Raw genomic sequence first — 57,671 nt, forward strand, 5'->3', positions numbered from 1 at the left:
GCATCAATTTTATCCATTTCCTGTGATAAAATTTTATGTGCATTTTCACGGGATAAAACGGCTAACGCCAAATAGTGGGATTGTTTGATTGATTTATCTTTCCATACTTTTTCCACTTTAGCGTTGGCTACCAAATCAGTTAAAATTTTATCTTGTGCTAAATCAGGCGCATTTTGAACAAGTGCCGCGCGCATATTTTCCAGCGCATCTTTTGAAGCGGCGTCTTTGGTTTTTCCGTCACCAGACACTACATAATACTTGGCCGAATCGTATTTAGAAGCCTGATACGATACGGTGTTTTTATTGAGCGTCGTACAAGCACTTAACGCGAGTACGGCGCAAAGACATCCGATAAGTTTCTTCATAATTTCCTCCTTATTTTGCAGTGCGGTAATGCAAGTAAACACGTCCACCCGGCGTTACACGCACATTTTCAAAAGTATGTTCTCCTATTATATTACCAAATCGGTCGCGAAAGCGCAGTTTGATATCTTGCGTTCCGGGTGCTACAAACATCCGGGCCATCAGAATTTGGGCCGGCAATGTAAACCATTGGCGGGTATCTGCTTTTTCCACAGCACTACCTAAAATGTTAACAAATAGTTCCGCTACATCCCCCCAATTATCATCCTTAGAGGCCGAGCGCGCCGCTTGCCGGGCTGCTTGAGCGGTCACTTGTTTAGCCACCGCCCGCGAAATGGCCCGAAACCAAATACCGGGCTTACGTTCTTCCAAATCGGCTTGCGCGGCAGCGGATAAATCGGCTACTTTTTGCAAGGTATAGCGCTGGCCGTCCGGCGATTCGGCAAAAGACGATACAATGCTATACGGTTGCGGGGTTAACTCTGGGAATGCCACCGTGACGGCATGCCCCATAAAACCGGCCTGAAGCGCATTAACTACTTGCGGACTTAAATCGCTTCGGTTCGTTTCTTGCGCGGTAGAGAGTACCGAGTACATTCTATCCCACGCTACTTGTATGGTTGCATTACGTTTCAGCGGAAGCAACCCATTGTAATGTAAAATAATTACTTCGCCTAAGTTGGCATAATTAGACGGAACGGAAAACTCCGGCGCACTTACCTTTAACAAACCGCCTAATTTTTGGTACCCGTTTAGCGCATTACTGCGGCTAAGGCGCGCATCGGAAAGTTGCCCGACCGATTCAAACACCAAACTCGTAAAATATTGCACGAAAGGGTCATCGTTATAGCCGCTACGTTTACTGCCGCGTAAATTATCTAAAAATTGTACGGCTCTACGCGCTTCAACCGCGGCATTTTGCAAATCGTTTTGCTCAATAAAATTCATAGCGCGGTAAAAATAAGTCATCGCGCGTTCGTATGGGGCCACGCTATAAGGCAATGTTAAATCGTTGACGAGTAACCGCCCGGCAGATTTGGAGGCGCTAACCGTATATAATTCATCAATCCGCTCTTGCGCTTGGGCAAACAATTCATCGCTTTTAGCGTTTTCGCTGGCGTCGTGGCGCAAAACGGCTTCGTCTAAATAGGCCAAGGCGCGGTCTTGACGGGCATAATGTTTGGTACGTTTAGCCGCCACCATATCGGCCGCCACCTTAAAATCACCCTGAGCCATTTGGTGGCTGACATCGGATTTATAACGCAACGAAGGCGCCGTACACGCGGTGCAAAATACAAGCAGCCCCAGCAAATATACGCGCGCCTTCATAGTGCGAAATCTCCTTACCAAGAAACTTTACTGCGTTTAACGTATTTCTTGATTTGTTTTTGTCCGTTCCAAACGATTTGGTTCGTTTCCAAGTTAATGAGTTTCAAGTTCGTTTGGTAGAACACGAGTGCTTTGGAGCCGGATTTATCCACTACGGAACTGAGCACGCCCGAAAGCATAAAATCAGCGCCGATTTCTTGTCCAAAGGCTTTGCGGGTGGCTTCGGACGCAAATTCGTCTTGTTCCAAGCGTTCTTGGCGTACTTCGCCGCGTTCGCCGGCAGAGGCTACGAATTCCACTTTGCCCGAGTTAATGAGCGCACGTTGCATTTCCTCCACAAATACGCGCGTATTGATATGTTCGGACGATTCATTGGTTACCGTACCGACAATCACCACCGGTTCTTTACCGTTTTTAGTCAAGAATTTGGGATACCAACCGCCTTGTAAGCAGTCCGTAATCATTTCTTGAGCCACCATTTGCGCGTCGGTATCGTTCCAACCGCCGGAAACGTCTTTTACTAAATTAGTTTCCACGCGTTTGACGCTAGGCGAACACGCAAACACAAACGGCATAAGCAGTAAAGCAAGTCCTAGTTTTTTCATGACTGATTCTCCTTATTAGTTAGCGTTATTGTTATCCTATCAAATTTAACACTTCTGCGGAAAGTTTTATTGCACGAAAAAACCCCGCCGTTTCGGGCGGGGTGGGAAATATAGAAAAAAACTAACGGAAAAAATAGGTGCTGGCAAAAGCCGTCGGTACCGGTGTAAAAAGCAATTCTTCGTTTTTTTGCAATGTAACCCGATACCAACCCGGTTTTCCATTAAATTCCCAAAACACCATGACATCTGCTATGGATGCCGGAGAAATATGCGTATTGTCAATAGTGGCCTGTGTAGAGAAGAGTGTACGCACCACAACCGGTATGCGCAATTTCGTCGGCTCATCTTCTATCATTTTGACATCTTCTCTAGCCGGCAAGGCCCGGTTTAAGGCTTGCGGGAAGGTATCCCCGGTTACCACCAACCCATCCTTAACTATGGTTTTCAAATCGGATACATATTCCACTTGCAAACCTTGATAGAAATAATCATCGGTAATACTAAAATCTTTAGGCATAAGCACCCGTCCGTCCGCTTTCACATAAGAAAGCACTTCGCTGGGGGATAGCACGCGGGCATGTTGGACAACGGCCGATGAACCGGCAAGGGGCTCAAACGAGTACAACGCATGATAATAATAATTCTCTACTTTTTTCAATTCCGCCTGCGTTTGCGCATCGGCGTGTTCCGCTTCCCTATGTGCCTGTTGAGCCGGAGTACGCCCTTGCGCATTGGGGATAGTCGGGTCAGCCCCTAATTTGATTAATTCTTTGGTAGTGGCGTAATTATAAATAGCCCAATGCAACGGGGTGGCTTTTGAAATGCCGGATTGAATATTCAAATCGGCTCCGTATTTTTTCAAAATCGGCAAATAGGTCTGCCCTTCATACAAAACCGCATGATGTATTAACGGAATATTCAACAAAATTTTATTGGGATCAAGACCGTTTTCTAATAAAAAAGTAATTTGTTTCTCATGCCCGGCCCGGTGGAGTAAATTTGCACACAAGAAATAAACATCCTTGGAAAGCAACACTTCTTTACCGGTTTGATCCAATAAATTTTGGGCCACATCAAATTCTCCGGCCGTCAAGGCATTATAAAAGGCTTGCTTGGCTATTATTTGTGAAACAGAAAAATCTGAAGATATTATTTCGGCAGATACTGCCGGGGTTTGGAATGCTTGTAGTTCATGCATTTCCCCCGCTTGTATAGTTGTTGCTTGCATGGCACGCGCGGCGGACATAAGGGCGGTGCGAACTGCTTCTTCCCCTGCTTGGACGGTTTGAGCAGTCCGTTCCCCGGCTAGTGTAACTTGCTCGGTCATTTTGCTTCCGACTTGGGGAAGCGTTTCCAAAACTTTCACTTTATTTTGTGCAAACGCAGGACAGACTGCAAAAATGAACGGAATTACCGCCAAAGATGCTTTTTTCATATCTTCTCCTTACTAAACAATAAAACTAACGATATTATATTTTCGGTTTTTTATAGGCAAGCCCGCAAGGGTATTTTGGCCCAGAAAGCACCTAGGTCTTTTGGGTAAAAAACAGAACTCCCCGGGGGGTAGTCCGGGGAGTTTCTTACACACAGGAACAAACTTTATTTGAAGTTTGCCGTACCGAGTTTTTGTTGCAAATACGTCTTTAAACCGGACGTATCACTCGAGTGCGACAAGGCTTCTTGATAACTGATTTTCTTTTGGATATATAAGTCACCCAACGCTTGGTTCATGGTGATCATACCCATACCTACGTTAGTTTGCATGGTAGAGATAATCTGCTCGGCTTTTCCGTCGCGGATTAAACTGCGCACGGCAGAGTTAGCCAGCAAGACTTCGGCGGCCATAGCGCGCCCGCCGGTAAGGGTAGGAATTAACTGTTGGGAAATAATCGCCTCTAACACGAAGGACAACTGCGTGCGGATTTGCGGTTGTTGGTTGGGCGGGAACACGTCAATAATACGGTTGATGGACTGCACAGCGTCGTTGGTGTGCAAGGTAGCAAACACCAAGTGACCGGTTTCGGCCAACGTCAAGCAGGCTTCCATGGTTTCAATATCGCGCAACTCGCCGACCAGAATAATATCCGGGTCTTCGCGCAGGAAGTGTTTTAACGCGGCAGCGAATGTTTTGGTATCGGCACCCACTTCACGCTGATTGACAATACTGCGTTTATGTTGGTGGACGAATTCGATAGGATCTTCTACCGTCATAATATGGTTACTTTCGTTCATATTGAGGTAGTTAATCATACTGGCCAGAGAGGTAGATTTACCGGATCCGGTTGCCCCGGTTACCAAAACGAGCCCCTTGTTGAGTTTCATAATGTTATAAACTACCGGGGGCAAGTTAAGTTCTTCAAAGGACTTAAATTCATTAGGAATGGAACGCAAGGCAGCAGCAACACATCCTCTTTGTTTATATACGTTTACACGCAGACGCCCTAACGATTTCAAACCGATAGAGCAGTCCAATTCCAAGGTATCTTCAAAAGTTTGGCGTTGGTCGTCGTTCAAAATAGAATAAATTAACGTTTGGGCACTTTCTTTCGTCAACGATTCAAACGGCGTTTGATAGAGCCGCCCTTGAATACGAAGCACCGGGGGAACCCCTACGGTTAAATGGATATCGGACGCGTTTTTGGCTTTCATCAACTTAAACAAATCGTCCATGGTTGCTTGCGGCAAATTTTGCGTTGTTTGTTCTGCCATACAATTCCTCTCTTTTTAATTTTGGTTAATCCGTCCTACTAAATCGAGCGCGATATTATTAAGCGCGCCGGTTAATTTTCCGCGTACGCCGTCTGCTTGAAAGACATACACAATTGGCTCGGTACGCGTTTTGGTCAGTCTATATTTTACAATATAAATACTTTTATGCAAGGGCTCTACGGACCAACTGGCTATATATCCTTGCGATAAATGGTCTTGATACACCCGGTCAAAATAAGCGGCAATCGTACCTTTATTATCGGGCAATTGATAATTTTGGACTGCGGCTAATGCTTTCTCTTGTGCGGTAACAGGTTTAGGGGGCGTAATGGGTTTTTCCGGCGCCGACGTTTCTGCCAAAGCCGCCGTTTGCACCGGGGTAGCAACAGGTGTAGGAGTTGGGGTTGTCTGTGTCGGCACTTGTTGCACGACCGATGTCGGTGTATTTGCCGCTTTAGACGGGGTATCCGTTGTTTGCGTTTTCATACGTGATAATCCCCAAATAGCCAAAGCAAGCACGATGATTATCCCTAATAAAATCCATAAAATCATATAGGCTTTTTTATGTGTGGGCGATTGTCTTTCCGATATGTCCGGCACGGCTTGACGGTTGGCTAAGGCTTGTTCCAACCGGTGCAATGTCTGTTCACGCGGCGGACGCGGGGCGGGGATGGCCGTTTGCGAAATAGGTTCTTCTTGTAAAATTTTTTCTTGTGCGGGAGTCTCTTGCGGAGTTTCCGTTGGCTCGGTCGCAGAAGAAACCAATTCTTGCGGTTCTTGCGGCTTTAATTGCTCTTGGGATACCGGCTTTGCAACCGGTTGTGCCGGCGCGGCGGCGGTTTGTGTCGGCCCGGGAGTCTCTGCTTGTTCCGCAGTTATTTCGGTTGGTTCGGCAGCAATTTCCTTTAATGCAAATTCCGGCATATCCGGTAACGGTACCGGTTCAAAATCGCCTTGCGGAAGTTGCGGTAAATCGCTCCGTTCTAAAATCTCATTAACAAGCGGCAAGGTGCAAGTAGAAATAATTTCTTCTTCCGGGGCAACCGTCAACGATTCTTGCAATTTCTCCGGTTTAGAAGTATCTGGCTCCGCTTGTTCATTTTGAGGTTCCTGCGCGGGCACTACCTCTTGTTCTTGTGTAGGTTCTTGCGGTTGCGGAGTCGCCGCTTGTTGTTGAATTGTTTCTTGTATAGGGGCGGGCGCTTGATTTTCTTCCGGGTGTTCGGGAAGAACCAAATCCACATCTTCTCTAGCCAATATAACCGTGGCCGGTTCTTCCACCGTTTTTTCCACACGCGGTTGTGGTTGTACCAGTATGGGTTCCGGTTGAATAACCGGTTTTTCTTCCGTTTTTTTAGGTTGCGGTTCTTCGGTGGGAATTTCCGTAGCGGTAACTTCTTTACCGTCCGGCAAAAATACGCCTTCTAACTGCCCGCTAACCGGATGGAAACGGAAAATTTCAAAGGACGAAGCCAACTGCCATCCGTCCGATTCTTCCCCTGTTTCTCCGGCACAAATTAAACTGGTGGCGGAAAAGTCCGTTCGCGCGGCAAGGGTCTGCAACGTGAACGGACCTAACACATCTTTTCCGTCAAAAAGCCAGTATTTCATTTTGATTAAGCAGGCTGCTTACAAAGCGCGAGCGCATCTTGCAAACGCGCAAGCACCGTTTCTTTGCCCATACACTCTAGCATCTTAAACAACGTCGGCCCGTGGGTGCGGCCCGAAACGGCTACACGTACCGGGTGGAAAATCTGCCCTGCCTTTAGACCGTTTTCTTTAGCGGTTGTGCGGGCGGCGGTTTCCAAATTAGCTTCGGTAAAATCGGTTAGTTTGCTATAGGCCGCGATAATGAGTTCCAACGCCTGTTTGGCTTCCGGCTTACCGAAAACTTTTTCCAAAGCGTCTTGTTCAAAAACGGGTTTTTCAAAGAAGAAACGGATTAAATCCGGAATTTCCGTTAAGAGTTTATATTTTTCTTGTTCCAACGCCACAATGCTTTCCAATTGTGCGCGGCTCACACCGGATACATCAATTCCGGCTTTTTCAATAAACGGTAACGCAAGGTCGGTTAAGCGGGCAATCGGCGTAGCGCGGATATATTCGCCGTTCATCCAATTGAGTTTTTCCGGATCCATAACCGCCGGGCTGGGTTGGCAACCGGAGATGTCAAATTTTTCTTCCAATTCACCGGGAGCGAATAATTGCTGGGAATCACTGGTGGCCCAACCGAGCAAAGCCAAGTAGTTTTTCAAGGCTTCGGGCAAGTAACCCATATTGCGAAATTCCACTACGTTGGTCGCGCCGTGACGTTTGGATAATTTTTTGCCGTCCGGCCCGTGGATCATAGACAAGTGGGCAAAAACAGGCTCTTTCCAGCCGAGTGCGCGGTAAATTTGAATTTGCGCCGGCGTGTTGGAAATGTGGTCATCCCCGCGAATAACGTGCGTCATACGCATCAAGTGATCGTCCACCACTACGGCAAAGTTATAGGTAGGATATCCGCTTGTTTTTTGGATGACTAAATCATACAAGTCTTTGCTGGCAAATTTGACGTGTCCGCGGATAAGGTCATCCCATTCCACATCCCCTTCTTGCGGCATGCGGAAACGAATAACATATTTGCGGCCTTGCGCTTCCAATTCTTTTTGTTGTTCGGGCGTTAAATGGGCACATTTACCGTCGTATTTCGGCGGGCGGTGTTCGGCCAAACATTTTTGGCGGTTGGCTTCCAATTCTTCTTCCGTGCAATAGCATTTATAGGCTTTGCCTTCGGCTAATAATTGGTCAATATATTTTTTGTAGATGCCCATATCGGCGCGTTGCGCTTGGTAGTAGGGAGCATCCGGACCTTTGGAAGTACCGTCGGTCATCGGGCCTTCATCCCAATTCAAATTCATCCATTGCATGCCTTCAAAAATAGCATCCGTGGACGCTTGGGTAGAGCGTTCTTCATCGGTATCTTCAATACGAAGTAAAAACGTGCCTTTATTCTTTTTGGCAAACAGATAATTAAATAAAGCGGTGCGCACACCACCAATATGTAGAAACCCAGTCGGAGACGGGGCAAAACGAACACGAACTGTCATACTAATTTTTTCCTCTCAACTTATATGAATATACTATATTATAACTTTTTATTATGTAAAATATAAGCATTCTAGCCAAGTTGGAGTGGAAATGACCGCGTTTTTTATTATTGCTACGCTTGTGATTTGGGGGCTCTTTGCCGTAACGGGGCTATGGCTCGGTATGAATTTCCCGGCGTTAAGTAAATTCAGTATTGCCGGGTGGTTACCCATACTATGCACGGCATTTGTGCTGGCCGGGCTTACACTCACGCGCACCCATTACAACTTTTTTACCCAGGTATTATATTATGCATCCTACATTTTATTCGGGCTGGCATTTATTGCCTTTTGCGTGAGCGCGGGTTTCGCCGTTTTAGCCTTTTTACTCAAACTGCTACACCTTTCCGCCAGAACATATTTAGGAATTATCAGCGTAATTACCATGGGGATATTATTTGTATGTTCCGTATGGGGCGGTTTTTCCGCACCGAAAATCAAACGTATTTCCGTTTCCGATTCACAACTGCCCGCCTTAAAAATCGCGCTGATTTCCGATTCGCATTTGGGGATGGGCGTATCATATGCGCGGTGGGATAAAGCACTCACGCAGTTGGAAAACGAAAAACCCGATATAATTTTAGTGTTGGGTGATGTGTTTGAATATGGCCCCAATGCCGACCAATACGCCGAACGGTTAGCCACATTCAACACTCCGCTCGGAACGTATGGCGTTTTAGGCAATCACGAGTATTATAACGATTTCAAAGCCGCCGTAGATTTTTACAAAAAGGCCCATATTAAATTATTGCAAAACGAACTGATTACGCTACCCAATGGGTTGCAACTGGCCGGACTTAAAGATATCAAAACCGCCAACGTAACCGCGCAAGATATGGCTAATTTACTCGCCGCGACCGATCCGAAAAAGCCGCTTATTTTACTTTCCCACACTCCCTTATATGCGGAAATTGCCGCCGCTAACGAAGTCAATTTAATGTTTAGCGGGCATACTCATAACGGACAAATTTGGCCGTTTAATTATCTGGTCAAATTACAATTTCCGCGCGCGTATGGACTCTTTGATGTAAACGGCATGAAATTTTATATTACGTCCGGAATGTTTTATTGGGGCATGCCGTTACGGTTATTTGCACCAGCCGAACTACCTATCGTGGAGGTAAACCGATGAGAAAATGGGGCACATTCCTGTTAGCCTTGTGTTTAGCAACCGTTACCCGCGCGGCCACGACCTTTGATGAATTATCATTTGAAGAAAAACTCGGGCAAACGCTCGTTGCGTTTGTGGATGTGGACAGTGCCGAACTGGTCCGCCCGGTCATTGAAGCAGGAAAAATCGGCGGTGTACTTATTCAATGGGGAAATTATTCGTTTGCGCAAACCGAAGAACTCGTCAAAAAATTGCAAACGTGGGCACAAAAAAGTCCGCATCAAATTCCACTCTTAATTTCTATTGATTACGAAGGCGGCACCGTGCATACGCCTATTACGTTAGGCTTTGATTATTTGCCTACCAACATGATGCTTTCCGCCGCAAACGACGAAGATGCCGCCGCGGCCGTAGCGTATTTGGCCGGGCTGGAATTAAAACGTGTGGGGGTGCATATCAATTTTTCCCCGGTACTGGACGTTAACAGCAACCCGCATAACCCCATCATCGGGGTGCGTTCGTTCGGCTCCGATCCGACGAACGTAACACGGATGGGCATGTCGCTTATTCACGGATTTCAGGCAGCCGGCATTTTAAGTGTAGTAAAACATTTCCCCGGGCACGGCGACACTGCCCTAGATTCACATTACGATGTACCGGTAGTAAAAGCATCCTACGAACAGATGAAAAAAATTCATTTGGCTCCCTTCCAAGCCGCTATCAATCAAGGGGTGGACGGTATTATGACGGGGCACATCCGCTATCCGGCATTGGACAACAAAGATATCGCCACGTTTTCCAAACCGATTTTGCACGATTTATTACGAAAAAAAATGGGCTTTAAGGGTTTACTGGTTACGGATAGTTTGGATATGAAAAGTGCCACTAATTTTTGTACGATTTCCGGCTGCGCGGTGCGTGCATTAGAAAGTGGCGAAGATATGATTTTGCTCGGCCGATACATTAAACCAAGTGCCGTCTTTGCCCAAATTTTACAAGGCGTGCAGGAAAAAAAATTGCAACCGCGTGTAGAAGAAGCCGCCCGCAAAATCTTTGACATCAAAGAACGGCTTGGCTTATTAAGTACAGACACTCCGGCTGTTATCCCCCCCACGCAAAATGCGTACCGGGTACAACTGACCAAAATCAGCGACAAAGCCGTTACACTTATCAGAGACCGCCACCATTTGTTGCCGTTTACACCAAAGGCTAACAAAAAGCCTACCGTTTGTGCCGTGTTTTTTGCTCCGTCGCGCTTTGCAGACCAACTGCCCGGTTTTGCCCAACCTTTTTTGGAAAAAGGGTGGAACGTACGCAGTTACAATGCCGCTTTAACCCCGCGCAAAAAAGACAGCGAACGGGCCGCTGCCTGCGCCAAAGGGGCCGATTTGTTAGTGTTAACAAGCCTTCAATGGGCCGATAAAACAAATATTAACCAAAAAAATGCTATTAACGGTTTAATCAAGGAAAACAAAAATGTCGTGTTTATTTCTACGATGAGCCCGTACGATATTCCCAATTATCCCGAAGCCAACGTGGTATTGGCCACCTATGGGTTAAACCGCTATGCCTTACACACGGCGGCGGATATTATTTTAGGGGATTTGAAAGCACAAGGGAAATTACCCGTCCAACTTACGGTTTCTTCTGCTGACGGCGTGCCGCAAAAAACTCATACACCGCGGGCAAAACCGAAATTAAAATAATGGCAGCCACTACGTAGTGGAAATGTTGCTGCACAACCGGCAAATCGGCAAAGAAATATCCCCCCACCGCAAATAACATGACCCACAGAAACGCCCCGATTACATTATATGAAGCGAAGTGTAAATACGTCATTTTGCCAATGCCGGCTACAAACGGCGCAAACGTGCGGATAATGGGAATAAAACGCGCTAAAATAATTGTTTTCCCGCCGTATTTTTCATAAAAAGCATGTGCTTTTAATAAATGATTTTTATTTAAGAAAATACTGTCTTCGCGTGTAAAAACTTTAGGCCCCAGCCACTTGCCGATTTCATAATTGCAAAAATCGCCCAATACCGCTGCACAAAACACAACGGGTATTAACACAAAAAGAGAGATGGAACTTCCTTTACTGGCGGCTAACGCTCCGCACGCAAACAGGAGCGAATCACCGGGCAAAAACGGCGTCACCACGAGTCCCGTTTCACAAAACACCACCGCAAAAATAATCACGTAAAGCCAAATACCCATCCACGCGGCCCACGCGTTCAAGTGAACATCCAAATGCAAAAAGATATCTATAACTTGAGAAAGTATTTCCATATTTATATTATACCAAACCCGTTATTGTGCTTAAATTGCCCCCTTTTTAAGGCATCCAAAGAGCATTCAATACCGTCGGGCTGAAAACCACGCCTTGACAAAGCAAAAAAAAAAACAATACTATAGTAGTAGCCGTATAAACAGGAGATTTTTATGAATAACAAAGCATTTACCCTGATTGAATTATTGGTAGTGGTACTTATTATCGGCATTTTGGCGTCAGTGGCCTTGCCGCAATATCAAAAAGCCGTTTGGAAAAGCCGCACGGCCCAATTATATTCGTCTGTTCAAGCATTATCCACCGCACAAGAAACTTATTTTATGGCAAACGGGAATTATGCTACGCGTTTTGATGAGTTAGATTTAGACTTTGAGAATCTTACTCCCCAAACATCTATTGAATCTCCTGTCGTTAGTTCCGATGATGCTATCCGCGGGACGAATGATATGGAACTGATTGTAAATAACGGAGGGAGTTTCGTATGGTCGCGCGGACAATTCAGACGTGGTCCCTATTTGGCTGCCGGAATTACGTTCGTCCATAAAGGGGATGCTTCTTTGGTAGGGAACATGTATTGCACAGAAGCCGTAGCGAAAGTTTCACCCGCCGGAAAATTTTGCAAGAATGTAATGGGAATTTCAACCACGCCAACGGTATCTGTCGGAGCGCGTTTTTATAAGTTATAAGTTGTAGACTAATTTCAATTAGCACGCGGGCACACCTACTGGGTGTGCCCGCTTATATTGATAAAACTTAATAAGATTGTACTTATCTAAACAGCGTAAGTAATATCCCTTTCAAGGTCAGTTTCGGGTCACTTATTGCGCCGGACTTAAACCCGGCATCCGCGTCAATCATTTTATTCATGGCTGCTAAAAATTGTTTTTGGCCGGGGAAATTGCGCGCCGCAGTGATAAGCCGGCTTTCCCACGGGAACAGCCCCGCCGCGCGGACAATATCTCCCGCCGCCATTCCCCCTTCGCTCATACGTTTAATGCGGGCCATTTTTTCAATCGGATACGTCATTTTGGCTAAAATAGCCACCGGTTCTTCTCCGTCATCTAACAGTTTATCTACCAGTTTAATGGCTTTGTTTTTATTACAGGCCAAAATGGCATTGGAAAGTTCAAACGGGTTTTCTTCTTTACTAAATCCTATACAAGCCAAAACATCTTCTTTGGAAATCTTTTTGTTTTCCCGTTGTGCCGTATAAAGATACAATTTTTCAATCTCGTTTTCTAACGCGGCCAGTTCCGAACCCACTGTTTGGCACAGCAAATCTACCGCGTCAAAATCTCCGGTCAGCCCGCGTGCGGACAAGCGGTTTTTCACCCAAATATTAAGTTCGGCTTGTTTGAGTTCGCCGTAGTCCACCACACATCCGGCGGCCCCGCACGATTCGGCCAGCGCTTTTTCCGTTTTCATTTTTTTCGCATCGTTGTGGGTTAATATCAACGTCGTTGTAGAAAGCGGATCGGACACATATTTTAACAAAGCGGCTTTGGGATCTTTACGTAGTTTTTCAATATCGGTCAGCACTACCAAGCGTGCATTGCAAAACACCGGTGACGTGTTGGCTAGAGCAAGCACTTCACCGATATCGGCCTTGTCGGCAGAGGACGAATAAAAATTAAAATCATCCGGTTGTAAAATGTTACGGATTTGTTTGATAACTTCTTGCTTGCGGAAAAGATCTTCCCCCGTTAATAAATAAACGGGAGCCACTTTTTGTTTGGCAAGTTCTGCCTGTAATTTTTCCGCAGTCAGTTTGGGCATAGTTAATCGGTAATGGTGGTATATTCCGGGTTGTTCATCACTTTCTTTTTGTTTTCGCTCCATACCGAGCCAAACCCGTCCACCGTGCGTTTGACGATATCGCGCGAGAGTTGCCCGAACACTTCATCACGCGCTTGTTGTTCGGTCATACCGCCGGGCAAAGTAGAAGCCGCATATACTTGCGTACCCATCAGTGCCGGCTCGCGCCACACCGGTTCGTTGGTGGTTTTATCCATGAACACCACATCCAGCCATATATTCATTTGATACACGGTAGGAATTAACTGGCTGTCATACTGTACCGGCACATTTAAGTAACGCGAAATAGTGGTCACTACTACGCCTTGCGCGCCGTCGTTTTCCGGTACGATTTGATACATACCGTTCCGTAAAAACTCGTCGTAGAGTGTATTATAGAATTTATCTTCCAACGCAAATACTTCTGTTTTATTTAGAATTTGCCGCACTGCAATTTTTTTAATATGTTGCGGCATAATTTGCGCTTGCGGTTTATAGACCGCTCCTTCGCTCGCGCACGCAACTAACGCGGCCGCGGCACACATAGCAAGTACGAGTTTTTTCATAACGCTCCTTATTTCGCCGGGGCGGCCACAATGCTGACCATACGGCCCGGCACAACTATCACTTTTTTAATTTCAAGTCCTTCCAAGTTACGCTTTACTTTCGGGCTGGCAAGCGCGATTTTTTCAATTTCTTCGCGCGAGGCAGTAGCGGCAACGGAAATGCGGTCACGCACTTTGCCGTTAATTTGCACGCCGATTTCTATACTATCTTCTTGCAAGAAGTTTTTATCGGCTTTGGGCCACGCGGTTTGCAGTAAAAAGCCTTCGTACCCGTGTTGTTGCCAAATTTCATCGGTAATATGCGGTGCAAACGGGTGCAAGAGTTTCAAGAACGTCTCAAACGTATGACGGCTCACTTGCGGGAGTTTGCTAATGTCGTTAAATAACACCATGAGCGACGAAACGGCCGTATTAAAGCGGAAATTTTCAATGTCATCACCGATTTTTTCAATCGTTTTATTCTTCAAAATTTCGCTCTTTTTGGGGTCTTGTTCGCCCGTTAGTTTAACGTTTTCACTCCAACCGTACACGCGTTTTAAGAAGCGCGAAACGCCTTCTATGCCTTTCATATCCCAGGGCTTGCTGGCTTCAAACGGGCCCATAAACATTTCGTACATTCTAAACGCATCGGCGCCGTAATCACGCAAAATATCGTCCGGGTTAACAACGTTTTTCTTGGACTTAGACATCTTTTCCACCATCGGCGAGAGTTCTTCCCCGGTGGCGGCTAAAAAGGCTTTGCCGTCTTTGAAATCAATTTCGTCGTAACTGTGGTAATTTCCCATTTTATCGCGGTACGAGAATGCTAAAATCATCCCTTGGTGGCGTAATTTTTTGAACGGCTCTTTACACGACACTACGCCCAAATCATACAATACCCGGTGCCAAAAACGCGCATATAACAAATGTAGCACTGCGTGTTCGGCGCCGCCGATATAGCAATCTACCGGGCCGTAGGCTTTTTCAATAGCCGGATCTACCAGTTTCTCTGCATTGTGCGGATCCATATACCGCAGATAATACCAGCATGAACCCGCCCATTGGGGCATGGTATTGGTTTCGCGTTTGGCCGGACCGCCGCATTTGGGGCAGGTCGTTTTGACCCAATCTTCTACGGTCGCCAAAGGCGATTCGCCCGTACCGGACGGCTCAAATTTTTCCACTTCGGGTAAGCGCAAGGGCAGTTCACTTTCCGGCAACGGCACGACACCGCATTTGTCACAATGCACCACGGGAATCGGCTCGCCCCAGTAACGTTGGCGCGCAAAAACCCAATCGCGCAGTTTATATGTAGTTTTAGCGTTACCGCAGTTATGTTCGGTAAGCCATTTAATCATTGCGGCTTTACTTTCTTGCACATGAAGTCCGTTCAAAAAACCGGAATTAACGAGTTCGCCGTCCCCGGTGAACGCTTCTTTTTCAACGCCTTGTTCGCTTTTGATAACTTCAATAATATCCAAGCCGAATTTTTTGGCAAATGCATAGTCGCGCTCGTCATGGGCGGGAACCGCCATAATGGCGCCTGTACCGTATCCCATAAGCACATAATCGGAAGTCCACACCGGGATTTTTTTACCGTTAACCGGGTTTATGGCATATGCTCCGGTGAACACGCCTGTTTTTTCTTTATTCAGTTCTCCGCGTTCCAAATCGCTCTTTTTGGCGGCTTCTTTTTGATAAGCGGCTACCGCGTCTTTTTGCGCGGGCGTAACAATTTTTTCCAAAATGGGGTGTTCGGGCGAAACAACCATATACGTCGCGCCGAAAAGTGTATCGGGGCGAGTGGTATAAACGGTTAAAATTTCGTCGTGTCCGTCCACCTTAAAAAGCACATTGGCCCCGTTAGATTTGCCGATCCAATTTTTCTGCATAGTCAAGGTACTTTCGGGCCAATCAAGGTCGTTAAGTCCTTCTAATAATTGTTCGGCATACTCGGTAATTTTCAAAATCCATTGGCGCAAAGCGCGGCGTTCGATTTCGTGACCGCAGCGTTCGCACTTGCCGTTAAAGACTTCTTCGTTGGCAAGCCCCGTTTTGCACGACGGGCACCAGTTTATCGGTACCGTAGATTCGTACGCAAGGCCTTTTTTGAACAGTTGCAAGAATATCCATTGCGTCCATTTGTAATAGTTCGGATCGGTAGTATCCACTTCGCGTGACCAATCGTAGGCCAGACCGATAGATTTAATTTGACGTCTGAAATTATCAATATTTTTTTGCGTCGTTACGCGCGGGTGAACGCCGGTAGCAATAGCATAATTTTCCGCGGGCAGACCAAAAGCGTCCCACCCCATCGGGTGCAAGACGTCGTAGCCGTTCATGCGTTTGTAGCGGGTTAAAATATCGGACGCGGTATATCCTTCCGGGTGGCCAACGTGCAATCCCGCCCCCGACGGATACGGGAACATATCTAAACAATAAAATTTCTTGCCGGACGGCAGTTTTGGGCTGGCAAAAAGGTTAGCCTTTTCCCAGCGGTCTTGTTGTTTCTTGTCAATTTGCGGAAAATTATCATTACTCATATCTTATTATTTTAACATTTTGGACAATTTAAGTATAATGCTTTTATGAAACGAAAAGGATTTACGTTGCCGGAGTTAGTAATCACGGTACTGATTATAGGTATTTTAGGCATGGTGGCTTACTCGTCTTATAGAACATCTGTCTGGAAAGCCCGCACCGCTAAATTAATGCCTCTTGGGAAGGCCCTTACGGAACACGCCCAAATTTTTTACTTGGCTAACGGACGTTATCCCACTTCTTCCGAATTAGACGAAATAATTCCGAAGGTATTTCAATTTGATGAATTTGCTAATACTTGGGTAGCCAAACATACCACTGTTTATTGTGCCATGGGTAGCGGCTTGCCGGACGAACCGGCTACTTGTGCGGCCATCAATTTATCCGTTACGGATGACAGTTGGCTTGCCCCGGTAACACTTTCTTTTCTTACGCAGGAAAATAATTTTTACGAACACCCCATCCTTTGTGTGACACCGCCCAATTCTACCCCCAAAACCGCCCCTTTACAACACCAAATTTGCCGTTCTCTCGGCGGGACATCTTGGGAAGGGTCTAGCTTTATCTACTCTCTTGATTAGTATTAAATAAATCGTAACGCGCAAAATTAGGCGGAGAATATTTTACGGTTTAGCGCGTATGTAATTTCAAACGAATTTTGTGTCAGACGAGGCGCGCAAGGGCGCAGTATACTGTCGGCACGCGCGCGTTAGCGCGGAGGTATTCAAGCCATTGCGCAACGAAGTATCACACAAAATTAGGAAGAAATTAGCCGCGCGGGTGAAATTTCTTGTGTTTGTTTTTGAGATCCGTTACATCTAAATGGGTATAAATTTGCGTCGTCGTTAAATTGGCGTGACCGAGCATTTCTTGCAAACTACGCAAATCTGCCCCGCCTTGCAGCAAGTGCGAGGCAAACGTGTGTCTAAACAAATGCGGATGAAGCGGACGCGAGATATTGGCTTTGCGCCCCAAAGCCGCTAAATCTTTCCACACACTTACGCGGCTTAATTTTTTGCCGCGGTTATTTAGAAAAACTTCCGAGTCCGTTTCTTTGCCTACAAAATGTGCCGTACGCAGCGCCAAATACTCTTTGAGACGCTTACAACAAGCCGGGTGAATCGGCACGAAGCGTTGTTTTCCCCCTTTGCCGAATGCAAGCAGCCACCCTTCGTCCGTATTGATATTTTCTAGCCGCAACCCCAACAGTTCGCTAACGCGAAGTCCCGCCGCGTATAAAAGTTCCACAATAGTTACGGTACGGACTTCGTCAAATTTTTCGGCCGGGAAAGAAAGTAATTTATCCATTTCTTCGCGTGTAAGTTGCTCGGGCAATGATTGGGGAAGTTTGGGGGATTTCAAAAAACGCGTCGGATCTTCTTGGATACGTTGTTCAATCAGCAAGAATTTATAAAAACTTTTCACGGCTTCCATCTTGCGAAATACACTGGCGGGCGATAACCCTTCCACATTTTTTAACTGATAATTATATTGGTCTAAAAACGGGGGTTCTACGTCTTGCGGCAAAATTTCGTTAGCGGCGCAATACTCTAAATAGTGCGCCACGTCCGACGTGTACGACACTACCGTATTGCGCGACAACTGCCGCTCAAAACTCAAGTGATTAGCAAAATCTTCTAATAATACGCCGTCCATAAAAACATTATAACTTTTATCACGTCAGAATGGCGTGGGCCTTAACACATTCAAATTTGCTTTCATTGCGTCACACGGAGCAATTTGCCCTTGACGATTTGAAATAAAAAACCAATAATAATGATAAGTGGTAAAACGGAGCATTTTATGAATAACAAAGCATTTACACTGATTGAATTATTGGTAGTCGTTTTAATCATCGGCATTTTGGCGGCCGTGGCGCTTCCGCAATATCAAGTAGCCGTTAGAAAGGCCCGTGCCGTGCAATTGCGTGCGCGTGCAGATGCCTTATATAAGGGTGCTTCGGCTTATGAAATGGCAACCGGAGAATGGCCTACGGATGTGAGAGAATTGGATATTGATATTGGGGAAGAATCAGCAACCTATCAAAAACTGGACGATACCAGCGTGGAACATATTGGTGCTATTTATGAAAACGGTTCCCGTTGCGGCGTTTGGAAAAGCCCCGCCGGTAATAAAACGGTTCTCTGTGCCGATACGGATGTGATGATTCGTATTTATCCGGACTTGGATCCCCGATATCGTTGTGACGGTCTCACCCCTGTAGGAATAAAAGCCTGCAACTTTTCATAATATCAGACGATTATAAAAAAACCGGAGCATTTTATGAATAACAAAGGTTTTACACTCATTGAACTTTTAGTAGTTGTACTGATTATCGGTATTTTAGCAAGTGTCGCGCTGCCGCAATACAAAAAAGCCGTTATGCGTAGCCGCTATTCCAACTTAAAAGCGATGGCAAACGCCATGGCAGACGCGGAAGAAGTCTATTATTTAGCAAACGGATCTTACACCATGGATGCAGAGGCTTTGAGCATAGAACTTCCCGCCGGGCAGAGTGACGGAAGATTTTTTTATTTTAACTCAGATTATTATTGCCTATTTACAATCGGATTTGATAATGACGAACGTTTAGCCTGTGTGGATGAAAAGGTAGGTCTTTCTTATGAGATCCATTTACAAAACAACACAACGCCAGCACACGCTGGAGCGAAAACTTGTGTTGTCAACCCACCGGGCACACAACTAGCACACCAACTATGCAAACAAGAAACCGGAATGAATGCTCCGTGGTATTCCGATTCCGGTTACTCAATTTATCGGTATTAACGTTGAGTAATTTGTTTATCACTTATCCAAGTAGGGTGGCAAAAATTGCCACCCTACTTTATATTACACCGTTTAAGAAAAGTTGTTATTTTTTGGCTTTTTTCTCTGCCGGTTTTTCTTCGCCGGCCGGTTTTCCGTCATAATGATGGCCGAGATATTTTACATACAATTTATCTTCAATTTCGGCCGCCAGTTCCGGGTTATCTTTAAGATATTGGCGCGCATTGTCGGCCCCTTGGCCAAGTTTTTCTTCGCCATAGATAAACCAACTGCCGCTCTTTTCAATAATGCCGGCTTCCACGCCTTTATCAATAATACACGCTTCGCGCGAAATACCTTGGCCTAAAATCATGGTAAATTCGGCTTGGCGATACGGCGGCGCTACTTTGTTTTTGGTTACTTTGGCGCGCACACGCGTACCGATAATTTCGTCACCTTTTTTCAAGTTTTCAATGCGGCGCACATCAATACGCACGGACGCATAAAATTTAAGAGCAAGTCCGCCGGGGGTCGTTTCCGGGTTGCCGAACATCACGCCGATTTTTTGGCGCAATTGGTTAATGAAAATAATGCTCGTTTTTGTTTTATTTAAAAGGCTGGTGAGTTTGCGCAGGGCTTGGCTCATCAGGCGCGCTTGCAAACCGACGTGAGCATCGCCCATTTCCCCTTCAATTTCGGCTTGCGGAACAAGCGCGGCTACGGAGTCCACCACGATTAAATCAATCGCGCCCGAGCGCACTAACTTTTCGGCAATTTCCAAGGCTTGTTCGCCGGAATCGGGTTGCGAAACGAGCAACTCATCCACATTTACGCCCAAATTAGCGGCATACACCGGGTCCAAAGCGTGTTCGGCATCAATAAACGCCACCGTTCCGCCCATCTTTTGCGTTTGCGCGGCAACGTGCAACGAAAGCGTCGTTTTACCGCCGGCTTCCGGCCCGTAAATTTCAATAACGCGCCCGCGCGGAAGTCCGCCCACACCGAGCGCCAAATCTAACGACAACGCGCCCGTAGGGATGGCTTCTACTTTTTGTACCGAGCCGCTGCCTAATTTACAAATGGCTTCTTTGCCGAAGGCCTTTTCGATTTGGCCTAGGGCGAGGTCTAATGCTTTTTGTTTGTTTGCGTCCATAATTCCTCCAAAATTATGCGTTCACCGGTTCTTTGGTTTTCGCTCCCGCAAAAGTGAGTTTGCGGGTTTCTTTATTAAAATCTACCACAATCTTCGTACGCGCGGGATATTGGCTGACAAGTATATTTTCCGCAAGCGGATCTTCCAGTTCGCGCTGAATCGTGCGCAAGAGCGGGCGCGCACCGAATTTCTCGTCAAAGCCTTTTTCCACCAAGAAGTTTTTGGCTTCTTCGGTCAGTTCCAACGATAATTCTTTTTCCGCCAATTTTTCATCCACTTCTTTGAGTGCCAAATCTAAAATCGCACCGATATTTTCACGCGACAGTGAATGGAAAACAACAATTTCATCAATACGGTTGATAAATTCCGGATTGAACGTCTTTTTCACTTCATCCATCACATTTTGGCGCATATCCTGATAATCTTGCTCGGCGCTTTGGTGAGCCGCAAAACCGAGTTGGTTGCCTTTATTGGTAATTTCGCGCGCACCGACGTTAGACGTCATAATAATCACGCAGTTTTTGAAACTGACGCGGTGGCCTAAATTATCCGACAAAGCCCCTTCATCCAACACTTGCAGTAAGATATTGTAAATGTCCGGGTGGGCTTTTTCCAATTCGTCCAAGACCACCACGCTATACGGGCGGCGGCGGACGGCTTCGGTCAGTTGGCCGCCTTCTTCATAGCCCACATAGCCGGGCGGCGCGCCGATTAAGCGTGAAACGGCAAATTTTTCCATATATTCGGACATATCCAACCGAATCATGGCTTCTTCATCGCCAAACAAGAACATGGCTAAACTTTTGGCAAGTTCGGTTTTACCCACGCCCGTAGGGCCGAGGAATAAAAACCCGCCGATCGGCCGGCTGGGGTTGCCCAACCCGGTACGGTTGCGGCGAATTGCTTGCGACACGACACGCACCGCATCATCTTGCCCGATAATGCGTTCATGCAAGCGTTCTTCCATGTGTAAAATTTTGTCGGTTTCGCTTTGCGTCATGCGCGTAACGGGAATGCCCGTCCATTTAGATGCCACCAGTGCGATATCTTCTTCCGTTACTTCCGGTACGTTGTTAACGTTTTCTTCTTGCCATTTCTTTTTCAAATGGTCAATGTAATTTTTCAGCCGGTCTTCGGTATCTTTAGCGGCGGCGGCTTTTTCAAATTCTTTATTGGCGAGCGCCTCGTCTTTTTCCAACACGGCCTGATTGTACTCCGCTTGTTTTTGGCGGATTTCGGGCGGCAACGTAGCATTTTTAAGCCGTGCCCGTGCGCCGGCTTCATCAAACAAATCTAATGCTTTATCCGGCAAGACGCGGTCGGAAATATAGCGGTCGGAAATAGAAGCGGCCGCTCGGATAGCCCCGTCGGTAAATTTCACTTTGTGGTGTTGTTCGTATTTGGCGCGGACTCCTTTTAATATAGCAATGGTTTCATCCACATCCGGCGGCTCAATAACGACCGGTTGGAAGCGTCTTTCCAAAGCGGTATCGGTTTCCACGTATTTGCGGTATTCATCAAAAGTGGTCGCCCCGATACACTGCACTTCACCGCGGGCCAAGGCGGGCTTTAACATATTGGAAGCATCCATAGACCCTTCCGCCGCCCCTGCCCCGATAATGGTGTGAAGTTCGTCAATGAAAATAATGGCATCTTGCGCAGCAGCCATTTCATCAATAATATTTTTTAAGCGTTGCTCAAATTCACCGCGGTATTTGGTTCCGGCAATGACGGACGCCATATCCAACGCAAGCAACCGTTTTCCGGCGAGCAAGTCGGAAATTTCCCCGCGGGCAATTTTTTCGGCCAGTCCTTCCACAATAGCCGTCTTACCTACACCGGGCTCCCCGATAAGTACCGGGTTATTTTTCGTGCGGCGGGCTAAAATTTGCACCACGCGTTCAATTTCTTCATCGCGCCCGATAACCGGATCCAATTTGTGTTGGGCAGCCAAGCGGGTTAAATCGCGGGTATATTCATCCAACGTCGGAGTTTTTGATTTTTTATTAGTCTTGTTAGATGAATTTTCATCATTTTTGGCCCACATAGGCATATTGATTTCTTGTGATTCTTCGGTACTTTTTTCCGCGATATCGTCTTCGCTGGCGTTTCCTAAAAAGGTCAAAACGGCTTCACGCACGGAAGATAGTTTTTGGCCTAAATTATCCAAAATTTTTGCAGCCATCCCTTCTTCTTCGCGCACAAGGCCGAGCAAAATGTGTTCTGTGCCGATATGTTCCGTACCCAACACTTGTGATTCTTCCACGGAAAATTCCAACACCGCTTTAGCGCGCGGCGTGAACGGAATTTCACCCAATAACATAATCGTATCGCCGATGCCGACCATTTTTTCAATTTCTTGGCGCACCTTACGAAACGTAATTCCCAAGCCGGACAATACTTTATGCGACACCGTACCGTCAATGGCACTCAACCCCAGTAAAATATGTTCCGTACCGACGTAATCGTGATTTAAGCGTTTGGCTTCTTCTTGTGCGATTAAAATAATTTTTTGTGCATTTTCGGTAAATCGTTTAGCCATAAATACCCCTTTCAAAGACAAGTACCTTTATTATATAAAAAACCACAAAGAAACGGTATGAAAACCGTTAAAACGGAAGATCGTTGGACGTTGGCCTTTTGACAAACCTTGCACCATACGTCTGAAAAAGTTACAATAACAATAACTTTTGAATTGAAGGAATTATGATGAATCGTCAAGCATTTACTCTGATTGAGTTATTGGTAGTTGTTTTAATCATCGGCATTTTGGCCAGTGTGGCTTTGCCGCAATATAAAAAAGCGGTGGAAAAAGCACGCGCCGTAGAGGCTATCACGCTTGCCCGCGCCATGGCAAGCGCCGCGGAAGCCTACTATTTGGCAAACGGAGAATATACGGAAGACGTGGAAGCGTTGGATATAGAACTTCCGGGAGAGGTCGTTACCAATTATGGGTACGGAGCGAGTGCCGTAAAAACAAAAAATTTTGTTTGCCGGGCCGCGTCCCTTACAAGCGGATTCACGGAAGCTATTGTGTATTGCAATCGTGATCCTTATTCTCACTTTTACGGTATCGGCAAGGTAAAAAGCGGTCAATTCTTTTGCCATGGATACGATGCTTTCGGAATAAAAATTTGCCAAAGTTTCGGCACCCAAACGGTAAACGTAGGTCAAGGGACAACCGGTTACGTATTTAATTAACCCCCCCTGTTTAGCCCTATCCCCAATTTTGCTATAACACCACGAAAAATGCTTTAGAAAGGGGCCAAATGCCTCTTGACAAATCAAAAAAAAAACCATAATAAAGTATTGGTAAAAAAGCAAGGAGCAAACAACATGAAAAACAAACAGGCATTTACTCTCATCGAATTATTGGTTGTCGTTCTTATTATCGGCATTTTGGCCAGTGTGGCCCTGCCGCAATACAGAGTTGCGGTGGAAAAAGCACACGCGACAGAGGCCCTTACGCTCTTGTCCTCTTTGGAGGAAGCCGTCAACGTATATATGATGGCTAACGGACGCCCCAGCACAACCGTAGAATTTATCGGTAAAGCAGGAAATACAAACGGTATTTCCGATGTATTGGACATAGATGTAGAAAGAATTTTAAAGTGCGATCTCAGCGGCGGCGATGATTGCCGAAGTAATTATTTTAGTTATGATTCTTGGTGCAACGCTTCCGCCTGTGTCGGTGGCGCAGACAGACGCGAAAATGGAAGTTTCAGCAATCCCATACAATACTCTTTAATGATAAATTTTTATGATGGAACTAAAACCTGTTCTTGGAAAGCCGCTTTTCCTTATTCCAAAAAAATCTGCGATAGTCTAACCGGACAAGGGTGGATATCAACACAGGGGTAGGACTAAGCGAATTTTGCTATAATACCTATATGCAAAACGCTTTAGAACGGGCTAAAAAAATCAAAGCCATTTTAACCGATGTGGACGGTATTTTAACGGACGGAAAAGTTAATTTTTTCCTTCAAAACGGCCGCATTGAAGAATTTAAGTCGTTTAATACGCAAGACGGCATTGCCGCGATTTTGTGCCGGCAAGCGGGTATCACGCTGGGCATCATTACCGGTCGGCGGCACGAAACCACTATTCACCGCGCGGATGCGCTCGGTTACACTTATATTTATCAAGGTTTTTTATCCAAACTCGGGCCGCTACAAGACATCTTAAAACGTGAAAATTTAACCCCGGACCAAATTGCCTATATCGGCGATGACTTAACCGATTTACCTTTATTGCAAGCCGTCGGTTTTGCGGCCACGGTACCGGCTGCCGTTCCCCAAGTTAAACAAGCGGCTCATTTTGTTACCGCACGTGCCGGGGGCGATGGCGCGTATCGTGAAATTATTGATTTTATTTTGAACGCTCAAGGCAAATTGGATACACTTGTTCAAAATGCCAAAAACGGGTGGCAGTTGCCCGCCAAAACGCAGTTACAAATTATTACTTCCCAAGAAGGATTAGCCTAATATGCCGAAAGGAAAATTTATTGTTTTAGAAGGGCCGGACCGTTGCGGTAAATCCACGCAAGCCAAACTGCTCGTCAATTACCTGTTGGAGCAAGGCAAAGACGTGCTTTTGACGCGCGAACCCGGCGGAACCCCCACAGCGGAAAAAATACGCCAAATTGTATTAGAACCTAAAGTCAACATTACGCCGATGGCCGAACTCCTTTTATATGAAGCCTCGCGCGCTCAACACACACAAGAAAAAATTATTCCCGCATTGGAAGCCGGGAAAATTGTCATTTGTGAACGCTATACCATGTCCACGTGTGCGTATCAGGGTTACGGGCGCGGTATTGATTTAAAAATCATTGATACCTTAAATAAAATTGCCACGTTGGGGCTCTCGCCCGATTTAACACTCGTATTTTTAATGTCGGATAAGTATTTCACCGAACGCGGCGAATATTTATTCTCCGACCGCTTGGAACAAGAAGACAGGGCCTTCCGCCAGAAAATGCGCGAAGGGTATTTGGAAATGCTCCAATGCACTAAAAACTCCTATTTAATAGATGCCGATAAAGACATCTCGGACGTTCAATTCCAAGTGCGCCAGTTATTAAAAAGACACCAAATCTAAATGCCGTTTTCAGAAATCCTAGGGCAGGAAAAAGCCACCGACTACTTAAAAACGCTCGTAAAAAACGAGCGCGTGCCGGGGGCTTTGTTATTCTACGGGCCGGCTGGTGTGGGGAAGGCGAAAACAGCCCTTGAATTTGCTAAAGCGTTAAACTGTTTAGACGCTACGGCGCGCGCCCAAGGGGAAGCCTGCGGGGAGTGCGCCAACTGCAAAGCCATCAGCCAGCAGATACATCCGGATGTTATCTTTGCCGATTTTTTGTATCAAGCGCGATTAACGGTAAAAAAAGATTTTGAATCTTCTTCCTACGAAGAAGAATTGGAAAAAGAACTCGCCAAGCAACAACACATCAACATTGATACAATCCGCGACGTCACCGCCAAAGCCCAACAAAAAGCCGTAGGGAACGGCTATAAAGTTTTTATCATTGACGAAGCCCAAAGCATGCAAGGTGCAGCGGCAAACGCATTACTTAAATTTATTGAAGAACCGCCCGCCAAAACCGTTTGGATTTTAATTACCTCTAAACGCTCGGCCATGCTACGCACGATTTTATCGCGTTGCCAATCGCTGGCATTTGCCCCTTTATCGCAAGAGAACATTAAACAGATTTTACAGGATAACCAACTGGACACCCAATATACGGACTTGTGCGCTAAATACAGTTGCGGCTCCATACAAGGGGCGTTAAAGGCAGACGGAGCCCTTGCTTTGTTACAAGAAGCCGGGATAAGTGCTACCGGGTGCAGCCCGCAAGGGCCGGCAGCCGTAGTAGCCGAACTACCCCGTACGCTTGTGGCATCGCGGCAAGAAACGCAAGCCGTTTTAGATGTACTTTTACAAGCCTTACATAGCGCGTGGGTATCTGCACCGACCGATAACGAACAGCGCCGCTATACCCATATCTTGCAACAATTTGAAAACTATAAACGCAGTCTAACCCGCAACGTTTCCCCCGCGCTCGTGTTGGAAACGGCCCTTTGCAGTTTAGACGGTCTCAATTTACCTTTATTTGAAACGGAGAATTAAATGACTAAAAAATTCTATATTACCACCCCGCTTTACTATGTAAACTCGGTACCGCATATCGGCCACGCTTACACGACGATAGCGCAAGATATTTTGGCCCGCTACAAACGCCAACAAGGTTTTGACGTACATTATTTAACGGGGACGGACGAACACGGCGCCAACATTGAAAAAACCGCCGCCGCCAACAACGTAACCCCCAAAGCATGGGCGGACAGCGTCGCCGAAAAATACAAAGAAATGTGGAAACAATTAAACATTTCTTACGATGATTTTATCCGCACCACCGATCCGCACCACGAACATGTCGTTCAAGCCATTTTTGAAAAATTACTCAAAACGGGCGATATTTATTTAGGTTCGTACTCGGGCAAGTATTGCATGTCGTGCGAACAATACTATAACGACAGCGAAATTTTGGAAGGCAATCTCTGCCCGGTGCATAAACGTCCCTTAACCGAAGTGCATGAAGAAACGTATTTCTTCAAACTCTCCCGCTACGAAAAACCCTTGTTAAAATACTACGAGGAACACCCCGAATTTTTAAGCCCCAAAACACGCGCCAACGAAATCATCAATTTCGTCAAAGGCGGTTTGCAAGATTTGTCCGTCACGCGCACGAAAGTAGCATGGGGAATTCCGGTGCCGAGCAACCCCAAACATACCATTTATGTATGGTTTGATGCACTTATTAACTATATTTCCGGCGCCGGTTTCGGCACGCATATTTGCGACGATAAAACCGAACACGAAGCACAACTAAAAAAGATCGGCGTTGCAACATTTGAAGACTTGTGGCCCGCTGATTTACACATGGTGGGCAAAGAAATTTTCCGCTTTCATACGGTTATTTGGCCAGCGGTACTCATGGCCTTAAATTTGCCGCTTCCCAAAAAAGTATTTGCGCACGGTTGGTGGACAGTAGAAGGCGAGAAAATGTCCAAGTCTTTGGGCAATATCGTCAACCCCGCCGAAGTAGCCGAAAAATACGGCGTGGACCCGGTACGCGCATTTTTATTCCGCGAAGTACCTTTCGGGCAAGACGGCGATTTTTCTATGGCCAGTTTCAAGAACCGCTACAATTCCGATTTAGCCAATAACATCGGCAACCTTTTATCGCGCACGCTGAATATGGCCGCCAAAAACATCGGTGATTTGCCGGAAACGATTACCGGTAATTATAAACTGCTCGCCAAAGCCGGCGAAGTGGAAAAAATTATTGACGCGGCGTATGATGAACTGGCCTTTGATAAAGTGTTAGAACAAATTTACGGGTTCGCCAGCGACTTAAATAAACTCGTGGACGAGAAAAAACCGTGGGAACTGGCCAAGACCGATCCCGCCGCCACAAAAGAAGTCTTATTAGAGTTGGTGGCGTGCTTGCGCTACGTAGCAAAATGGCTAACGCCGTTTATGCCTACCATCGGGCCGGAAATGGCGCGCCGCTTGCAACCCGGCAAGATTGAAAAATACCCGCCGCTTTTCCCGCGGTTGGAAAAATAAAAATTGCCCAACATAAAAAACCGAAAGTTCACGCTTTCGGTTTTTTTGTGTTTTCTTGCGCCAGTTGTTTTAATTCTTGTTCGCTGTTTTCAAGCCGTAGGCAATAGATATTCAACGCTTGCAAAGCCTCTACCGGAGCGTATGAAAAAAACGGCATGGTATAAACTAATTTTTGCAAGCGGGCCTGCGCCAACCGGGCTGATTTTTTTAATACTTTTAGATCTTCAAATACTTCCTTTTCTGTTTTCATATTTTTATTGGCCCGGTATAAAAAAAGGGCGGTCTCCGATTAGGTGTTCGCTCCATCCTAACCAGAGCCGCCCTTGCGCGTACCCGAAAGTACGCGCAAAGAGAGACTCCCTGTTTCTAGAGCGAACAATCGTTTTGCAACGAATGGCCGTTCTTCACGGCATAGAAACAGATTTATTTCTATTTACAGTATAGCATTTCTACAAAAAAGAATTATGCTCCATGTCAATACAAAAATGTATTAATCTTACGATAAATCAATTAAGTGCCAATTCTTTTGATAGAGTTCTTGCAATTTGCGTTTAAAAAGCGCGTGCTCGGGCCGCGTTAAACCCGGGTCTTGCGCTAAAAGTTCGTCGCGGTCTTGTATGGCCTGATATAAAATATCGCGGTCTTTAAAAATATCGCCCGCCTTAAATTCCAACTCCCCGCTTTGGCGCGTACCCAAAATTTCCCCCGGGCCGCGCAGTTGCATATCGCGCTCGCCGATTTTAAATCCGTCGCGCGTAGCGCAAATAATATCCACCCGTTCTTTAGCGATACTTCCCGCATGTTCGGGTACTAACATACAATAACTTTGATGTTCACCGCGGCCCACGCGCCCGCGCAACTGGTGCAAACTGGCCAAACCAAACCGCTCGGCATTTTCAATTACCATAACGGTAGCGTTTTTGACATCAATACCCACTTCTATGACGGGCGTTGCCACCAAAATATCAGTCTTGTGCGCGGCAAAATCAGCCATGATTTGTTCTTTTTCGGCTTGCGTCATTTGCCCGTGAAGCATAGACAGACGAAACTGCGGAAACACTTTTTTTAACTTTTCAAATTCTTCCGTAACGGCTTTGGCGGAAATTTTTTCGCTCTCTTCAATCAGCGGAAAAACAATATATGCTTGCCGCCCGTTTTGTATTTCTTCACGCACGCGGTCATACGCCAATTTCGGCGTAGCCGTTTCGGTAATAATCGCCTGCCGTCCCGGCGGAAGTTCGCTAATGGTAGATACTTCCAAATCGCCGTAAAACGCCAACGCAAGCGTACGCGGGATAGGAGTAGCCGTCATGGTTAAAAGGTCTAATTTAGCGGTTTTTTCTTTAAGTTTGCTGCGCTGTTTGACGCCGAAGCGGTGCTGTTCATCAATAACCGCCAAACGCAGATTATGAAATTTCACATCGTCTTGAATAACCGCATGCGTACCGATTAAAATATGCAAACTGCCGTCTGCCAACTCTTTCAAAATTTTCTTGCGCGCCGCAGCTTTGGTGCTGCTTGTCAGTACGGCCACATTTACAGGTAGCCCTTGCAAAAGCCGCTTAAACGTAAAATAATGTTGTTCGGCTAAAATCTCCGTCGGCGCCATGAGGGCCGCCTGATACCCGTTTTCCACGGCCAATAACATTGCACATAACGCAACCACCGTTTTACCGGATCCCACGTCCCCCTGCAACAACCGGTTCATCGGACGAACCGAACACAAATCATTGAAAATTTCGTTAATTACTTTTTTTTGGCTATTGGTAAATTCAAAACCGAGATGCTGGCGAAACGGCGTTAACAGATTTTTTTTGATTTCGTAGGAATAATCTTTGGCTAACACTTTGGTTTGCGTGCGTTTAATGCCCCACGCCGTAGCAAGCAGTAAAAATTCTTCGTATGCAAGACGCGCGCGGGCATTTTCCAACTCGGCAAGCGAGTTGGGAAAGTGCACCGCTTTTAATGCTTGCGGGGCACTTAAAAATTTATGTTTTTGCAGCAACACCGGCGGCAAAATTTCCTGTTCGTTCGCCATAGCGGAAGTCTGCAACGCCTCATGCACAAATAATCTGAATTGTTTGTTAGTCAGCCCTTCGGTCAGCCCGTAAATAGGTGTTAAACGCCCGGCGTGTAATTCGGTAAGTACATCTGCGGCGACGTAGTGTTCTTCCACCGTAATTTTATTACCGAAAAAATTATTTTTATTCTCGCGCCGCCCAATCACCCATACTTCGTTATTGATATGAAAATCTTTTTTAAGTGTACCGAACGGATCAAAACTATACCGCCCGAACGTGCGCCGTTTGAACCACGTACACTCAATTTCGTGGCCTTGTTCGTCTTGCAAAAACGCCTTAAAAATAAGCACACTGCGCGCCGGAACGGTTTGCGAGCGCAGAACGCGCCCCTTAAAAACGACGAGCGAATCGGAGTTATACTCGTTAGGTGGGGCGCCCAAGCGGCGGTCTTGATAAGTACGCGGATAGTAGTGCAGCAAATCTTCTACCGTCTCAATTCCCAACTTATCAAACAATTTGGCTTTGGCCGGGCCGATACCTTTTAAGTACTGAATTTCGCTCATATTATTCTTATTTTACCAATAATCGGCTTATGATTTGCTACAATTTTAACAAGGAGAACTATTATGGAAACATTGGAAATGATGTCGCAAAACATTAGCACCCAACTGTTAGAGTTGGGCCAAAGCAGTTTGAAAGTGTTAGTCGCGTTACTTGTTGCCCTACTTATTATGGTATTAGGGTTATACATTTCGCGGCTGGTCAGTTCGTTTGTCAAAAAAATGCTGGGCAAAATTTCGTTTGATGAAAAAACATCTAAATTAGGCATTAACGAACTTTGCATGCGCTTTGGGCTTGGCAAATCACCGACGTATATTATCGCGTTCGTGCTCGCGTGGGCGGTAATTTTCTATGCGGTGGTATTAGCCGCGGAAGTGTTGCACTTGGAAGTCATCCGCAATCTGTTCACCCAATTCTTAACGTTCATCCCGACGCTTTTTGTGTCCGTGATTATTCTGTTTGCCGGTATGCTCTTTGGCAAACTGATGAGCAACATTATTGAAAATTCCGCCAAAGCCAACAACTTGCAAGGCGGTTTTTTGATGGCGCGGGCCGTCAATGCGTTTATCATTTTCTTCTGTGCGCTTTTGGCGGTAGAGAATTTAGGCATTGCTACGCAACTGGTAAACAATATCGTAGTAATTGTGCTAGCGTCTTTGGGGCTTGCGTTTGCTATCGGTGTAGGGCTCGGCTCTAAAACATTGGCCGAAGATTTTTTACGCCACTTGTTTAAGAAAGAAAATAAATAAGTTTTTCATCCGCAAAAAAGCCGAAGCGATTTTTGCTTCGGCTTTTTTATTTACAAAAACCGATTTATTTTTCCATGATAAATTTACCGGACTACAAAACGTTTCTTGACAGATTCAAAAAAAAGCACAATAATAATAAATAAGGAAATTTTTTATGAACGATACAAAAGCATTTACACTCATTGAATTATTGGTAGTTGTGCTCATCATCGGCATTTTAGCGGCCGTAGCCCTGCCGCAATATAATAAAGCGGTAGAAAAATCAAAAGCGACACAAGCCTTCGCATTACTAAAAACATTGGGCGAGACAGGGTTGGTGTACAAAATGGCCACCGGGGATTATCCGTTATCGTTTGAAGATTTAGATGTGGAAATTCCCGCGTGGGCCGGAAATACGCAAGTGGGGATTACGATTCCTACCGAAGTACATTCTTCCAAAGATTGGAATATCGTTTTCTTTAATAACGAAGATCAGAACCGCGGCGTACGTTTGGAACGGTTAACCGGCCCCTATCGCGGAGCCGCTTTCCAATGGCAATGGCGCAGCGACAGCAATACAGAAGAACAAGTGCCTAAAAATCAAATTATTTGTATCGAAGAAACCGGTTATTTCAAATTAGCCGAAGGCGATTATTGCACTAAATTATTCCGGGGAACTAAAACACCTTATCCCGGGGCACAAGAAAAAGTCTTCAAATTACCGTAACAAAATTTATTTTTCAAAGACGTTTTTGTCGCGCAGTTTGCGGTGGTAAGTAACGGCAAAGCGGTGAACTTCGTCACGTATTTCCATTAAAAGGTTAAGGGCCGGATCGCCGATAGGCAGTTTAATGCTTTCTGCCGCGCCGGGCAAATAAATTCCTTCGTGTGTTTCGGCAAGCGCGATAAACGGGATATATATATCCGCACGTTCAAAGGCATTTAGCGCAGCGGTAATTTGGCTTTTACCGCCGTCAAGCAAAATCAGGTCGGGCGCGTGGGCCGGGTCGCGCTTGATTTGGCGCAAACGCCGATAGACACTTTCTTCCATCATCGTAAAATCACTCCCGCCGCGCTCGGGCAGTTTGGAGCGAATCTTAAAACGGCGGTAATGTTCGTGGTTTTTCTCGCCGTTAATATAGCAAACCATACAACCCACCGCTTCGCGCCCAAATAAATGCGAGTTATCAAACGCTTCAATATGCGCGGGTAATTTTTTCAGTCCGATAACTTCGGCAAGGCGTTTTAACTTATCGGTATTTTGCATAGCCGTTGTGATTTTTTCATCTTTGAATTTTCCCACAATGACGCGCTCTTTCATGTGTTCTATCGCTTGCAGAAAATTGCGGAAAACCGCCGCTTTTTCATATTCCATTTTGGACGAATGTTCGTGCATAAGTGCGGTCATTTTTTCGGTAATATCCCCAAAATTTCCGTCTAAAAATTCCGCCATGCGCTTTACAAGCACGCGGTAATCTTCGTATGAAATTTTCCCCGCGCAAGGCGCCGGACATTGCCCCGTATGATAATAAATACACGTGTTGATTTTTAAGGGAGCAAGCGCTTTCTCACGCGAAAAACTCCAGTGGCAGGGCCGCAATGGGGCATAGTTGCTTTTCCATAAAAACCGCATTAAACTTTTGACAATAGATGATTTGGGATACGGCCCGAAATACAAGTCCTTGCCTTTTATCACGCGGCGCGTAAGCACCAAGCGCGGATAATCTTCCCCCGTCGTAATTTTCAAGTACGGATAACTTTTCCCGTCTTTACCGAGCGAATTAAAAAAAGGCTGATATTCTTTAATGAGTTTTTCTTCCAACACCAGTGCGTCGCGTTCGCTGTCGCACGTGATGTAGTCTATTTTGGCAATCAGCGGTAGCAAACTGGGCAACTTCCACCCGCGCGAATACAGGTTAGATTCTTGAAAATACTGCTTGACCCTATCGGACAAATTTTTTGCTTTTCCGATATAGATAATCGTGCCCGATTTATCGCGCATAATATATACGCCGGGGCTTTTCGGTAAGATATCAATTCGCGGGTCCATAGGTATATTGTAACATTTGCGGCTTTTGAGTGGCAGTTGACCGCTCCCGGTAAATTAACTATAATATATGTACCGATTTTTGTATAGAGGAATTATTACAAATGGCAAAATTAAAAACTGGTAGACACACTAGCGCTATCAAAGCGCAACGCCAAGCCGTCAAAAGAACTTCCGCCAATAAAGGCTTAATCAAAAAAGTTCGCTTGGCCACTAAAACCGTCAAAGCGTCCGCTTCTACAAAAGCCGCTACGCTCAAAGACGATTTGAAAAAGGCAAATTCTTGCATTGACAAGGCCGCCAAAAAGAAAACCATTCACTGGAAAACGGCCGCCCGCAAGAAATCTCGCTTGGCCAAAGCCGCCAACAAAGCCAAATAAATAACGGTTTTGTCTTGAAAAACTCCCGCTTAAAAATTAAGCGGGAGTTTTATTTATAAAAATTATTGCTTTAGATAAAATACAAACGGCAGACGTTAGTCTGCCGTTTGTATAATCAATGTTATTTTATTTAAGCCGCTTTGTGCTCATACTTAAAGCAAATGCTAAATAGCATCGCTACTACAAGCGCAAACCCCGCAAACACAAACCACGCATGACTCCACCCTTGCATAATCGCTTGAGAAACATCCGGCGGATATACGCCATTTATCAGTAAGTCCGTGTTTTGGTGCGAGATGACTAAACAATTCACTACTTTCTGCGCCGCGAGCGAACCGATAGCCGCGCCGAAGCCGTTGGTCATCAGCATAAACACACCCTGCGCGCTGGAGCGGATGGACGGATCGGTTTCTTGGTCCACAAACAACGAACCGGAAATGTTGAAGAAATCAAACGCCACCCCGTACACAATCATAGACGCTATTAACAGCACAATACCCAGCACGGTGGACGGGTTACCAAGCCCTAAAAACCCGAAACGGAGCACCCACGCAAGCATACTGATCAGCATTACTTTTTTAATACCGTAGCGTTTTAAGAAAAACGGAATCAGCAAAATACAAAGTGTTTCCGACATTTGGGAAAGCGAAATCAGCGCGTTGGCGTTGTTAGCCCCCCACGAACCGGTAAAACCGTCTAACGAGTTAAACCCGCTGATAAACGGGCCCGCAAAACCGTTTGTTACTTGTAAGGACATACCGAGTAACATAGAGAATAAAAAGAAAATCGCCATTTTCTTTTCCTTAAATAAGGCAAATGCTTTAAGTCCTAACGCATCGGCTAACGTTTTGGCTTCGCCTTGTGCCACCGGGCACGCGGGAAGCGTCAAACAATAGACCGCCAAAATAAAACCGAGCAGCGCCGAGAAATACCATTGGACATAACTGCCCTGAAAGCCCGCGAAGTTGGTGGTAAGCATCGCACAAATAAAACCCACCGTTCCAAACACACGAATTGGCGGGAAAACTTTGACAGTATCTAACCCCTGTTGGCGAAGTGCCGTATAGGCTACCGAGTTAGAAAGCGCCAACGTAGGCATATAGAACGCCACGCTTAACGTGTAGCAAGTAAACAAGTGGGAAAAACTAATTGTACTTTGCGAGCCGTAATATGCCGCACCCGCAATAAATGCCGCCGCTAAAAAGTGACACAGGGCAAGCATTTTTTGAGCCGGTACCCAACGATCGGCAATAATACCGATAACAGCCGGCATAAATAAGGATACAAACCCTTGTACCGCATAAAACCAACCGATATGTTCGGCCAAGCCCGCGCCGGCCAGAAACGTCCCCATGGACGTTAAATACGCCCCCCACACGGCAAATTGGAGGAAGTTCATTACTGTCAAACGAGTTTTGATATACATGTTTGCTTGTTTGCACGCACCGACAGTGCATTCTCCTGTTTTCAAAATAACGCATCCGAACGATTTGGAGCGCCGTTAAAACTATTTTACAAAAAAAGATATAATATAGGAAATTTACCCCAAAAGGAGAAAAACTATGGCCGATTACAGTTTTGATATTGTGTCCAAAGTGGACTTAAATGTAATTAGTGAAGCCGTCAGCGCCGCCAATAAAGAAATTACCAACCGCTACGATTTCAAAGGGACTTCGTCTTCCATTGAACTAAACCAAAAAGATAACGAACTCAAACTGGCTTCCAGCGATGAATTCAAAGTCAATACGTTGCGCGACATTATTTTTACACGTATCGCCAAACGCGGTATCCCGCTTAAAAATATGCTCCCGCAAAAAATTGAATCGGCTTTGGGCGGAAATGCCAAACAAACCGTCAAAATCCAACAAGGTATCCCGGCGGAAAAAGCCAAACAAATTTCTAAAACCATTAAAGACGCTAAACTCAAAGTCAGCGCCTCTATTCAAGGGGATCAGTTGCGCGTATCGTCTAAATCTAAAGACGAACTCCAAAACACCATGGCACTTCTGCGCGGGCAAGATTTCGGCGTAGAACTTCAATTTACAAATTACAGGTAATTTCCATGAAAAAAATAATCCTTACTTTCTTATTTTGTGCGTTAGGCGTAACGACATGGGCGATAGATTCCCAAAAAACGTTGGAGTTTTATAAACAAGCCATCAGTTCTTTTCCGGTTAAAAACTCCGGCGAAACCCGCAGATATGCCTCTGCCTTGGCCGACAATTTAGATACTTGGTTTTTACAAAACCCGGCGCATCCGTCGGCCCCCGATGCCCTTTTGGTGCAAACGCGCTTACTGGTCAAAGCCGGACGCAACGGCGAAGCACTCGGCGTATTGTTCCGTTTGCGCTATTTATTCCCCGCGACGGACATGGTCCAATTGTCGCCGTTATTTAATGAAACACAAGAGGCGTTAGACAAAAAAGTCCGCGAAATGGCCAGTAAATTATTCGTACAAACGCCGAATGAATCTATGTTAGATAAACAAACGGCTAAAATGCTTTATGCGTTTTCCAAATTAAGCGGTAAAGAATTTTATCCGGCCGCCGTACAGGCATTTGAACGGTTTTTATTGCATTATAACGAATACCCCGGAAATAATGAAATAGAATTATGGTATGGCGATTTGCACCGGGTGAACGGCAATTATTTGGCTGCCATTTTGCAATATAAAAAGGCCAATGCCTTATATCCCAATTCCCCTTACCGGGCAGCCAGCATGCGCTTGATTGGCGATGTATATGCCGATAACTTAAAAAATACGGCTGCCGCCACGGAGGCCTATACTAGCGTGTTGCGGTTGTATCCCAATTCGGCCGAAACGGGAACGGTATACAAGCACATGGCTATTTTAGATGAGAACAATAAACAGTACGACAGCGCTTTGCTCAATTACGATAAGGCCATTGAACTAATTAAAGATCCTAATTCCGTCTATGAAGCCTACCGCGGCAAAGCCGATGTGTATTACAAACAAAAACAATATGACATGTCTTATGACACCTTGCAACAAGCCGCCAAATTGTCTAAAGTATCCAAAGAAAATGCGGCCAACGCTTATATGCAAGCGGCTAAAATAGCGCATAAAAAATTCAAAGATCCTAAACGCTATATACAAGCCTTGGAAAAAGCCGTCTTATTGCAACCCACCGCCCCGCGTATGTATGAATTGGCAGGGGCCTACGCCAAAGACGGACGCACCGATAACGCATATGAAACATATACGAAACTGATTTTACAGTTTCCGACAAGCAAATATGCCACCAGCGCACAAAACAAACTGACGCGTCTGCAGAAAAAGAAATAAAAATACTTTAGTAAAAACCCCCGTCAAACTAGGCGGGGGTTAATTTTATTAAAAAGCATGTATGGTATAGAGACGCATGGTACCGCTATAAACATTCTGTCCATGCCATAGTTTTTCGCAATAACTTCCCGCCGAACCAGGATACACTACTGCTCCGCTGGCAACTTCCGCACAAAGGAGCGTATTAGCGGGAATATTCAGTTGAGCATAGTTTTGTTTCAGAGGATAATACCCAAATCCCGTACCGCGGTACTCACCTGTTAATTGGCCTAAAAAAATTATATATGAATCGGAACTTGCTTCTGTTTCTAACACAAGAGACCATTTACCATTAGAACGGGCATCAACAACCGCCTCATTCCACCATCTTTCCGTGCCATTCCAACCGGCAGGGAATTCGATATCTAATTCATCGAAAGACGATGGAAACGATCCATTGGCTATATAATACGTATCGGCGGCTTGACTAAGCGACTTAAGTAACGTCATCCCTTGCGTGGCTCGGGCTTTTTCTACCGCCCGCTTGTATTGCGGCAAGGCCACTGCAGCTAAAATACCGATAATTAACACAACTACTAAAAGTTCTATCAGCGTAAACCCACTTACTTTGCCCGAAATTATACCTTTCATAAAACTCCTCTTTTGTTACTGAATTTGCCTACCCATAAAATTTAACAAAAAAAAAAAACAATGTCAAGTAAAATTTTCTCTACCAAAAAAGCATCTTCAGAAAATTTCCCGAGGATGCTTTTTAATCAACCAGTTTTACTTTATGCTAACACTTTTTGCGCTTCGCTAATCAACGTATGCAAGTGCTCTTCGGACGTGAACGTTTCGGCATAGATTTTCAAAATATTTTCCGTACCGCTCGGTCGCACCAAAAACCACGAATTTTCCAAATACACTTTAAGGCCGTCCGTATCGCGCACGCGGGTAACTTTCTCTCCCGCCACTTGCGGCAACGTAAAATCAGCCGCTTTTAACGCTTTGATACGGGCTTTTGTTTCGGCGTCGGTCGGCACATCCACGCGCGTATAATACGGCGTACCGTATTTGCTAGCAATATCCTTATATAAGGCGGCAATATCACCGGCAACGGCTTGGATTTCCATTAACAGACATACGGCAAAAATACCGTCTTTTTCCGTCGTCCAACCGCTTACCGACATACCCGCGCTTTCTTCCCCCGCCAACACCAAACGGCCTTTGTCTAATCCTTCCACAAAATACTTAAAACCGACGTTCACTTCGTCCAATTCCAACTCGTAGTGTTTGGCAATACGGTCTAACAGGGCCGTCGTTCCTAACGTGCGCCCAATAGCCGTTGCCCCTTTGACACGGTGCTTTTTAACTAAATAGTCCGCCATAACACATAGCGCGTGATTCGGGGCAATCAGCCCGCCTTGTGCCGTAGCGCAACCGAAGCGGTCGGCATCCGGATCACTCGCACCGGCGAAAGCATACACTCCTTTTTGCACCAATTCTATCAGCGGTTTCATGGGATATTTAGACGACGGATCCATGCGAATTTTTCCGTCATGGTCTAACGGGATAAAGCAGAATGTCGGGTCTTGTACTTCGCTGACAATATCCACATTGTGCAAACCGTATTTTTCTTTAATGGCACGGTAAAAAGGCAAACTGGTACCGCCGAGCGGGTGAATAGCAAACCGGCAACCGGATGCGGCTATTTTTTTGAAATCAATTTTTTGCCCGATGGCTTTTACGTACGGGGTAATGACATCTGCCGTCGTTACCAACCCCCGTTCCCGCGCTTGAGCAAGCGGCAACGATTTAATTGCCGACGGATTGGCCATATATTCATTGGCATATTTTTCAATTTGGGCCGTCAATTTACCGTCGGCCGGGCCACCGTTAGCCGGGTTATATTTAAGTCCCATTTCCTGCGGCGGGTTATGGCTGGCGGTGCCATTCAAACAGGCACACGCGCGCCCACTGCGAATTTCAAACGAGAAAACCGGCGTCGGCACCGGGATATCAGGCAAGATAACCGGGATATTATTTCCAGTTAAAACTTCCGCGCATAGTCGCGCTGTTTCGCGCGACATCAACCGCGTATCTCCCCCCACCAAAACCGGACCCGTAATATGATTTTCCAAATGGATACGCGCCACGGCTTGCGCGATGGCTTGCGCATGCAAAGCACAAAACCCTTCCCCTAAAGTTCCGCGGTGCCCAGACGTACCGAATTTAACAGGCACCGGGGTTTTGCCCGGGGCAAAAAAAGCACTGTGTAAGGCTTGTGTATCAATTTTTTGTGTAGATAATGTTCCGGCAAGTTCGCTGACCATAAAGAAATCTCCTTATCCTAAAATAGCATTGCACGTTACGTCTTTCTTTTTCTATCATATTATATATGTTTAATTTTCGCAAATGGAGATACGTACAAATGAAAAAAATCTTAACCGTTGTTTTTAGCTTATTTCTTTTCCCCGCGGCAGCACTCGCGTCCACCAATATTTCCGATGACTTCCGCGATCACTATGCCGGCAGTGCTTCCAACTTATCTGCCTACAACAAAGATATCAATACCCTTATCGGCTTAAACGATTTCCACACCGGAAAAGCCACTTCTTTCCCGGGGTTTGATGTCGGAGCGACTTTCGGTGGCGTCAAAGTAGGCAAGGACAACAACATTTCATCCGAAGATTATTTAATCACGCCTTTTATTACGGCCGAAACATTTGTTCCGGTTATTAATACCACCGTAGCCGTACGCGGCAGTGCCTTTAACGGTTTTGAATCGTTGGGCCTTGGGTTGAAATACAATTACGATGTCATGCAACTTTTTGACGTAACGTTAGCCGGCTTTTACGACCACGCCCAAACCGATTGGTACACGGTTGACCATTTGTCTTTATCGGCTGTGGCTTCAACCACAGTATTATTCGTGACGCCCTATTTAGGTGTAGGCTATGATTATGGGGACTTTTCTACCCGCAAAATGGCAGAAAACCGCTCTACTTCCGACGGAGCCGTTCGCTATACGGCCGGGGTGCGCGTGGCACCGTTTCCGTTGTTTTACATCTTTGGGTCATACACCAAAACTGCCAGCAACGAAGGGTTCCAAGGCGGTATCGGCCTGAATTTTTAACTGAGTCATGGACTATAAACAAGAACTGAAAAATTTCTTTGGCGAGCGGTGTTTGCCCGATGAACCGATGGGCAATCATACGACGTATCGCACCGGCGGCCCGGCCGAGGTATATGTTTATCCCGCCACAGCCGAAGAGTGGGGTTTTGTCTTAAAATTAGCCAGTGCGTATAATATTCCCCTACACATTTTAGGTTTCGGTTCTAACATTTTAGTCGGCTCCAAAGGTGTACAAGGCATTGTCTGCTCCACGAAACACATGCAAGCCATTTCTCGTGAAGGCAACAATATCAAAGCACAAGCCGGGGCCGCTTTAGATAAAGTCTGTGAAATTGCCGTACACGCCGGATTAGCCGGTATGGAAAAGTTATCCGGAATTCCGGGAAGTGTCGGCGGGGCCGTTTATATGAATGCGGGCGCATTCGGGCAAGAAACCTTTGACAAATTGGAATATTTTGACGTAATTGATTTGCAAGGCCGCCCGGCTACTATTTTGAAAAATGATATTTCGTATGCATACCGCCATGTAGAAGGTATTGAAAACTACATCGTTCTGTCCGCTGCATTTAAGTTGGACAAAGCCGACTTTACCCAACTGGTGGAAACGCGCCATAGCATTCTTCATAAACGCATTGAAAAACAACCGTTAGATTTCCCAAGTGCGGGGAGTGTGTTCAAACGACCTGCTAACGATTACGCCTCGCGTTTGATTGACGATACGGGGCTGCGTGGCTTGTCGGTAGGTGGAGCGAAAGTATCGGAAAAACACGCCGGATTTATTATCAATTTCAACCGCGCTACGCCGGAAGATATTTATGAACTCATGAAGCAAGTGCGTCAAAAAGTAAAAGAAAAACACGGCGTAGAATTAGAGTTGGAACAAATCTTATGGGGCGAATTTGCGTAAGTTTTTCCGTCGGAGACATGGAAAAAGTTGACGCTTAGGCCCCAGGTAAGATATAATATAAGTACGAAAAAATTTGAGTTGTTTGGAGTCGTGGTGTAGCCTGGTTAACACGCTGCCCTGTCAAGGCAGAGACCGCGAGTTCGAATCTCGTCGACTCCGTAAAAATTTGAACCCCCCTTATGGGGGTTTTAATTTTTGTGAAGTATCGAGCGGCATAAACTGCTTTATGCCGCGTCGAGATTCGAAGCCCACAGCGATGTATGAGTTTTGCCGTTAGGCAAAGGCGAATACCGCGAGGGCGGTTCCGGGCAAAATTTCCGTCAGGAAATTTATGCAGGACGAATCTCGTCAACTCCGTATTTTAGTTTTTGATTATTAGCATTTATCCCCGTTAGGGTTAAACCCCGACGGGGATTTTTATGCACCACTTTGAGCATGCGCTTTTTGGCAGATTTTTGTGAATTGTAAAGAATCTTTTGTTTTTATGCTGACCGGGGATGGGTAGGAAGTGGCGCACGTGCTTATAAATATCTACGCCTTCACGCTTCTTCTGGGCCTAGAAGTCAAGTTAAAACTTAGTGCCAATATAGTCAATAGCGTCTAGTCCGGCATCAAAAGCATATTCGTAATAATCTTCCCAGCGACCTGTGCCTAAATGGTGGCATAAGCACATAAGCCACGGTCCATACTTGTTTTTAGCGTACGTTCGCCACACGCCAAACATCAGAAGCGGATCCTTGAGCCATTTGCCGTATTTAGTTAAAAACATCAAAATATCGTTGGGAGTTAGTTTGTCCACCAGTTTGCGCGGCGCACCTTCGGTTGGATTAGTTATATACTTTCCGTCTTGCATTTTGCCCATACACACGATCGTGCCCATCACAGCCGGAGCGCCCGTGCATGTATAAAATGCTACGCCCTCCTCTTCGTGTTCAATGGCTTTGGAAATACGTTCATAAATTTGATAGCCAAATCAATCGGGCTATGATGATAACAGTTCATTTTATCCAAAAACGGCTCTCCTTTGTAGGTAAGTTGGTAACGCATAAAGTGCTGCACGGCTTCCCTCTTGGGATAAATATATCCTCTATCTCTAAGCCCCTTACTGTGTAAGTAAATAAATAAATCATCCTCTGTCACCTTTTAAGCGCATACAACGCATCAAAAAGTGCCTCTAATTGCACATCTTCGTCTTCTTTACTGCGTTTCCATATTTCAACCATGTCATATTGTTTCATAGTTTTTCTCCTTTTTTATAGAATATAACATTCGCACGACAACCTGTTGTCGCATCATTTTGCTATACTATAAGTACCATAGAGAGTGTACGAGGGGCAAGCCCGACGACTACACAGCAACCTGCCCAAGCAAGGTGCTAATGCTTGAAAGATGGGACCTCTTACCGTTTAAGCCCATCTTTGCGATGGGTTTTCTTTTTGATACTCCTGTGGAATTTATCTAAAAAGAGGTAGTTATGAACATAGTTCTTAACAATATGTATCAAAAACAATTGCCATCGAAACACACCGATGACAATGCTAAATTGGAAGTGGGGTTATTTAAATACCTTTACGATAAAAAAATAATCACCCACGAAGATTTTCTAAAAGCTGGCGGAGATAGTTTAAAACATCTTAAATTCCCGACGGAAATGAACGTTAAAATAAAACTTGCCGGCATTCGTAGTTTGCATGTTTTTTTAACTGAAAAAAAAGAGGTCGGATTTTTAGACGATTTGCAAAAAGAGCACCCCGAGTCCTATCCGCAGATTCAGCATTATTTGAAACACTTTTATTATAAAGTTATCCTACAAATGATTAAAAATCACCATACGATGCAAATGAAATTCAAATATGCCATGCTATGCGCTTCTCTACGTGGTATGCGCGGTGAGATATCTACTATCCAAACAAACAAGGAGCCCCAATATGACAAATAATTTTTTTCTAAATGCACCGGAGTTAAAAAAACACTTATCATATATTAACGAGAATTTAGCCGATCCGCAATATAATAGTTTTATTATTACGGGAGACTCAATCGGCGGTGCATTTGCCTTAGAGCAGTTCGTGCGCGATTTGAAACAAAAACATCCCTTGCGGGAAATTTTGGTCTTTAATACACACAGCATACATGATTTTATTAAAAAAACGCCCATAGAAATGCTAACTAATTTTTATCGGTTACATATCAGTTTAGCAACGGTAATTTTAACAGAATTGGATGTGGAAGGATGGACAAAAGAAGAACAGGATAAACTAGCGGTATTTCTTAAAACACTGACCAAACATTATGTTCAGGTAGTGGCTGCCTTCAATACAGGAGCGAGCCTTACACCCGAAATGTGGAGTTGGTATATGTCCGGTTATCAATACCACTTAAATTATGGACTTGTCAGTTATAAAAAGGATTTAACCTGTTCGCTCACGTTGGCGCAAGACAGGAAACGTTGGCACTGGCTTTCGCGCATACGACAAACATATCATTTTGGCGAGTTATATCCCGGTATTTTAATGCAAGATGACGAAATGGTTTTCAACGGGTTTATGCTCATGGAACTTGGACTTTGCTGGTTGGGCAAATTTACACCTCCCGGCTATATTTTCCCACGTGCCGTCTGCCCCACTTGCGGCAAAATAAAGTTACTACCTTATTCTTGTATCGCTTCGGCATTATCCGGTGGGCATGTGATTAAATTTCATTGCCTAAATTGTCACGAACGCATAGCTACCAACAATGCAATAGATTATTATCGCATCCTACGCACCTATGGAACACGTTACTGTTATATTGCCAAACCGCTGCCGGTAAAGAATTTTCCGATCTGCTTAAAAAAGCAGCCGAAATGGATCCGGAGTGGGCAAAATCGGCTTTGAAAACGTACACGTATCAAGTAGGCGGAAAAGAATTGATATGGATGGATTACAGCGATATTTATAGCAACTTATACATTAAAGACTTTTGGAATATAAAGGATGAGTTTAGAAACAGCGATCAATGTTGCGTAGAAGTATGCATTGAATCCAATGATACTTTTTGTTTCTGGACATTTAACGGCGAGAAAATTCGCATGCAAATTAAAGACGACAAAATCACCTGTTTGGACGTGCAATTTACCAAATAAACCTCATCTCTGCAATCGGCACTTTTTGATCAGCATAAAACACGGACACCCGTGGTATTTCTCATATACCCACATGCACGGGCAATTCCATTTTAAGCCATATAAGCACATTGCAACGATTACATAGAAAAAATAGAAAAACGCCGGGTGTACATATAACCCCAATAGCCCAAATACCGTCATCATGCCCGATTTGGAACGGTATGAAAAGGCCGTTTTTTCCGGTTTAAGACTATATCCCAAGTATAAGTGGATAAACACAAGTCCGCCTAATACAGACAGTGTAATTTGGTGAGCCGCCGTAAAATAACACAGGGCAAGCGCCAGTACCAACCGAACCAAGACACTCCACCCGCCCGCTAAAGTCACGCTCAACATCCGCACATTATTTTGGTAAAGGGCATAATCGGGATTTTTTTGCAAAAGCCACTGTTCTTCGGCCTTAGCGCGGCGCACCATCAGCGGCAAGAACACTCCGCTTACTACTATCCATGTAAGCGCGTTGGCCAGCATGAGGCTTCCGCACCAACACCACAGCAAGAGCGAGGCATACATGGGATGTCTGGCTAAGGCATAAGCACCTGTGGTGCGTAACGGATGATCGGTTTTTATTTCTATTCCGTCAGACCATAAAGTACCGATGTTCAATTTTGCCCATACGTGCCAGAGCGTAGCGAACAACAAGCCTGCTGTCCCAAGTACAAAGAAAAAATACTGCGCGGCAACCGGCAAACGCACTTGCCCCCAAGAACCGATCCAACACGGAAAAAGCATCAAAACCAATAGCAACATTTCCCGCGTAGAAAAAAAGTGAGCGCGTTGTTTCTCAAGCACTTGAGCAGCCATACGGTGCTCATAAAATTTCCATACTACCGCTGCTAACAGGATAACACCCGTTATATATATGAGTATAATTCCTATCAAAAAAAGAGTGGGATTTTGAGCCCGCTCACTAACTTGCAGTATCCACGTTATCATGCGCACGTCTCCAAATAATCAAAATACATACCGGGATAAATGCCACCGCCAGCCATTGGTACACACTTAATTGCAGCCATACCCGGGGTTCTGTTCGCCAAAATTCAATAATAAAACGCATTACTAAATACGATAGCAAATACACCGGAAATAACAAATCGGCACGTTGGGTGCGCCGATAAAACAGATATAAACAACCGGCCATGACAAATTGAAAAATACTTTCCAGCAGTTGAACAGGAAAAGCCAACGTCCCCCCGCAACAACCATTTAAGTAACAACCGATCTTTCCGAATCCGATAGTAACCGCCAACGGAATTACAAACCTTCCGCCGAAACCGCCTGTATGACCGCTACATTTTTTGTATAAGTTAATCGCTAAAAAAGCGCCCAATATACCGCCCATCACGCTTTTGCCTTGCAAGATATAACCGTACCAACCGTACGAAAGCCATATCGGCACTTTGGCGCCCACAATAGCACCGATAAAAGCGCACACATAAATAGGTAACCGTACCGCTTGCGGCGGGCGGGGCATCTGTATTTTATAGGCCAACAGTCCCCCTACGATTAAACCGATACTGGAACAAATTGCGTAAGCAAGCATAGTATTAGTTAGCAAGGGCTATAATACCCATACAGGTCATAAACAACAAAAAAGGGATACCGATAATCACACCGGCCACAATCAATAATACAATGCCTATCTGTTTCTTAACGGAATAGGGTTGCCCGGTTTGTTCGGTTGTCTTGGAAACCGACTCCGGCAGTGAAGACAAAGGGTTTTCTGTATTATTTTGTTCGTTAGAAGAATTATTATTTTCTACCATGTTATGACTCCTTTAAGCGCATTATGGACGCAAAACGGAATTACTTTTCCGTGCCCGACACTTACGCCTGTGCAACACTGTTGAGCACGTTGCCAATCAAACGTGTCTGCGTCCATAAAGTTTTTTACAATAATACGCACAATTTTCATATCCTTGTGGCAAGAGCCGTTGCCTTGAGCGAACTCTTGCAGTTTGTCCAACATAAAATTGCTCCCCAAAACGCGACCCACAAAACATTTACATACATTTTTTTTCATGTAATCTAAAATTGTTTTATCAAAGGCAATCCGGTTGGAAATTTGTGATTTACATTTGGAAAAATCTACATAATCACCCAAAGAATATACGTTATCGCCTTGGCAGAACAAAAAGCCCAAACTGGTGCAATTTTCGTGCGAACATGGCAAAGGGATTAAATCTTTATACTTCATATATCCGCTGTTAGCCACCGCCAGTAAAATATCTTCCTGTAACACCGACGGTATAACGCTACCGACGGCACTTCCCACTTTTGTTAAACGCTGAAACGTAATACCGGAAATATGTTTCATTTCTACGGCTAATTTCAAAATAGCCGGAATTTCTTTTAAGTTGCCTTGATAGACGGTAACCGCCAAACAAATTTTGATTGCGGCTTCGTTTAATTGTTTCAAAATTTCTTGCTTTTGTGTTAACAAGGATTTCCCGCGTAGGGTTTTATATACTTCATCATCAAAGCCGTCAAACTGCAAATAGATCTCTACCCGGTCCTTATGTTGTTTAATTAACTCAAAAACAGCGGTGTCTGTTAACAAATTAAGCCCGTTCGTATTGATTAAAATACGTCCGATATCTGCTTGCAAAGCCGTTTGTAAAATCTCGCCAAATTGCGGATGCAGCAAACACTCCCCACCGCTGATTTGTAACACATCCAAATGGCCCTGCTCAACCGTTAACAATGTTTGCAAGCGGGATTTAAATTCTTCCACCGAAATATGCCGGGCAGATTTCTTTCCGAAATAACAAATCGGGCAAGCCAAATTACAGGCATCCGTTATTTCTATAAGGCCGGTGCAAATGTGTTGTTTATGTTTCTCGCACCAACCGCAATCGGGGCCGCAATTACCATTAAAAGCGCTAACGGCTTGAAAGGGTTTCCCTTCTACGTCATACGTTTTATCAAAAAAGCGCTCGGCATCCTTGGCTATTTGTACCTTAAACGTCCCGTGCTGCGGACAGGTTTTTTCCAGCCACACATCACTTCCCCGTTGTACTTTTACGGCGGGAATTGTTTTTAAGCAAATAGGGCACAACGCTTGCGTTTCTTGTTTCATAATTGATAAGTCCTACTTATTTAATGCCATCTCTTTTAATTTTACATAATCTACTTTACCGGTCCCCATCAACGGAATTTCATCCATAGGACAAATGGTTTTGGGAACGGCCAGTTCGCTCAATCCTTTTTCTTTGAACGCCGTTAATAAATCACTGCGTTGGGCGTCTTTTTGAGTGGTAAAAAGCACCAACTGTTCGCCTTTTTTCTCATCGGGCACGTTCACTACGGCGTGCATTTGATTGGGCCAAAGCGCACTCACTTCCGTTTCAACAGCGGTCAGTGAAATCATCTCACCCGCAATTTTTGCAAAGCGTTTGGCGCGGCCCAAAATAAACACAAATCCGTCTTCGTCCACGCGCACAATGTCGCCGGTGTCATACCACCCGTCTTGTGGAGGTTCTAATACACCGGGGTTGCTGTCGCGCAAATATCCGGCCATAATGTTGGCCCCTTTTACTAATAATTTTCCGCCGTTTTCCACCCCCGGAATTTGTTCCAACTTATATTCGATACCCGGCATAAAGCGGCCCACACTGCCGCGCTTAAAATACATAGGCGTATTGACCGCCATAACCGGGGCAGTTTCGGTTGCGCCGTATCCTTCCATAATACGCAAACCGAATTGGTCGTAATATTTGCGGATGGTTTCTTCTTTGAGTTTTTCGGCCCCTACAACCGCCAAACGCACCGAATAAAAATCATACGGGTGCGCCATTTTGGCATAGCCGTTGAAGAAAGTATCCGTACCGAAAATCAATGTAGCATTGGTATCGTAAATCAATTCCGGCACAATACGATAATGAAGCGGCGACGGATAGAAAAATACCGTCACGCCGGATAGCAACGGAAGCAATGTTCCCCCCGTAAGTCCGAAGGAATGGAAAATCGGCATTGCATTAAACACGCGGTCTTTGATACCGAAATCAAGCACACTGCGCACTTGCAACAAATTGGCTTGTAAATTTTCGTGGCTGAGTACCACCCCTTTGGGGGTGCCTTCACTACCCGACGTAAATAATACCACGGCCGGATCTTTGGAAGTTACTTTTCCGCGTACGCATTTATAATAGCGGCGCGGGAAATAAGACGCCAATAAACCAACTGCTTTATCCCAAACCGTAATTCCTTTTTTCAAATCTTCCAAATAGACCAGTGTAAGTCCCGCTTCTTTCAGAGCGGCGGCCGTTTCCAATAAGCCACCTTGCTCTAAAAAGGTTCTAGATGTAAAGACCGTAGTAATTTTGGCGGCTTTACAACAAGCAATCATATTTTTTACCCCGGTAGAAAAGTTCAACATACAGGGAGTAATACTAAAAGCGCGCATCCCGAAAAAGGCCACCACACTGGCCGTCATATTCGGCAGTAAAAATCCGGCCATTTTGTCCTTTTTCTGGCGTTTGGCAATTTGTTTACCCAGCACAAATACCGCCGTTAAAAATTGCCCGAACGAGAGCCACTTGCGGCTGGCATCCCCGATAATTCTTTTCTTGCGGCCCACCAATTCATACGCATCTAACAAAGAGTCAAATAAAGTTTCTTGTGCATGGCCCGCTTCATATTTCATGTTAACCATAATGTCATAGAGTCCGCGGGAAGCGGCCAAACGGCGCGCCTTGCCTTTGATGTTTTCATCAATTTTTAAGGTTTTCGGGGCCTGAATGGTAATAGAAATTTTACTTTGCGGACGCGTTTTTAATTGCGTACCGAAACGCGAGAAAATAGAATATTGGCTGCCTTCCAAATAAACAGGAAGCAGTTGCGCATTACTTTTATCGGCAATCATAGCCGGCCCGGGATAAATTTTCATCAGCCCGCCGGTGGTAGTAATACGCCCTTCCGGAAAAATAACCACCCGCTTGCCCGATTTTACTTCTTCAATAATGGACTTTACAGCCATCGGATTAGTGGGATCAATCGGAAAGTATTTAATCAAATGCAAGAAAGGTTTCACCCACCATTTTTGGCTGACGTATGTATCAATCGCAAAATGCAAATCGCCCGGCAAATACACCCACAGCAACGCTGCATCCAAAAACGAAGTGTGATTGGCAATAATAAGCGCATTTCCTTTTAAGTTCTTCCAATGTTCTATTCCGATGACTTTGACGCCATATACCCAATTAAGTATCCGCGTCATAATCATGCGGATAATGTGGTGCGGCAAGAGCCCGCAGATATAAATAGCCGCCAACGCGTTAAGCAGCGCAATGACTCCAAAAACGCCCGGAATCGTAAAATGCATAGACAGCAACAACGCGCAGAACCCGCTACCCAACACCATAAAGAGAGAATTGATAATGTTGTTCGTGGCAATCACGCGCGAACGTGTATCTTCGTCGGCTAAAAACTGGAGCATTGCATTAAGCGGCACCACATATAAACCGCCACATACGGCAAAACCGAGCAAATCAAACGTAATGCGTTTGCCCGCAAATGTCAATAAAAACGCTTTATAATCTACCGGCGATAGTGACGGCACATAACCCGAAGTAGCACATGCCAAATCGGCTAAAAACACCGTCATCAAAAGCGCACTGATCGGAACGTACTTGCTGGTAATCTCGCCTTTTACTAAAAATTGACAGAGTAAGGAACCAAGCCCAATTCCGCACGAAAACAACGTCAGTAAAAATGTAAACAGCCCGGGCGTACCGTTCAAAATATCATGTGCCAAAGAAGGCATTTGAGCAATGAGAGCCGTCCCCAACATCCAAAACCAAGAAATACCTAAAATACATAAAAAGATATTGTGGTTTTGTTTCGCAAAGGCCATATTTTTCCACGTACTGCGTAAGAAATTTTTATCTACTTTCAAATTGGCATTTGCCGGTTTTTGCGCCGGGATAAACAAACTGGCTGTTAAGCCCAGTACCGCTACGCCTAAAATAATTCCCGGCAACCAATATTCGTTAGCAGCGATAATAATTCCGCCGAAAATCGTACCTTGCAAAATAGAACCATATGTGCCCGCTTCAATTAACCCGTTTCCGGCAATGAGTTGTTTTTCCCCTAATATATCCGGCAAAATACTGTATTTGACAGGGCCGAAAAAGGCAGATTGTGTTCCCATTAAAAATAATACGCCCAGCAAAAGGGGTACATTAACGGTTAAAAAGCCAAGTCCGGCCAAAAGCACAATAACAACTTCCAATACTTTCGTGGCTTTAATAAGAATATCTTTACGGAATTTGTCGGCCAGTTCCCCCGCCACCGCCGAAAATAAGAAAAACGGCAACATAAATAAAGCAACCGCCAAAGACACAATAACCGATTTACTTTGTGCCGACATTTCGGTAACCTTATACGTAATAAACGTGGCCATGGCGGTACGGAAAAAATTATCGTTAAACGCACCTAAATATTGCGTGCAAAATAAAGCCAAAAACGAACGGTTAAAAAAAGTTTTAAGTAAAGATAACATGTTATTTTTCCTCCTGAAGTAACACAAACCAATCTCTTAAAATCTGTTCTATTTGCGGACGCCGCGGCGCGGGGATTTTCTCCGTCAAACTTTTTACCAATCGGTCATATCCCGGCCACGCCGTATCAATTAACTTTTGACCTTTCGGGGTAATGCAAATGATATTTTCACGGCGGCTTTGCGGATTGGTTTGGCGCGTGAGCAACCCCGCCCGCACCGATTTTTCCACCAATTTGGTGATATTACTGGCCGAGGCAATCAGCCGTTTGGACAATTCCACTTGATTAAGGCCCTTGCCATTGTTTTGATAGGCAGCCAACATCAGCAAGTTAAATTGCACCGCAGACAGACCATAGGAAAACAAATATCTTTCCACCCGCGTTTGCAACCGGTTATACACCAAGGCCAGCACATACGTAATGTTTTCGTAGCGACGACCTTTCTTCGGATTGATACCATAAGATTGTAAGTCGGTTTTATTAGTTTCCATATAAATAATTTACTAATAAACTTTTTATTTGTCAAGTATTAAGTAGGTTTTAAGAAAAAGATAATTCTTATACAGAACGTAAAAAACCCGCTTTGAAAGCGGGTTTTTATTTTCGTCTTATACCAATTAGAGAACTCATTTGAGATAATACTTTTCCAATTCGTTCCAACCCCGTTGATGCGCTAGTTGCAAATATGAATCTTGCCGATCTCGCGCCGCCGCCAATCCCAATGCCGCGGAAATAAAGAACATTTTTTCCTTATCTTTCAGTAAAGCGCTTGTATCTTTATCTACATCGATACGATACCGGTAAGGCCGGTAAATAAAATCTGCGGCGGATGAAAACTTCTTTTTGTTTAACCCCACCCGAAAACTTTGCCATATATCGCAAGGCAAACCAGCCCCCACACAAGCAAAGGTAAGTCGGTCTTTTTGCTGTACTAATTCTTCGGACGCGGGGTTGATTCTTCTGATGCCCGGTACCAACTTTTGACGCCCCGCATACACGGCATTTTTGATTCCCAAAGAGGGCAAAATAAAATCGGACACTAATTTAAGCGGGCCCGTCTTATATTCCCAAGAGCCGTCTTGCTTGCGCTCTTTAATACCACGCACAAGCACGCCGCCGAAAATATTTTTTTCACCATCCCCGATAGTAATATCTATTCCGCTTCTATGCCAATAAATTTTCCCGCGGCTGCCTTGCAAGGCAGAATTGTGACGGAATTTATCCGGATGTTCCGGGCTTTCATAATAAAATTCCAATTCGGTAAAATAAAATTCCCGATTTTCCGGCAGTACCTTTAGGCAACAATTTTCAAACAAATAAGCGGCCAACGCATTAAATTTATCAAAGGCATTTTTGCGCTGCGGCAAATCATCACATAATTTACTAAAAGTTTCGTTGGTATTCATTATATTCTCTGGTTAAACAATGTACCGCTCCGCCATATTGCGAAATCTGCTCGCAATCTATCCTCACCAGCGGTTTACAGGTGTATTTTTTCATTATATCAATAACACGGTCATCTTCGGGCAAATTAAATTGCGGCACAAACACGGCGCGCGAAGTTTCCAAAAAATTCACGTAAAGCCCTTTGGCACTAAGCCAATCTTCTTCGTTACCGGCACACAACAGGCGGCACATATCCAACCCATTGGCTTTAGCATACCCGCGTAATATATCCGTTGCTTTACAGTCTAATAACGGGGCGATAGCCAACTCGCCATACAATGCTATTGTCCCTTCCGTTAAAAAATCACCCACGAATTGAATATAACCGTCTATGTGGCCGATTTTGTCATCTTTTTGCTGCGGCAGCCATACTATTTTCTGCACACCTAGCGCACGCTTTAATTCTTGTTCCACACGTTCTTTTTGCGCGGGATTTGATTTGTGGAAAATCGTTTGTTTTTCCAAGCAAAACGCCTGTTTTTTGTCAGGGGCCAGCACAACATTTCCCCCGTCCATACGCACATCACACGGTTTAGCGTGCGGGAAAGCATCTCGCACCTGTTTGCGAATCGCCGCCGTAAATTTAGGCGTATAATTGGCATAACGCGGGTCAAAAAAAAGTTGATACAACTCTCTGGTTTGCATGTTTTGCACGGGCAAAAAATCACGCACCCAAATATCGGGTAGTTCCAACGCACGCACTTCGTGAAATTGTTTTAATTGCGCTGCAAAATGCTCGTAAAATTTCGCGTGGCCGGGATATGTCTTTTCCGTGTACCAAGTAGGTTTGGCCACATAAATAATTTCACCCCTTGCCATTATATATCCTCCGTAATTTCAAAAACACTCCGGCACGTTGTTCCATCGGCAAAATCATACCATGCCAGGCTATACAATGCAGGCGCTTCATGAGAAGATTTTGGAATTTCCAACGTAACGGCCCGAGTTTTTTAAGTATTTTTTTCCACACCGGGCACGTCTTTGATCGGAGTTTTCCTTCTGTCAGACAAAATCTATTTTCTTGCTCATTCCAACGGCGGTAATCATACAGGTGCGCACTTATTTCCAATCCCAGTATCGTCACAGCCAACCGCAACCCGGCAAAATCAATTTGCCGGTCCCGCCGGATATCCACGTCAAAATTATCCAACCCCATATACACCATGCTTATTTTTAACGCCTTATATTTAGCACCGCCAATATGATGATATGTTTTATCCCAATTCATTTTTCTTATAGATTTCCAACACATAATAACTCCTTATTTAAGCCTACTATGAAATGACTTTTTATAAGATACCAAATCGTTGCGACACCACCTTGTCGCTACTGTTTTATACACTTTTCTTATGCTACAATGAGGTAAATATGAAGAAAACAATTATTTTTGATATAGACGGCACCTTAGCCGATTTGAACGGCCGGGATAAGTTTTTACATAACGGCACAAAAGATTGGGAAAGTTTTAACGCCCATATGGATCAAGATTTGCCCAACACGCCTATCATTGAACTCTACCGTACGTTATATGCAAGCCAACGCTATGAGATTATGTTGGTATCCGGTCGGCAAGAGCGTTTCCGCAAAGTAACAGAAACATGGCTGGCGTTTCATAACATTCCGTTTGATACGTTGCTGATGAGAAAAAATACAGATTTTAGACACGATTGTGAAGTCAAACAAGACATTTTGAAATCATTACAGGCACAAGGTAAAGAAATTTTATTTACCGTGGATGACCGCCAAAGCGTCGTGGATATGTGGCGCGCCAACGGCATTACTTGTCTGCAATGCAACAGGGGAGATTTTTAAAATGGCTGTCCCCCAACACATCAGTTTTTCGCAGTTTATCAAAACCAAGTACCGTACCAAAGAAGATCGGTAGCATTTATTTTACTCTCACCGACATCTGCCTACTCATACCACGCGCGCCGACCAATAGGCACAATTATTTAATTGACTTGCTCATACGCTCACCGACGATAAAATCTTGCCCTTACTTAATTTATCGGAACCAGTCAACACGACTTTATTTTCAAATTCTAACCCTTTTTTTAGGCTTAGCGCGGACGAATGAAGTGATATACTAGATTAGCACCGTTTCAGTTTAGACGGGGCGAATTTGATTAAACCGGGGGATTAAAATATGGGGATGATCGGACGCAAAATAGTAACCGATGCCGGATTAGATGTAGAAGAAGTAATTCGGCTACTTAATCAAGCCTTTAGTGATGAGTGGTTGGCTTATTACCAATATTGGGTGGGAGCACAAATCGTATGTGGATTAATGGCAGCGACGTTACGGCCCGAATTGGAAGAACACGCCAACGAAGAATTAGACCACGCTCAAAAACTAGCAAAACGCATTATTGAATTAGGCGGTACGCCGGTATTAAGTCCGGAAGAGTGGTACAAGCAAAGCACGTGCGGGTATTTAGAGCCGAAAAATCACGACGCGGTACAAGTGCTTAAGCAAAACTTGCAAGCGGAACGTTGTGCGATAGAAGTGTATAATAAACTTCTTAAATACGTATTTAATAAGGATATGATTACGGCGCACATTGTTCGTCAGATTTTGCAAGATGAGATAGAACACGAGCAAGAATTGGAAGATTTGGGAAAAGATTATGAAGTAATGTTGCCCGATCATACCTCTTGCGGGTGTAAGAAGAAATAGAAACTCCTATGTTTTATAAAACAGCCCCCTTTCGGGGGCTGTTTTTATATCGATTATAAATGATTCTTTATTGTCCGACCCAATTGCGTATAGCAAACCACGACAAAAAGGTAACTCCTAAGAAAATAAGGCCCAGCAATAAAAACCAAAAACCGCGCCACATAGGCGGATTAGCCGTTGTGGGCATACCCTCGGCTCCGAAACGTTGCAACATAGCCATAGCGCGCACATCAGGAGCGGCATCTTGCACGGCGGTTTCTTTTTTCTCATTTGCATCGTTCCCTTTTTCCATTCGCTCTACTAATTTTTCCAATTCACCTAAAATTTGTAAAGCACGGAAACGGAATGCTTCTATTTCTTCCACGGGGATCAACCGATGTTCATGGTACACCAAGGCATTGTCATTTAATTCCAAATAAATGTGCGATTGCGTTTTGAATAAACCGATCAGCATAGGGGTAAGCACCACGCAGGAAGCTGCCGACGGTGCATGCATTTGGTAAACGGTATCTATGGCGGGGATATTTGTTTTCATCAGCGCCTGTTGTGACGCGGCAAACGGCGACGAAATCGGCGCGGCTTTTAAGAGAGGAAATTCCCGTTTTTTAAGTTCCGCCGTAAAAATAGTAATGGGTATCGGTTTTGTTTTAGGGTTATCATCCGTAAAAATAGTATCGTCGGCCCAACGGATAAATGCCACATTATCCGAACAAGTGAACACATTATCGTATTGATGAAAAAATTGCGTAAAAAACTCCAAACGTCCGGCCGTCAGTTGCGTAGTAACCGACGTTTTACGTTTATCAAACGCACAACCGTTTCCGCGCGCGATACGGGCCAGTTGCGCGCTGCGGGAACGCGTTGTAGCCACTAATCCGACGACACAGCCTGCAATAATAAGAGACAATACGAGTATCATATCTATATCATAGCAAAAAAGAATCATTTGTCAAAAAAGCCCCCGCTCTACCGAGCGGGGGCAAAACAAACATGGGAAGTCTTTACTTTTGCGTAAAGTCTTGCGCCGGTTTTTTGCTTGTTAAAATTGCCCAACTCAGCACAGCCAGTAGCGCAATCACAACCATCCAACCGAATTTGCCCAGCGGCGTATAATCGTTGTGGTAATTCACGATAATCGGTGCAACGATTACCGCTACCATATTTACCACTTTAATCAACGGGTTAACAGCCGGACCGGCGGTATCTTTCAAGGGATCGCCTACCGTATCGCCCACAACACTGGCTTTGTGGCGTTCGGAACCTTTACCGGTGTTAGCGGCAATATCGGACGGTTCGTCTTCCACCACTTTTTTGGCGTTATCCCAACTGCCGCCCGCATTGGACATAAACACGGCTAAGAGTTGCCCGGAAACGATAATTCCGGCCAAGAAACCGCCCAAGGCTTCTACGCCAAACGCAAGTCCTACCACAATCGGCGACACGATACCGAGTAAAGCCAAAATGACGAGTTCTTTTTGCGCGGCAATCGTAGAAATATTAACGGCGCGCGTATAATCTGGTTTGGCTTTACCTTCCAGCACTCCGCCTTTGAATTGGCGGCGTACTTCTTGCACGATAAGCGCCGCAGCACGGCTGACCGCGTTAATCGCAAACGACGAGAACAACCAAGGGAGCGCCCCACCGATTAGCATACCCACAAACACCACCGGGTTGGACACCACAATACCCACTTCGGATAAAAGCGTCAAGGCTTTATCTACACCGTTAGCGGCCCATGCATCATTTAACAAACGTTGTACGTTACTGACGTCCACCATATATGACGCAAAGAGTGACACCGCCGCAATGACGGCCGAACCGATGGCCACCCCTTTGGTAATGGCTTTGGTTGTATTACCTACACCGTCCAAGTCGGCCATAATTTGGCGGGCTTTTTTTGTTTCGTCATCTTCTTGCCCGTGCCAACTCATTTCTCCGATACCGTTAGCATTGTCGGCAATCGGCCCGAACGAGTCCATCGCCACGTTGTTTCCGGTCAAGGTGAGCATACCGATACCGGTCATGGCTACGCCGTAAAGAATGAAGTTGAATTTCTCCACAGGCGATAAACCATCAATCGTACCGAAAACAACAACGGATAAGAAAATAGACGCCGCAATCACAAGCGTCGTCCACACGGCACTTTCAAAACCGACGGCAATACCCGACAAGATAGTCGTAGCCGAACCCGTTGCGGTGGCTTTTTTGATTTCTTGAACCGGTTTTCCGTCGGTGCCGGTAAAATACTCGGTTAAGCGGTCAATGCAGATGGCCAGCAAAATACCGATCGTTGTGGCCGCAAACGGACGCCACCAACCGCCGGGCACATTGGCCATATAGAAATAAGCGAGCACACCGAAAATCGCCACGGAAATGGCAGCGGAAATGGAGTATCCTTTGAAAATAGCCTTCATCGCGTTTCCGGCCGAGCGTTTGGAATCTTTCACCGCGTATGTACCGATGATAGAGCACAACACCCCGATACCGCGCACGAGCAAAGGATATACAATCCATTCGTGGTGGCCGGTAATGCGCCATAACGCAATACCCAAAATCAAGCCGGACACAATCGTCACTTCGTACGATTCAAAAATATCGGCTGCCATACCGGCGCAATCACCCACGTTATCACCTACCAGATCGGCTACAACAGCGGGGTTGCGCGGGTCATCTTCCGGAATACCGGCCTCTACTTTACCGACGAGGTCCGCCCCTACATCAGCGGCTTTGGTATAGATACCGCCACCCACACGCATAAAGAGCGCGAGGAGCGTTCCGCCAAAACCGAAACCTAAGAGCGCATCCGGCGCGGCAATACCGAAAATAATAAAAATAATTGTTCCGCCGAA

56 protein-coding genes, 1 tRNA gene and 1 riboswitch (2 of these 58 running past the window's edge) are annotated in these 57,671 nt (G+C 45.2%); of the genes, 25 read left to right on the forward strand and 32 right to left on the reverse strand.

The window, feature by feature from the left end; all coding sequences use genetic code 11:
* The 7 genes from ACQY3H_RS02005 to gltX all read right to left on the reverse strand — a co-directional run.
* Positions 1-365: the start of a hypothetical protein gene (locus tag ACQY3H_RS02005; RefSeq protein WP_428074331.1), read on the reverse strand. The gene continues 574 nt to the left of window position 1, outside the view; 365 of the gene's 939 nt are visible here — the first part of the coding sequence; it begins with the start codon at positions 363-365; its stop codon lies beyond the left edge, outside the window.
* Between the two features lie 10 nt (positions 366-375).
* Positions 376-1,692 carry a hypothetical protein gene (locus tag ACQY3H_RS02010; RefSeq protein WP_428074333.1) on the reverse strand — a complete coding sequence of 439 codons (1,317 nt, stop codon included), beginning with the start codon at positions 1,690-1,692 and terminating at the stop codon, positions 376-378.
* A 14-nt stretch (positions 1,693-1,706) separates the two neighbouring features.
* On the reverse strand, positions 1,707-2,297 hold the full coding sequence (lpoB, locus tag ACQY3H_RS02015; protein WP_428074335.1) for a penicillin-binding protein activator LpoB: 591 nt from the start codon (positions 2,295-2,297) through the stop codon (positions 1,707-1,709).
* A 121-nt stretch (positions 2,298-2,418) separates the two neighbouring features.
* The gene (locus tag ACQY3H_RS02020) at positions 2,419-3,732 is read right to left on the reverse strand and encodes an ankyrin repeat domain-containing protein (RefSeq protein ID WP_428074337.1); all 1,314 of its coding nucleotides are present in this window, start codon (positions 3,730-3,732) and stop codon (positions 2,419-2,421) included.
* A 164-nt stretch (positions 3,733-3,896) separates the two neighbouring features.
* The gene (locus tag ACQY3H_RS02025; protein WP_428074339.1) at positions 3,897-5,006 is read right to left on the reverse strand and encodes a type IV pilus twitching motility protein PilT; all 1,110 of its coding nucleotides are present in this window, start codon (positions 5,004-5,006) and stop codon (positions 3,897-3,899) included.
* A 15-nt stretch (positions 5,007-5,021) separates the two neighbouring features.
* Positions 5,022-6,617, reverse strand: coding sequence for a hypothetical protein (locus ACQY3H_RS02030; RefSeq protein WP_428074341.1), 1,596 nt, complete (start codon positions 6,615-6,617; stop codon positions 5,022-5,024).
* Positions 6,618-6,622: 5 nt separating this feature from the next.
* Entirely contained in the window at positions 6,623-8,095 is a 1,473-nt protein-coding gene (gene gltX / locus ACQY3H_RS02035) for a glutamate--tRNA ligase (protein WP_428074343.1), read from the reverse strand.
* Positions 8,096-8,186: 91 nt separating this feature from the next.
* On the opposite strand from gltX, the gene ACQY3H_RS02040 reads away from it, so the two are divergent.
* Positions 8,187-9,266, forward strand: coding sequence for a metallophosphoesterase (locus ACQY3H_RS02040; RefSeq protein ID WP_428074345.1), 1,080 nt, complete (start codon positions 8,187-8,189; stop codon positions 9,264-9,266).
* Positions 9,263-10,951, forward strand: a complete 1,689-nt coding sequence (locus ACQY3H_RS02045; RefSeq protein WP_428074347.1) for a glycoside hydrolase family 3 N-terminal domain-containing protein — start codon at positions 9,263-9,265, stop codon at positions 10,949-10,951. Before ACQY3H_RS02040 ends, ACQY3H_RS02045 begins: the two co-directional genes overlap by 4 nt.
* Here ACQY3H_RS02045 and ACQY3H_RS02050 read toward each other — a convergent pair.
* Positions 10,881-11,534 carry a DedA family protein gene (locus ACQY3H_RS02050; protein WP_428074349.1) on the reverse strand — a complete coding sequence of 218 codons (654 nt, stop codon included), beginning with the start codon at positions 11,532-11,534 and terminating at the stop codon, positions 10,881-10,883. The genes ACQY3H_RS02045 and ACQY3H_RS02050 overlap by 71 nt on opposite strands.
* A gap of 153 nt (positions 11,535-11,687) precedes the next feature.
* On the opposite strand from ACQY3H_RS02050, the gene ACQY3H_RS02055 reads away from it, so the two are divergent.
* Positions 11,688-12,221, forward strand: a complete 534-nt coding sequence (locus tag ACQY3H_RS02055) for a type IV pilin protein (RefSeq protein WP_428074351.1) — start codon at positions 11,688-11,690, stop codon at positions 12,219-12,221.
* An 82-nt stretch (positions 12,222-12,303) separates the two neighbouring features.
* Here the strand turns inward: ACQY3H_RS02055 and holA are convergent, their stop codons facing one another.
* Genes holA through leuS form a run of 3 tightly spaced genes read right to left on the reverse strand, consistent with a single transcriptional unit; the run spans position 12,304 to position 16,417 of the window.
* Positions 12,304-13,374 (reverse strand): DNA polymerase III subunit delta, encoded by a 1,071-nt coding sequence (holA, locus tag ACQY3H_RS02060; RefSeq protein WP_428074353.1) that lies wholly within the window; start codon positions 13,372-13,374, stop codon positions 12,304-12,306.
* Positions 13,314-13,895, reverse strand: a complete 582-nt coding sequence (gene lptE, locus ACQY3H_RS02065; protein ID WP_428074355.1) for an LPS assembly lipoprotein LptE — start codon at positions 13,893-13,895, stop codon at positions 13,314-13,316. The genes holA and lptE overlap by 61 nt, the downstream gene beginning before the upstream one ends.
* An 8-nt stretch (positions 13,896-13,903) precedes the next feature.
* A complete protein-coding gene (gene leuS, locus ACQY3H_RS02070; RefSeq protein ID WP_428074357.1) occupies positions 13,904-16,417 on the reverse strand; it encodes a leucine--tRNA ligase in 2,514 nt (837 codons plus the stop codon).
* A gap of 45 nt (positions 16,418-16,462) precedes the next feature.
* On the opposite strand from leuS, the gene ACQY3H_RS02075 reads away from it, so the two are divergent.
* Positions 16,463-16,996 (forward strand): type IV pilin protein, encoded by a 534-nt coding sequence (locus tag ACQY3H_RS02075; protein ID WP_428074359.1) that lies wholly within the window; start codon positions 16,463-16,465, stop codon positions 16,994-16,996.
* Between the two features lie 187 nt (positions 16,997-17,183).
* Here the strand turns inward: ACQY3H_RS02075 and ACQY3H_RS02080 are convergent, their stop codons facing one another.
* The gene (locus tag ACQY3H_RS02080) at positions 17,184-18,071 is read right to left on the reverse strand and encodes a tyrosine recombinase (protein WP_428074361.1); all 888 of its coding nucleotides are present in this window, start codon (positions 18,069-18,071) and stop codon (positions 17,184-17,186) included.
* 147 nt (positions 18,072-18,218) lie between these two features.
* On the opposite strand from ACQY3H_RS02080, the gene ACQY3H_RS02085 reads away from it, so the two are divergent.
* Both ACQY3H_RS02085 and ACQY3H_RS02090 read left to right on the forward strand, forming a co-directional pair.
* Positions 18,219-18,665 carry a type II secretion system protein gene (locus ACQY3H_RS02085; protein WP_428074363.1) on the forward strand — a complete coding sequence of 149 codons (447 nt, stop codon included), beginning with the start codon at positions 18,219-18,221 and terminating at the stop codon, positions 18,663-18,665.
* 33 nt (positions 18,666-18,698) lie between these two features.
* A complete protein-coding gene (locus ACQY3H_RS02090; protein ID WP_428074365.1) occupies positions 18,699-19,202 on the forward strand; it encodes a type IV pilin protein in 504 nt (167 codons plus the stop codon).
* Positions 19,203-19,287: 85 nt separating this feature from the next.
* Here ACQY3H_RS02090 and recA read toward each other — a convergent pair whose 3' ends face one another.
* Positions 19,288-20,334, reverse strand: a complete 1,047-nt coding sequence (gene recA / locus ACQY3H_RS02095; RefSeq protein ID WP_428074367.1) for a recombinase RecA — start codon at positions 20,332-20,334, stop codon at positions 19,288-19,290.
* A 13-nt stretch (positions 20,335-20,347) separates the two neighbouring features.
* Positions 20,348-22,876, reverse strand: coding sequence for an ATP-dependent Clp protease ATP-binding subunit (locus ACQY3H_RS02100; RefSeq protein ID WP_428074369.1), 2,529 nt, complete (start codon positions 22,874-22,876; stop codon positions 20,348-20,350).
* A gap of 164 nt (positions 22,877-23,040) precedes the next feature.
* Here ACQY3H_RS02100 and ACQY3H_RS02105 point away from each other — a divergent pair, with 164 nt between their 5' ends.
* From ACQY3H_RS02105 to metG, 6 genes are all read left to right on the forward strand, one after another.
* The gene (locus ACQY3H_RS02105) at positions 23,041-23,535 is read left to right on the forward strand and encodes a type IV pilin protein (RefSeq protein WP_428074371.1); all 495 of its coding nucleotides are present in this window, start codon (positions 23,041-23,043) and stop codon (positions 23,533-23,535) included.
* 135 nt (positions 23,536-23,670) lie between these two features.
* The gene (locus ACQY3H_RS02110; RefSeq protein ID WP_428074373.1) at positions 23,671-24,195 is read left to right on the forward strand and encodes a type IV pilin protein; all 525 of its coding nucleotides are present in this window, start codon (positions 23,671-23,673) and stop codon (positions 24,193-24,195) included.
* A gap of 29 nt (positions 24,196-24,224) precedes the next feature.
* On the forward strand, positions 24,225-24,818 hold the full coding sequence (locus ACQY3H_RS02115; RefSeq protein ID WP_428074375.1) for a KdsC family phosphatase: 594 nt from the start codon (positions 24,225-24,227) through the stop codon (positions 24,816-24,818).
* Position 24,819: 1 nt separating this feature from the next.
* Positions 24,820-25,434, forward strand: a complete 615-nt coding sequence (gene tmk, locus ACQY3H_RS02120) for a dTMP kinase (protein WP_428074377.1) — start codon at positions 24,820-24,822, stop codon at positions 25,432-25,434.
* Positions 25,435-26,463 carry a DNA polymerase III subunit delta' gene (gene holB / locus ACQY3H_RS02125; RefSeq protein WP_428074379.1) on the forward strand — a complete coding sequence of 343 codons (1,029 nt, stop codon included), beginning with the start codon at positions 25,435-25,437 and terminating at the stop codon, positions 26,461-26,463.
* Complete coding sequence (gene metG, locus ACQY3H_RS02130) at positions 26,464-27,966, forward strand: methionine--tRNA ligase (protein ID WP_428074382.1); 1,503 nt, start codon at positions 26,464-26,466, stop codon at positions 27,964-27,966.
* Positions 27,967-27,994: 28 nt separating this feature from the next.
* Here metG and ACQY3H_RS02135 read toward each other — a convergent pair whose 3' ends face one another.
* Positions 27,995-28,216: a hypothetical protein gene (locus tag ACQY3H_RS02135; protein ID WP_428074384.1), complete on the reverse strand. Its 222-nt coding sequence runs from the start codon at positions 28,214-28,216 to the stop codon at positions 27,995-27,997.
* Positions 28,217-28,462: 246 nt separating this feature from the next.
* A complete protein-coding gene (gene recG, locus ACQY3H_RS02140) occupies positions 28,463-30,550 on the reverse strand; it encodes an ATP-dependent DNA helicase RecG (protein ID WP_428074386.1) in 2,088 nt (695 codons plus the stop codon).
* Positions 30,551-30,613: 63 nt separating this feature from the next.
* On the opposite strand from recG, the gene ACQY3H_RS02145 reads away from it, so the two are divergent.
* On the forward strand, positions 30,614-31,297 hold the full coding sequence (locus tag ACQY3H_RS02145) for a mechanosensitive ion channel family protein (RefSeq protein ID WP_428074388.1): 684 nt from the start codon (positions 30,614-30,616) through the stop codon (positions 31,295-31,297).
* A 154-nt stretch (positions 31,298-31,451) separates the two neighbouring features.
* Positions 31,452-32,003, forward strand: a complete 552-nt coding sequence (locus ACQY3H_RS02150) for a type IV pilin protein (RefSeq protein WP_428074390.1) — start codon at positions 31,452-31,454, stop codon at positions 32,001-32,003.
* Between the two features lie 6 nt (positions 32,004-32,009).
* Here ACQY3H_RS02150 and ACQY3H_RS02155 read toward each other — a convergent pair whose 3' ends face one another.
* The gene (locus ACQY3H_RS02155; RefSeq protein ID WP_428074392.1) at positions 32,010-33,326 is read right to left on the reverse strand and encodes a GIY-YIG nuclease family protein; all 1,317 of its coding nucleotides are present in this window, start codon (positions 33,324-33,326) and stop codon (positions 32,010-32,012) included.
* A gap of 101 nt (positions 33,327-33,427) precedes the next feature.
* Between ACQY3H_RS02155 and rpsT the strand changes: the two genes are divergently transcribed.
* The gene (rpsT, locus tag ACQY3H_RS02160; RefSeq protein ID WP_428074394.1) at positions 33,428-33,703 is read left to right on the forward strand and encodes a 30S ribosomal protein S20; all 276 of its coding nucleotides are present in this window, start codon (positions 33,428-33,430) and stop codon (positions 33,701-33,703) included.
* 130 nt (positions 33,704-33,833) lie between these two features.
* Here the strand turns inward: rpsT and ACQY3H_RS02165 are convergent, their stop codons facing one another.
* Positions 33,834-35,129: an MFS transporter gene (locus ACQY3H_RS02165; protein WP_428074813.1), complete on the reverse strand. Its 1,296-nt coding sequence runs from the start codon at positions 35,127-35,129 to the stop codon at positions 33,834-33,836.
* Positions 35,130-35,265: 136 nt separating this feature from the next.
* Between ACQY3H_RS02165 and ACQY3H_RS02170 the strand changes: the two genes are divergently transcribed.
* Together ACQY3H_RS02170 and ACQY3H_RS02175 are read left to right on the forward strand one after the other, a co-directional pair.
* Complete coding sequence (locus ACQY3H_RS02170) at positions 35,266-35,760, forward strand: YajQ family cyclic di-GMP-binding protein (RefSeq protein WP_428074396.1); 495 nt, start codon at positions 35,266-35,268, stop codon at positions 35,758-35,760.
* A gap of 5 nt (positions 35,761-35,765) precedes the next feature.
* A complete protein-coding gene (locus ACQY3H_RS02175; protein WP_428074398.1) occupies positions 35,766-37,010 on the forward strand; it encodes a tetratricopeptide repeat protein in 1,245 nt (414 codons plus the stop codon).
* A 48-nt stretch (positions 37,011-37,058) separates the two neighbouring features.
* On the opposite strand, the gene ACQY3H_RS02180 is transcribed toward ACQY3H_RS02175, so the two are convergent.
* Both ACQY3H_RS02180 and ACQY3H_RS02185 read right to left on the reverse strand, forming a co-directional pair.
* A complete protein-coding gene (locus ACQY3H_RS02180; RefSeq protein ID WP_428074400.1) occupies positions 37,059-37,640 on the reverse strand; it encodes a type IV pilin protein in 582 nt (193 codons plus the stop codon).
* 140 nt (positions 37,641-37,780) lie between these two features.
* Complete coding sequence (locus tag ACQY3H_RS02185) at positions 37,781-39,322, reverse strand: phosphoglucomutase (protein WP_428074402.1); 1,542 nt, start codon at positions 39,320-39,322, stop codon at positions 37,781-37,783.
* Positions 39,323-39,420: 98 nt separating this feature from the next.
* Here ACQY3H_RS02185 and ACQY3H_RS02190 point away from each other — a divergent pair, with 98 nt between their 5' ends.
* The 3 genes from ACQY3H_RS02190 to ACQY3H_RS02200 all read left to right on the forward strand — a co-directional run bounded on the left by ACQY3H_RS02190 (position 39,421) and on the right by ACQY3H_RS02200 (position 41,191).
* The gene (locus ACQY3H_RS02190) at positions 39,421-40,125 is read left to right on the forward strand and encodes a hypothetical protein (RefSeq protein ID WP_428074404.1); all 705 of its coding nucleotides are present in this window, start codon (positions 39,421-39,423) and stop codon (positions 40,123-40,125) included.
* Between the two features lie 7 nt (positions 40,126-40,132).
* On the forward strand, positions 40,133-41,032 hold the full coding sequence (murB, locus tag ACQY3H_RS02195) for a UDP-N-acetylmuramate dehydrogenase (protein ID WP_428074406.1): 900 nt from the start codon (positions 40,133-40,135) through the stop codon (positions 41,030-41,032).
* Between the two features lie 84 nt (positions 41,033-41,116).
* Positions 41,117-41,191, forward strand: a tRNA-Asp gene (locus ACQY3H_RS02200).
* Positions 41,192-41,600: 409 nt separating this feature from the next.
* Here ACQY3H_RS02200 and ACQY3H_RS02205 read toward each other — a convergent pair.
* The gene (locus ACQY3H_RS02205; protein WP_428074408.1) at positions 41,601-41,912 is read right to left on the reverse strand and encodes a hypothetical protein; all 312 of its coding nucleotides are present in this window, start codon (positions 41,910-41,912) and stop codon (positions 41,601-41,603) included.
* Positions 41,913-42,343: 431 nt separating this feature from the next.
* Positions 42,344-42,428, forward strand: a riboswitch (SAM riboswitch).
* 78 nt (positions 42,429-42,506) lie between these two features.
* On the opposite strand from ACQY3H_RS02205, the gene ACQY3H_RS02210 reads away from it, so the two are divergent.
* Genes ACQY3H_RS02210 through ACQY3H_RS02220 form a run of 3 tightly spaced genes read left to right on the forward strand, consistent with a single transcriptional unit; the run spans position 42,507 to position 44,156 of the window.
* Positions 42,507-42,971 (forward strand): hypothetical protein, encoded by a 465-nt coding sequence (locus ACQY3H_RS02210; protein WP_428074410.1) that lies wholly within the window; start codon positions 42,507-42,509, stop codon positions 42,969-42,971.
* Complete coding sequence (locus ACQY3H_RS02215) at positions 42,961-43,908, forward strand: hypothetical protein (RefSeq protein WP_428074412.1); 948 nt, start codon at positions 42,961-42,963, stop codon at positions 43,906-43,908. The genes ACQY3H_RS02210 and ACQY3H_RS02215 overlap by 11 nt, the downstream gene beginning before the upstream one ends.
* Positions 43,878-44,156, forward strand: a complete 279-nt coding sequence (locus ACQY3H_RS02220) for a hypothetical protein (protein WP_428074414.1) — start codon at positions 43,878-43,880, stop codon at positions 44,154-44,156. The genes ACQY3H_RS02215 and ACQY3H_RS02220 overlap by 31 nt, the downstream gene beginning before the upstream one ends.
* Positions 44,157-44,159: 3 nt before the next feature.
* Here ACQY3H_RS02220 and ACQY3H_RS02225 read toward each other — a convergent pair whose 3' ends face one another.
* The 9 genes from ACQY3H_RS02225 to ACQY3H_RS02265 form a co-directional block, all read right to left on the reverse strand.
* Positions 44,160-45,002 carry a methyltransferase family protein gene (locus tag ACQY3H_RS02225; protein ID WP_428074416.1) on the reverse strand — a complete coding sequence of 281 codons (843 nt, stop codon included), beginning with the start codon at positions 45,000-45,002 and terminating at the stop codon, positions 44,160-44,162.
* Between the two features lie 106 nt (positions 45,003-45,108).
* Positions 45,109-45,741, reverse strand: coding sequence for a prolipoprotein diacylglyceryl transferase (locus ACQY3H_RS02230; protein ID WP_428074418.1), 633 nt, complete (start codon positions 45,739-45,741; stop codon positions 45,109-45,111).
* Between the two features lie 4 nt (positions 45,742-45,745).
* Positions 45,746-45,964, reverse strand: coding sequence for a hypothetical protein (locus ACQY3H_RS02235; protein ID WP_428074420.1), 219 nt, complete (start codon positions 45,962-45,964; stop codon positions 45,746-45,748).
* Positions 45,958-47,277 (reverse strand): radical SAM protein, encoded by a 1,320-nt coding sequence (locus tag ACQY3H_RS02240; RefSeq protein ID WP_428074422.1) that lies wholly within the window; start codon positions 47,275-47,277, stop codon positions 45,958-45,960. The genes ACQY3H_RS02235 and ACQY3H_RS02240 overlap by 7 nt, the downstream gene beginning before the upstream one ends.
* A 12-nt stretch (positions 47,278-47,289) precedes the next feature.
* Positions 47,290-50,700 (reverse strand): acyl-[ACP]--phospholipid O-acyltransferase, encoded by a 3,411-nt coding sequence (locus ACQY3H_RS02245; protein ID WP_428074424.1) that lies wholly within the window; start codon positions 50,698-50,700, stop codon positions 47,290-47,292.
* A gap of 1 nt (position 50,701) precedes the next feature.
* Positions 50,702-51,190, reverse strand: a complete 489-nt coding sequence (locus ACQY3H_RS02250; RefSeq protein ID WP_428074426.1) for a MarR family winged helix-turn-helix transcriptional regulator — start codon at positions 51,188-51,190, stop codon at positions 50,702-50,704.
* A gap of 135 nt (positions 51,191-51,325) precedes the next feature.
* On the reverse strand, positions 51,326-52,105 hold the full coding sequence (locus ACQY3H_RS02255; RefSeq protein ID WP_428074428.1) for a hypothetical protein: 780 nt from the start codon (positions 52,103-52,105) through the stop codon (positions 51,326-51,328).
* Positions 52,083-52,964, reverse strand: a complete 882-nt coding sequence (locus tag ACQY3H_RS02260; RefSeq protein ID WP_428074430.1) for an agmatine deiminase family protein — start codon at positions 52,962-52,964, stop codon at positions 52,083-52,085. Before ACQY3H_RS02260 ends, ACQY3H_RS02255 begins: the two co-directional genes overlap by 23 nt.
* Positions 52,951-53,397 carry a hypothetical protein gene (locus tag ACQY3H_RS02265; RefSeq protein ID WP_428074432.1) on the reverse strand — a complete coding sequence of 149 codons (447 nt, stop codon included), beginning with the start codon at positions 53,395-53,397 and terminating at the stop codon, positions 52,951-52,953. The genes ACQY3H_RS02260 and ACQY3H_RS02265 overlap by 14 nt, the downstream gene beginning before the upstream one ends.
* A 116-nt stretch (positions 53,398-53,513) precedes the next feature.
* Here ACQY3H_RS02265 and ACQY3H_RS02270 point away from each other — a divergent pair, with 116 nt between their 5' ends.
* A complete protein-coding gene (locus ACQY3H_RS02270; protein WP_428074434.1) occupies positions 53,514-53,957 on the forward strand; it encodes an LNS2 domain-containing protein in 444 nt (147 codons plus the stop codon).
* A 334-nt stretch (positions 53,958-54,291) separates the two neighbouring features.
* Complete coding sequence (locus ACQY3H_RS02275) at positions 54,292-54,822, forward strand: ferritin-like domain-containing protein (RefSeq protein ID WP_428074436.1); 531 nt, start codon at positions 54,292-54,294, stop codon at positions 54,820-54,822.
* Positions 54,823-54,889: 67 nt separating this feature from the next.
* On the opposite strand, the gene ACQY3H_RS02280 is transcribed toward ACQY3H_RS02275, so the two are convergent.
* Entirely contained in the window at positions 54,890-55,741 is an 852-nt protein-coding gene (locus ACQY3H_RS02280; protein ID WP_428074438.1) for a hypothetical protein, read from the reverse strand.
* A gap of 82 nt (positions 55,742-55,823) precedes the next feature.
* Positions 55,824-57,671: the 3' portion of a sodium-translocating pyrophosphatase gene (locus tag ACQY3H_RS02285; RefSeq protein ID WP_428074440.1), read on the reverse strand. Its footprint extends 519 nt past the window's final position; only the last 1,848 of its 2,367 coding nucleotides appear in the window; the start codon falls outside the window, past its right edge — the gene reads right to left on this strand; it ends in the stop codon at positions 55,824-55,826.

It is taken from the genome of Candidatus Avelusimicrobium luingense (genome assembly GCF_902757105.1).
In the GTDB taxonomy this organism is placed as follows: Bacteria; Elusimicrobiota; Elusimicrobia; order Elusimicrobiales; family Elusimicrobiaceae; genus Avelusimicrobium; species Avelusimicrobium luingense.

Coding starts and splice junctions, on each gene's coding strand:
- leuS (WP_428074357.1), bottom strand. CDS start 16,417: ATGAGTAATGATAATTTTCCGCAAATTGACAAGAAACAACAAGACCGC.
- ACQY3H_RS02275 (WP_428074436.1), top strand. CDS start 54,292: ATGGGGATGATCGGACGCAAAATAGTAACCGATGCCGGATTAGATGTA.
- ACQY3H_RS02105 (WP_428074371.1), top strand. CDS start 23,041: ATGATGAATCGTCAAGCATTTACTCTGATTGAGTTATTGGTAGTTGTT.
- ACQY3H_RS02080 (WP_428074361.1), bottom strand. CDS start 18,071: ATGGACGGCGTATTATTAGAAGATTTTGCTAATCACTTGAGTTTTGAG.
- lptE (WP_428074355.1), bottom strand. CDS start 13,895: ATGAAAAAACTCGTACTTGCTATGTGTGCCGCGGCCGCGTTAGTTGCG.
- ACQY3H_RS02225 (WP_428074416.1), bottom strand. CDS start 45,002: ATGGCTGCTCAAGTGCTTGAGAAACAACGCGCTCACTTTTTTTCTACG.
- ACQY3H_RS02075 (WP_428074359.1), top strand. CDS start 16,463: ATGAAACGAAAAGGATTTACGTTGCCGGAGTTAGTAATCACGGTACTG.
- ACQY3H_RS02155 (WP_428074392.1), bottom strand. CDS start 33,326: ATGGACCCGCGAATTGATATCTTACCGAAAAGCCCCGGCGTATATATT.
- gltX (WP_428074343.1), bottom strand. CDS start 8,095: ATGACAGTTCGTGTTCGTTTTGCCCCGTCTCCGACTGGGTTTCTACAT.
- ACQY3H_RS02085 (WP_428074363.1), top strand. CDS start 18,219: ATGAATAACAAAGCATTTACACTGATTGAATTATTGGTAGTCGTTTTA.
- metG (WP_428074382.1), top strand. CDS start 26,464: ATGACTAAAAAATTCTATATTACCACCCCGCTTTACTATGTAAACTCG.
- ACQY3H_RS02270 (WP_428074434.1), top strand. CDS start 53,514: ATGAAGAAAACAATTATTTTTGATATAGACGGCACCTTAGCCGATTTG.
- ACQY3H_RS02210 (WP_428074410.1), top strand. CDS start 42,507: ATGAACATAGTTCTTAACAATATGTATCAAAAACAATTGCCATCGAAA.
- ACQY3H_RS02030 (WP_428074341.1), bottom strand. CDS start 6,617: ATGAAATACTGGCTTTTTGACGGAAAAGATGTGTTAGGTCCGTTCACG.
- recG (WP_428074386.1), bottom strand. CDS start 30,550: ATGAGCGAAATTCAGTACTTAAAAGGTATCGGCCCGGCCAAAGCCAAA.
- ACQY3H_RS02260 (WP_428074430.1), bottom strand. CDS start 52,964: ATGGCAAGGGGTGAAATTATTTATGTGGCCAAACCTACTTGGTACACG.
- recA (WP_428074367.1), bottom strand. CDS start 20,334: ATGGACGCAAACAAACAAAAAGCATTAGACCTCGCCCTAGGCCAAATC.
- ACQY3H_RS02040 (WP_428074345.1), top strand. CDS start 8,187: ATGACCGCGTTTTTTATTATTGCTACGCTTGTGATTTGGGGGCTCTTT.
- ACQY3H_RS02245 (WP_428074424.1), bottom strand. CDS start 50,700: ATGTTATCTTTACTTAAAACTTTTTTTAACCGTTCGTTTTTGGCTTTA.
- ACQY3H_RS02110 (WP_428074373.1), top strand. CDS start 23,671: ATGAAAAACAAACAGGCATTTACTCTCATCGAATTATTGGTTGTCGTT.
- ACQY3H_RS02145 (WP_428074388.1), top strand. CDS start 30,614: ATGGAAACATTGGAAATGATGTCGCAAAACATTAGCACCCAACTGTTA.
- ACQY3H_RS02150 (WP_428074390.1), top strand. CDS start 31,452: ATGAACGATACAAAAGCATTTACACTCATTGAATTATTGGTAGTTGTG.
- ACQY3H_RS02265 (WP_428074432.1), bottom strand. CDS start 53,397: ATGTGTTGGAAATCTATAAGAAAAATGAATTGGGATAAAACATATCAT.
- ACQY3H_RS02240 (WP_428074422.1), bottom strand. CDS start 47,277: ATGAAACAAGAAACGCAAGCGTTGTGCCCTATTTGCTTAAAAACAATT.
- ACQY3H_RS02100 (WP_428074369.1), bottom strand. CDS start 22,876: ATGGCTAAACGATTTACCGAAAATGCACAAAAAATTATTTTAATCGCA.
- ACQY3H_RS02135 (WP_428074384.1), bottom strand. CDS start 28,216: ATGAAAACAGAAAAGGAAGTATTTGAAGATCTAAAAGTATTAAAAAAA.
- ACQY3H_RS02190 (WP_428074404.1), top strand. CDS start 39,421: ATGAAAAAAATCTTAACCGTTGTTTTTAGCTTATTTCTTTTCCCCGCG.
- ACQY3H_RS02055 (WP_428074351.1), top strand. CDS start 11,688: ATGAATAACAAAGCATTTACCCTGATTGAATTATTGGTAGTGGTACTT.
- ACQY3H_RS02230 (WP_428074418.1), bottom strand. CDS start 45,741: ATGCTTGCTTACGCAATTTGTTCCAGTATCGGTTTAATCGTAGGGGGA.
- ACQY3H_RS02220 (WP_428074414.1), top strand. CDS start 43,878: ATGGATCCGGAGTGGGCAAAATCGGCTTTGAAAACGTACACGTATCAA.
- ACQY3H_RS02050 (WP_428074349.1), bottom strand. CDS start 11,534: ATGGAAATACTTTCTCAAGTTATAGATATCTTTTTGCATTTGGATGTT.
- lpoB (WP_428074335.1), bottom strand. CDS start 2,297: ATGAAAAAACTAGGACTTGCTTTACTGCTTATGCCGTTTGTGTTTGCG.
- ACQY3H_RS02010 (WP_428074333.1), bottom strand. CDS start 1,692: ATGAAGGCGCGCGTATATTTGCTGGGGCTGCTTGTATTTTGCACCGCG.
- rpsT (WP_428074394.1), top strand. CDS start 33,428: ATGGCAAAATTAAAAACTGGTAGACACACTAGCGCTATCAAAGCGCAA.
- holB (WP_428074379.1), top strand. CDS start 25,435: ATGCCGTTTTCAGAAATCCTAGGGCAGGAAAAAGCCACCGACTACTTA.
- ACQY3H_RS02045 (WP_428074347.1), top strand. CDS start 9,263: ATGAGAAAATGGGGCACATTCCTGTTAGCCTTGTGTTTAGCAACCGTT.
- ACQY3H_RS02185 (WP_428074402.1), bottom strand. CDS start 39,322: ATGGTCAGCGAACTTGCCGGAACATTATCTACACAAAAAATTGATACA.
- ACQY3H_RS02165 (WP_428074813.1), bottom strand. CDS start 35,129: ATGTATATCAAAACTCGTTTGACAGTAATGAACTTCCTCCAATTTGCC.
- holA (WP_428074353.1), bottom strand. CDS start 13,374: ATGGAGCGAAAACAAAAAGAAAGTGATGAACAACCCGGAATATACCAC.
- ACQY3H_RS02235 (WP_428074420.1), bottom strand. CDS start 45,964: ATGGTAGAAAATAATAATTCTTCTAACGAACAAAATAATACAGAAAAC.
- ACQY3H_RS02170 (WP_428074396.1), top strand. CDS start 35,266: ATGGCCGATTACAGTTTTGATATTGTGTCCAAAGTGGACTTAAATGTA.
- ACQY3H_RS02180 (WP_428074400.1), bottom strand. CDS start 37,640: ATGAAAGGTATAATTTCGGGCAAAGTAAGTGGGTTTACGCTGATAGAA.
- ACQY3H_RS02090 (WP_428074365.1), top strand. CDS start 18,699: ATGAATAACAAAGGTTTTACACTCATTGAACTTTTAGTAGTTGTACTG.
- murB (WP_428074406.1), top strand. CDS start 40,133: ATGGACTATAAACAAGAACTGAAAAATTTCTTTGGCGAGCGGTGTTTG.
- ACQY3H_RS02280 (WP_428074438.1), bottom strand. CDS start 55,741: ATGATACTCGTATTGTCTCTTATTATTGCAGGCTGTGTCGTCGGATTA.
- ACQY3H_RS02115 (WP_428074375.1), top strand. CDS start 24,225: ATGCAAAACGCTTTAGAACGGGCTAAAAAAATCAAAGCCATTTTAACC.
- ACQY3H_RS02025 (WP_428074339.1), bottom strand. CDS start 5,006: ATGGCAGAACAAACAACGCAAAATTTGCCGCAAGCAACCATGGACGAT.
- ACQY3H_RS02215 (WP_428074412.1), top strand. CDS start 42,961: ATGACAAATAATTTTTTTCTAAATGCACCGGAGTTAAAAAAACACTTA.
- ACQY3H_RS02205 (WP_428074408.1), bottom strand. CDS start 41,912: ATGGGCACGATCGTGTGTATGGGCAAAATGCAAGACGGAAAGTATATA.
- ACQY3H_RS02175 (WP_428074398.1), top strand. CDS start 35,766: ATGAAAAAAATAATCCTTACTTTCTTATTTTGTGCGTTAGGCGTAACG.
- ACQY3H_RS02020 (WP_428074337.1), bottom strand. CDS start 3,732: ATGAAAAAAGCATCTTTGGCGGTAATTCCGTTCATTTTTGCAGTCTGT.
- tmk (WP_428074377.1), top strand. CDS start 24,820: ATGCCGAAAGGAAAATTTATTGTTTTAGAAGGGCCGGACCGTTGCGGT.
- ACQY3H_RS02255 (WP_428074428.1), bottom strand. CDS start 52,105: ATGAATACCAACGAAACTTTTAGTAAATTATGTGATGATTTGCCGCAG.
- ACQY3H_RS02250 (WP_428074426.1), bottom strand. CDS start 51,190: ATGGAAACTAATAAAACCGACTTACAATCTTATGGTATCAATCCGAAG.